General features: G+C 58.4%; 54 protein-coding genes, 1 pseudogene and 1 other annotated feature (2 of these 56 only partly in view). Of the genes and pseudogenes, 26 read left to right on the top strand and 29 right to left on the bottom strand.

All coding sequences use genetic code 11. From position 1 onward, the window contains the following. From AB8W27_RS09380 to pspA, 12 genes are all read right to left on the bottom strand, one after another. A protein-coding gene (locus AB8W27_RS09380; protein ID WP_041923609.1) for a glycoside hydrolase family 65 protein crosses the window boundary here: on the bottom strand, window positions 1-1,866 show its 5' portion. It extends 393 nt beyond the left edge of the window; the window shows 1,866 of its 2,259 coding nt (coding positions 1-1,866); the start codon lies at window positions 1,864-1,866; the stop codon falls past the left edge of the window. Continuing rightward, the gene (locus AB8W27_RS09375; protein ID WP_015741421.1) at window positions 1,863-2,915 is read right to left on the bottom strand and encodes a Gfo/Idh/MocA family protein; all 1,053 of its coding nucleotides are present in this window, start codon (window positions 2,913-2,915) and stop codon (window positions 1,863-1,865) included. The genes AB8W27_RS09380 and AB8W27_RS09375 overlap by 4 nt, the downstream gene beginning before the upstream one ends. Window positions 2,916-2,930: 15 nt before the next feature. After that, window positions 2,931-3,719 (bottom strand): sugar phosphate isomerase/epimerase, encoded by a 789-nt coding sequence (locus AB8W27_RS09370; RefSeq protein ID WP_015741422.1) that lies wholly within the window; start codon window positions 3,717-3,719, stop codon window positions 2,931-2,933. 18 nt (window positions 3,720-3,737) lie between these two features. Beyond that, a complete protein-coding gene (locus AB8W27_RS09365) occupies window positions 3,738-4,787 on the bottom strand; it encodes a zinc-binding alcohol dehydrogenase (protein ID WP_015741423.1) in 1,050 nt (349 codons plus the stop codon). 25 nt (window positions 4,788-4,812) lie between these two features. Further along, window positions 4,813-5,655 carry a carbohydrate ABC transporter permease gene (locus tag AB8W27_RS09360; RefSeq protein ID WP_015741424.1) on the bottom strand — a complete coding sequence of 281 codons (843 nt, stop codon included), beginning with the start codon at window positions 5,653-5,655 and terminating at the stop codon, window positions 4,813-4,815. Then, window positions 5,642-6,523, bottom strand: coding sequence for a carbohydrate ABC transporter permease (locus AB8W27_RS09355; RefSeq protein ID WP_041923610.1), 882 nt, complete (start codon window positions 6,521-6,523; stop codon window positions 5,642-5,644). Before AB8W27_RS09355 ends, AB8W27_RS09360 begins: the two co-directional genes overlap by 14 nt. A 23-nt stretch (window positions 6,524-6,546) precedes the next feature. Then, complete coding sequence (locus tag AB8W27_RS09350) at window positions 6,547-7,839, bottom strand: ABC transporter substrate-binding protein (RefSeq protein WP_015741426.1); 1,293 nt, start codon at window positions 7,837-7,839, stop codon at window positions 6,547-6,549. Between the two features lie 11 nt (window positions 7,840-7,850). Then, on the bottom strand, window positions 7,851-9,566 hold the full coding sequence (locus tag AB8W27_RS09345; protein ID WP_015741427.1) for a sugar phosphorylase: 1,716 nt from the start codon (window positions 9,564-9,566) through the stop codon (window positions 7,851-7,853). Between the two features lie 174 nt (window positions 9,567-9,740). Further along, window positions 9,741-9,983 (bottom strand): phage shock protein PspD, encoded by a 243-nt coding sequence (pspD, locus tag AB8W27_RS09340; protein WP_007761875.1) that lies wholly within the window; start codon window positions 9,981-9,983, stop codon window positions 9,741-9,743. Window positions 9,984-10,027: 44 nt separating this feature from the next. Continuing rightward, entirely contained in the window at window positions 10,028-10,384 is a 357-nt protein-coding gene (gene pspC, locus AB8W27_RS09335) for an envelope stress response membrane protein PspC (RefSeq protein WP_041923611.1), read from the bottom strand. After that, window positions 10,384-10,608, bottom strand: coding sequence for an envelope stress response membrane protein PspB (gene pspB / locus AB8W27_RS09330; protein ID WP_007761880.1), 225 nt, complete (start codon window positions 10,606-10,608; stop codon window positions 10,384-10,386). The genes pspC and pspB overlap by 1 nt, the downstream gene beginning before the upstream one ends. A gap of 65 nt (window positions 10,609-10,673) precedes the next feature. Next, complete coding sequence (gene pspA, locus AB8W27_RS09325) at window positions 10,674-11,345, bottom strand: phage shock protein PspA (RefSeq protein WP_007761881.1); 672 nt, start codon at window positions 11,343-11,345, stop codon at window positions 10,674-10,676. 167 nt (window positions 11,346-11,512) lie between these two features. Here pspA and pspF point away from each other — a divergent pair, with 167 nt between their 5' ends. From pspF to pdeR, 10 genes are all read left to right on the top strand, one after another. Further along, window positions 11,513-12,499 carry a phage shock protein operon transcriptional activator gene (pspF, locus tag AB8W27_RS09320; protein WP_015741430.1) on the top strand — a complete coding sequence of 329 codons (987 nt, stop codon included), beginning with the start codon at window positions 11,513-11,515 and terminating at the stop codon, window positions 12,497-12,499. Between the two features lie 97 nt (window positions 12,500-12,596). After that, window positions 12,597-14,237 (top strand): ABC transporter substrate-binding protein SapA, encoded by a 1,641-nt coding sequence (sapA, locus tag AB8W27_RS09315; protein ID WP_041923612.1) that lies wholly within the window; start codon window positions 12,597-12,599, stop codon window positions 14,235-14,237. Then, window positions 14,234-15,199, top strand: a complete 966-nt coding sequence (sapB, locus tag AB8W27_RS09310) for a putrescine export ABC transporter permease SapB (protein WP_041923613.1) — start codon at window positions 14,234-14,236, stop codon at window positions 15,197-15,199. Before sapA ends, sapB begins: the two co-directional genes overlap by 4 nt. Then, a complete protein-coding gene (gene sapC / locus AB8W27_RS09305) occupies window positions 15,186-16,076 on the top strand; it encodes a putrescine export ABC transporter permease SapC (protein ID WP_007761889.1) in 891 nt (296 codons plus the stop codon). The genes sapB and sapC overlap by 14 nt, the downstream gene beginning before the upstream one ends. Further along, the gene (sapD, locus tag AB8W27_RS09300; RefSeq protein WP_015741433.1) at window positions 16,076-17,068 is read left to right on the top strand and encodes a putrescine export ABC transporter ATP-binding protein SapD; all 993 of its coding nucleotides are present in this window, start codon (window positions 16,076-16,078) and stop codon (window positions 17,066-17,068) included. The genes sapC and sapD overlap by 1 nt, the downstream gene beginning before the upstream one ends. Window position 17,069: 1 nt before the next feature. Beyond that, the gene (sapF, locus tag AB8W27_RS09295) at window positions 17,070-17,876 is read left to right on the top strand and encodes a putrescine export ABC transporter ATP-binding protein SapF (protein ID WP_007698262.1); all 807 of its coding nucleotides are present in this window, start codon (window positions 17,070-17,072) and stop codon (window positions 17,874-17,876) included. Between the two features lie 120 nt (window positions 17,877-17,996). Further along, on the top strand, window positions 17,997-18,785 hold the full coding sequence (gene fabI, locus AB8W27_RS09290; RefSeq protein WP_015741435.1) for an enoyl-ACP reductase FabI: 789 nt from the start codon (window positions 17,997-17,999) through the stop codon (window positions 18,783-18,785). A gap of 189 nt (window positions 18,786-18,974) precedes the next feature. Continuing rightward, window positions 18,975-20,144: a carboxymuconolactone decarboxylase family protein gene (locus tag AB8W27_RS09285; protein WP_015741436.1), complete on the top strand. Its 1,170-nt coding sequence runs from the start codon at window positions 18,975-18,977 to the stop codon at window positions 20,142-20,144. A 72-nt stretch (window positions 20,145-20,216) separates the two neighbouring features. Then, window positions 20,217-22,151 carry an exoribonuclease II gene (locus AB8W27_RS09280; protein ID WP_015741437.1) on the top strand — a complete coding sequence of 645 codons (1,935 nt, stop codon included), beginning with the start codon at window positions 20,217-20,219 and terminating at the stop codon, window positions 22,149-22,151. A gap of 295 nt (window positions 22,152-22,446) precedes the next feature. Then, entirely contained in the window at window positions 22,447-24,441 is a 1,995-nt protein-coding gene (gene pdeR / locus AB8W27_RS09275; RefSeq protein WP_041923614.1) for a cyclic di-GMP phosphodiesterase, read from the top strand. A 22-nt stretch (window positions 24,442-24,463) separates the two neighbouring features. On the opposite strand, the gene AB8W27_RS09270 is transcribed toward pdeR, so the two are convergent. Further along, complete coding sequence (locus tag AB8W27_RS09270) at window positions 24,464-25,333, bottom strand: crotonase/enoyl-CoA hydratase family protein (protein ID WP_015741439.1); 870 nt, start codon at window positions 25,331-25,333, stop codon at window positions 24,464-24,466. 211 nt (window positions 25,334-25,544) lie between these two features. Between AB8W27_RS09270 and AB8W27_RS09265 the strand changes: the two genes are divergently transcribed. Beyond that, a complete protein-coding gene (locus AB8W27_RS09265) occupies window positions 25,545-25,727 on the top strand; it encodes a hypothetical protein (protein ID WP_015741440.1) in 183 nt (60 codons plus the stop codon). 13 nt (window positions 25,728-25,740) lie between these two features. Here AB8W27_RS09265 and fsa read toward each other — a convergent pair whose 3' ends face one another. Next, a complete protein-coding gene (gene fsa, locus AB8W27_RS09260; protein WP_041923615.1) occupies window positions 25,741-26,403 on the bottom strand; it encodes a fructose-6-phosphate aldolase in 663 nt (220 codons plus the stop codon). 136 nt (window positions 26,404-26,539) lie between these two features. On the opposite strand from fsa, the gene AB8W27_RS09255 reads away from it, so the two are divergent. From AB8W27_RS09255 to osmB, 4 genes are all read left to right on the top strand, one after another. Beyond that, the gene (locus tag AB8W27_RS09255) at window positions 26,540-27,439 is read left to right on the top strand and encodes a glycyl-radical enzyme activating protein (protein WP_041923616.1); all 900 of its coding nucleotides are present in this window, start codon (window positions 26,540-26,542) and stop codon (window positions 27,437-27,439) included. Between the two features lie 5 nt (window positions 27,440-27,444). After that, window positions 27,445-29,877: a formate C-acetyltransferase/glycerol dehydratase family glycyl radical enzyme gene (locus tag AB8W27_RS09250; RefSeq protein WP_015741443.1), complete on the top strand. Its 2,433-nt coding sequence runs from the start codon at window positions 27,445-27,447 to the stop codon at window positions 29,875-29,877. Between the two features lie 45 nt (window positions 29,878-29,922). Further along, the gene (locus AB8W27_RS09245) at window positions 29,923-30,678 is read left to right on the top strand and encodes a DNA-binding transcriptional regulator YciT (RefSeq protein ID WP_015741444.1); all 756 of its coding nucleotides are present in this window, start codon (window positions 29,923-29,925) and stop codon (window positions 30,676-30,678) included. A 258-nt stretch (window positions 30,679-30,936) separates the two neighbouring features. Continuing rightward, window positions 30,937-31,152, top strand: coding sequence for an osmotically-inducible lipoprotein OsmB (gene osmB / locus AB8W27_RS09240; RefSeq protein WP_015741445.1), 216 nt, complete (start codon window positions 30,937-30,939; stop codon window positions 31,150-31,152). 121 nt (window positions 31,153-31,273) lie between these two features. On the opposite strand, the gene yciH is transcribed toward osmB, so the two are convergent. From yciH to pgpB, 5 genes are all read right to left on the bottom strand, one after another. Beyond that, complete coding sequence (yciH, locus tag AB8W27_RS09235) at window positions 31,274-31,600, bottom strand: stress response translation initiation inhibitor YciH (protein ID WP_015741446.1); 327 nt, start codon at window positions 31,598-31,600, stop codon at window positions 31,274-31,276. Next, a complete protein-coding gene (gene pyrF, locus AB8W27_RS09230) occupies window positions 31,600-32,331 on the bottom strand; it encodes an orotidine-5'-phosphate decarboxylase (protein ID WP_282913968.1) in 732 nt (243 codons plus the stop codon). The genes yciH and pyrF overlap by 1 nt, the downstream gene beginning before the upstream one ends. Before the next feature lie 233 nt (window positions 32,332-32,564). Continuing rightward, entirely contained in the window at window positions 32,565-33,734 is a 1,170-nt protein-coding gene (lapB, locus tag AB8W27_RS09225) for a lipopolysaccharide assembly protein LapB (RefSeq protein WP_041923618.1), read from the bottom strand. A gap of 6 nt (window positions 33,735-33,740) precedes the next feature. Then, on the bottom strand, window positions 33,741-34,049 hold the full coding sequence (locus AB8W27_RS09220) for a LapA family protein (protein WP_007698324.1): 309 nt from the start codon (window positions 34,047-34,049) through the stop codon (window positions 33,741-33,743). 147 nt (window positions 34,050-34,196) lie between these two features. Next, window positions 34,197-34,961, bottom strand: coding sequence for a phosphatidylglycerophosphatase B (pgpB, locus tag AB8W27_RS09215; RefSeq protein ID WP_007761938.1), 765 nt, complete (start codon window positions 34,959-34,961; stop codon window positions 34,197-34,199). A gap of 198 nt (window positions 34,962-35,159) precedes the next feature. On the opposite strand from pgpB, the gene ribA reads away from it, so the two are divergent. Beyond that, a complete protein-coding gene (gene ribA, locus AB8W27_RS09210) occupies window positions 35,160-35,753 on the top strand; it encodes a GTP cyclohydrolase II (protein WP_015741450.1) in 594 nt (197 codons plus the stop codon). 60 nt (window positions 35,754-35,813) lie between these two features. Here the strand turns inward: ribA and acnA are convergent, their stop codons facing one another. The 5 genes from acnA to topA form a co-directional block, all read right to left on the bottom strand. Further along, complete coding sequence (gene acnA, locus AB8W27_RS09205) at window positions 35,814-38,489, bottom strand: aconitate hydratase AcnA (RefSeq protein WP_015741451.1); 2,676 nt, start codon at window positions 38,487-38,489, stop codon at window positions 35,814-35,816. 166 nt (window positions 38,490-38,655) lie between these two features. After that, a complete protein-coding gene (gene ymiC, locus AB8W27_RS09200; RefSeq protein WP_226993417.1) occupies window positions 38,656-38,754 on the bottom strand; it encodes a small membrane protein YmiC in 99 nt (32 codons plus the stop codon). 329 nt (window positions 38,755-39,083) lie between these two features. After that, window positions 39,084-39,212: a YmiA family putative membrane protein gene (locus tag AB8W27_RS09195; protein WP_015741452.1), complete on the bottom strand. Its 129-nt coding sequence runs from the start codon at window positions 39,210-39,212 to the stop codon at window positions 39,084-39,086. Between the two features lie 355 nt (window positions 39,213-39,567). Continuing rightward, window positions 39,568-40,542, bottom strand: a complete 975-nt coding sequence (gene cysB, locus AB8W27_RS09190; RefSeq protein ID WP_004387670.1) for an HTH-type transcriptional regulator CysB — start codon at window positions 40,540-40,542, stop codon at window positions 39,568-39,570. A gap of 188 nt (window positions 40,543-40,730) precedes the next feature. Further along, window positions 40,731-43,328: a type I DNA topoisomerase gene (gene topA / locus AB8W27_RS09185; RefSeq protein ID WP_015741453.1), complete on the bottom strand. Its 2,598-nt coding sequence runs from the start codon at window positions 43,326-43,328 to the stop codon at window positions 40,731-40,733. Between the two features lie 401 nt (window positions 43,329-43,729). On the opposite strand from topA, the gene AB8W27_RS09180 reads away from it, so the two are divergent. Continuing rightward, on the top strand, window positions 43,730-43,981 hold the full coding sequence (locus AB8W27_RS09180; protein WP_007761945.1) for a YciN family protein: 252 nt from the start codon (window positions 43,730-43,732) through the stop codon (window positions 43,979-43,981). Window positions 43,982-44,061: 80 nt separating this feature from the next. Here AB8W27_RS09180 and sohB read toward each other — a convergent pair whose 3' ends face one another. Further along, the gene (gene sohB / locus AB8W27_RS09175) at window positions 44,062-45,111 is read right to left on the bottom strand and encodes a protease SohB (RefSeq protein ID WP_015741454.1); all 1,050 of its coding nucleotides are present in this window, start codon (window positions 45,109-45,111) and stop codon (window positions 44,062-44,064) included. A 258-nt stretch (window positions 45,112-45,369) separates the two neighbouring features. Here sohB and AB8W27_RS09170 point away from each other — a divergent pair, with 258 nt between their 5' ends. Together AB8W27_RS09170 and cobO are read left to right on the top strand one after the other, a co-directional pair. Further along, complete coding sequence (locus tag AB8W27_RS09170) at window positions 45,370-46,131, top strand: YciK family oxidoreductase (protein WP_015741455.1); 762 nt, start codon at window positions 45,370-45,372, stop codon at window positions 46,129-46,131. Further along, window positions 46,128-46,718: a cob(I)yrinic acid a,c-diamide adenosyltransferase gene (gene cobO, locus AB8W27_RS09165; RefSeq protein WP_015741456.1), complete on the top strand. Its 591-nt coding sequence runs from the start codon at window positions 46,128-46,130 to the stop codon at window positions 46,716-46,718. Before AB8W27_RS09170 ends, cobO begins: the two co-directional genes overlap by 4 nt. Window positions 46,719-46,994: 276 nt before the next feature. Here the strand turns inward: cobO and rluB are convergent. The 3 genes and pseudogenes from rluB to AB8W27_RS09150 all read right to left on the bottom strand — a co-directional run. Further along, a pseudogene (gene rluB / locus AB8W27_RS09160) lies at window positions 46,995-47,867 on the bottom strand (23S rRNA pseudouridine(2605) synthase RluB); the annotation flags it as partial. Between the two features lie 114 nt (window positions 47,868-47,981). Then, window positions 47,982-48,602 (bottom strand): L-threonylcarbamoyladenylate synthase, encoded by a 621-nt coding sequence (locus AB8W27_RS09155; RefSeq protein ID WP_007723912.1) that lies wholly within the window; start codon window positions 48,600-48,602, stop codon window positions 47,982-47,984. Beyond that, complete coding sequence (locus AB8W27_RS09150; protein WP_041923620.1) at window positions 48,599-49,477, bottom strand: PHP domain-containing protein; 879 nt, start codon at window positions 49,475-49,477, stop codon at window positions 48,599-48,601. Before AB8W27_RS09150 ends, AB8W27_RS09155 begins: the two co-directional genes overlap by 4 nt. Window positions 49,478-49,616: 139 nt before the next feature. Between AB8W27_RS09150 and trpL the strand changes: the two genes are divergently transcribed. The 7 genes from trpL to AB8W27_RS09115 all read left to right on the top strand — a co-directional run bounded on the left by trpL (window position 49,617) and on the right by AB8W27_RS09115 (window position 56,819). Further along, on the top strand, window positions 49,617-49,661 hold the full coding sequence (gene trpL, locus AB8W27_RS09145; protein ID WP_158683125.1) for a trp operon leader peptide: 45 nt from the start codon (window positions 49,617-49,619) through the stop codon (window positions 49,659-49,661). Then, window positions 49,638-49,730: a sequence feature (Trp leader region), on the top strand. It overlaps the preceding gene by 24 nt. Before the next feature lie 24 nt (window positions 49,731-49,754). After that, complete coding sequence (locus AB8W27_RS09140) at window positions 49,755-51,317, top strand: anthranilate synthase component 1 (RefSeq protein ID WP_041923621.1); 1,563 nt, start codon at window positions 49,755-49,757, stop codon at window positions 51,315-51,317. Next, a complete protein-coding gene (gene trpD, locus AB8W27_RS09135; protein WP_041923622.1) occupies window positions 51,317-52,912 on the top strand; it encodes a bifunctional anthranilate synthase glutamate amidotransferase component TrpG/anthranilate phosphoribosyltransferase TrpD in 1,596 nt (531 codons plus the stop codon). The genes AB8W27_RS09140 and trpD overlap by 1 nt, the downstream gene beginning before the upstream one ends. Window positions 52,913-52,915: 3 nt before the next feature. Further along, window positions 52,916-54,274, top strand: a complete 1,359-nt coding sequence (gene trpCF / locus AB8W27_RS09130; protein WP_015741461.1) for a bifunctional indole-3-glycerol-phosphate synthase TrpC/phosphoribosylanthranilate isomerase TrpF — start codon at window positions 52,916-52,918, stop codon at window positions 54,272-54,274. Between the two features lie 12 nt (window positions 54,275-54,286). Next, entirely contained in the window at window positions 54,287-55,480 is a 1,194-nt protein-coding gene (gene trpB / locus AB8W27_RS09125; RefSeq protein WP_015741462.1) for a tryptophan synthase subunit beta, read from the top strand. Continuing rightward, window positions 55,480-56,289, top strand: coding sequence for a tryptophan synthase subunit alpha (trpA, locus tag AB8W27_RS09120; protein WP_015741463.1), 810 nt, complete (start codon window positions 55,480-55,482; stop codon window positions 56,287-56,289). The genes trpB and trpA overlap by 1 nt, the downstream gene beginning before the upstream one ends. A gap of 401 nt (window positions 56,290-56,690) precedes the next feature. Further along, entirely contained in the window at window positions 56,691-56,819 is a 129-nt protein-coding gene (locus tag AB8W27_RS09115) for a hypothetical protein (protein ID WP_007761961.1), read from the top strand. 130 nt (window positions 56,820-56,949) lie between these two features. Here the strand turns inward: AB8W27_RS09115 and ompW are convergent, their stop codons facing one another. Beyond that, window positions 56,950-57,010, bottom strand: the final stretch of a protein-coding gene (ompW, locus tag AB8W27_RS09110) for an outer membrane protein OmpW (RefSeq protein ID WP_007761963.1). The gene runs 572 nt beyond the window's last position; the window shows 61 of its 633 coding nt (coding positions 573-633); its start codon lies off the right edge, out of view; it ends in the stop codon at window positions 56,950-56,952.

Raw genomic sequence — 57,010 nt, 5'->3', positions numbered from 1 at the left:
GCGGGCCGCCACGATGCCGTGAATGGCTTTACTGAGCGACGAGTCATGAATGGTGCGCGGCTCGTAGTAGTCAAGATTCGCGGCCGCGGTCGCGTTATCGAACCGCCACGGCAGCATGTAGAGCAACATCACGACATCCGCCTGCTTGAGGATCTGCATCTCGTTGACTTCCGCCCGCGAGTAATCAAGCAGCACCGACTGGCTGCCCGCGCTTGCGCGGTAGCGCGTGAGATCGATCGTCGGCTTACTGAAGAACGTGTCGTCCTGCGGGATCACGCCATCGGCACGCGCGACGGGCAGATACAGCCGCGCAAGGAAGTCTTCGCACTGCGCGGTAAAGGCGTCGTCCGGCACGCCGAGTCGTCGATGATTCTCCCGCGCCAGCGCGACGTTGTAGTGCGCCAGATAACTGGTGTAAGCGTTGTTATTAATGTGCTCGGTGTATTCGTCAGGGCCAATCACATCGTGCAGCTCCAGCCGCCCGTTAACGTCCTGCGCGCGGCTCAGCCAGAAACGCGCGGTGTCTTCCAGCAGTGCGCGGCCTTCTTTCGCCATAAAGGCGTCGTCGCCCGTCGCCTGCCAGTATGTCGCCACCGCCCAGGCGATATCCGCCACCAGATGATGCTCAGCAAGCGCAGACGCCACCTTCTGGCGCTGCCCGGTGCGAATGTTGATCGCCGCGAATTCCGGCGTCTCTTCCTCGCCGCTGCGCGCGCTCTCCCACGGGAACAGCGCCCCCTGCCAGCCGCCGCGCGCGGCTTTGCGCTTCGCACCAGTGAGATTCAGCCAGCGGTAACGCAGAAGCTGACGCGCGACCGACGGCGCGGTATGCAGATGAAACGGCAGCAGGAACACTTCCGTATCCCAGAAAACATGCCCTTTGTAGCCTTCTCCTGTCAGTCCTTTGGCCGCGATGCTGCTGCGCTCGTCGTGGCGCGGCGTCATGGCGTGCAGGTGATACAGCGCGAAATCGAGCGCCTGTTGATCCGCCTCGTTTTCACTGTCGACTTCGACGCGCGCGTGGCGCCACCAGACGCGACGGGCCTCTGAAGACTCCGCCAGCAGCGCGTCATAACCCACGGTTGCGCATTCACGCAGCGCCCTCAGCGCCACGCTGGCCGCGCCGTCATCCGGCGCGTCGGGCGACGCGCTGACCCAGGCGCATTTTTCCAGCGTGAAGCATTCGCCTGTCGCGAGCGTCTGCTGGCTGTGCTGCAACAGGCGACGGTTTTTGGCCGAAAAACTGACCTGCGCCTGAGGGCTCACCCGGCAGGCGCAGCCCAGCGTTACGTCCGAGGCGTTATCCAGCGTGCGATAGCGCCCCTGGAGATAACAGTTGTCAAACACGCGCAGTTCGCGCTCCGCCAGGTGCTGACGCCCACTGTTGGTCTGCGTGGCGTCGATGCCGGTCGCCACTCGCACCGTGGCCGCGCCGTCGTGCGCGGTGATCGCGAGCCGCAGGCAGAACAGTCCGCGCCGCGCCGCCGAGACAAAACGCGTGCTTGCGATCGTAAAACGCTGTCCCTGCGCTGAACGCCACTCGACGATGCGCGCCAGCTCGCCGCTTGCAAAGCACAGCTCGCGGCGATAGCGCAGGATCTCGCCGCCCAGCAGGCTGAAAATCTCGCCGTTAAGCTCGATGTCCATCCCGACCAGATCCGGCAGATTGACCAGCTCCGTGGTTTCGCCTTCGCCTGCCCGGTGGTATAGCCCGGCGAAAAACATGCCGCGCGTCTGGGTGGCGTAGGCCTCTTCATGGGTAGCGCGCACGCCCAGCGCGCCGTTGCCGGCGGCCATCAGCGTGGCGTATTTATTGTGGTAATGCGGATCGAAGCGCGCTTCGACCAGCGTGGTTAACGGATTCATAGCTCGACACACTTCCCTGTTTCTGCCGCCTGATAGATGGCCGCCACCAGCCGCTGGATCTGCCAGCCCTGGTCGCCGTCGGCAACCGGCGCGGGTTTGCCCTGCACGCGGTCGAGAAACGCCTCCATGCTGCGCTGGTGGCGCTGCTCGTCGGCTTTTTCACGCTGCATCAGCGTCAGCAGTTCGCCGTCGCAATCCTGGTAGATATGCGCCGGAAAGAGCGTGGCGCCGGCTTTATCGCCGCAGAACTCGACGTTCATCAGCGACTGCGGCGCGATGTTGAGCGCAAACGAAGTTTCAAGCCGCAGGATGTTGCCGCCGGTAAATTCCAGCGTGGCGAACAGCGCGTCCTCTACCGTGTACTGTTGCGGATCCCAGCGGCCAAACTGACCGCTGCTTTTGGTCGTGCCGAGCTTCTGGAACGTGTGCGCAGTGACGCGCGATACCTGCGGAAACCCGAGTACGAACAGCGCGGCGTCGAGCATATGAATGCCGATGTCGATAAGCGGCCCGCCGCCCTGTAGCGCTTTATTAGTAAACACGCCCCAGCCTGGCACGCCGCAGCGCCGCAGCGCCCGCGCATTGGTGACATACACGTCGCCGAGCGTGCCGAGCGCCACCTGCTCGCGCAGCAGTTGGGTATCGCGCGCGAAGCGGTGGTGGAAATCGTAGGCCAGCACGGTGCCGGCGCGCCGTGCCGCCTGCTGCATGTCATCGGCCTGTTCGGGCGTCATGGCGGGCGGCTTTTCGCACATCACGTGACAGCCCGCCGCCAGCGCCTGCATCACATGCTCATGATGAAAGCGGTTTGGCGAGCAGACGCTGACGATATCGGGACGCACCTCAGACAGCAGCGTGGCGACATCCGCGAAAACGTGCCTGATGGCGTGGCGTTCTGCGAACGCCTGCGCCTGTTCAGGGCGGCTGTCACAGACAGCCACCAGTTGCACCTCTTCGCGCGTGCGGTAAAACGAGGCATGAACTTTATCCGCCACCTGACCGGCGCCGATAATGGCGACCTTCAGGGGCGAGGCTTGATGAGCACTCATTTCGCACGCCGCCTCTTAGCACTGACGCAGGAAATCGAGCGACTGCCGGTAGGCCAGCGCCGGGTCGTCCGCCCGGATACGGCACTCATAGACGATATAACCGTCGTAGCCGTCAGCGCGCAGTTGGTCGAACGCAGCGTGGAAATCGATAGCCCCGCTGCCTGGCTGATAGCGGTGATTGTCCGCGATGTGAACGTGCCCCAGGAGATCGCGGTTATCGTGGAAGGCGCTGCACAGGTTATCTTCCTCGATATTCATGTGATAAAAATCGCCGATGATTTTGACGTGCTTCAGACCGCCCTCGACGATATAGCGCCGCGCGTCGGCGAGCGTGTTGATCATGTGATCCTGATAGCGGTTAAGCGGCTCAAGGAAGACGGTGGTGCCGGTGCGCGCCGCCACCTCGTCGAGATAGCGCAGCGAGTCGCTGACCGCTTTTCTGTCGCCCGCGAGGCTGCGCGGCGATTTCATCGGCGGCAGGCGGAAAGTGAACATACCCCAGGCGGCAGGCACGACAATCCCTTTGCCGCCCACCTCCGCCAGCGCCTCCAGAATACGGGTGATCTGTGAAAGCCCGTTCAGGCGGCGTTCTTCGATAAAGTCGCCAACCCAGCCGTCGTAGCCGCCGCAGGCGGTCGTCACCGGCAGGCCGGTCTCCTGAATAGCGGCTTTGACCTCCGCGAGGTTATCCACCAGCAGCTTGCCGTCTATCTCATAGCCATCAAAGCCCATCGCTTTGATGTAACGGAATTTCTCCAGAATATTTTCCGGGAAAAAAGCCTGATTTTGCGTTGCGATTTTCATATGTGTTTCATCCATGAATTAAAAAGTGACGCCCATTTTGATGCTCAGTTCCGGGTGCTTATCGACATACTTCATGTAGCTCTCCGCGCTCTGCGCGAAAGGCACCACCGGGTCAATCAGATCCTCGCAGTTGAGATAGCCGTTCATCAGGAGCGTCCAGCAGGTCTCTTCGATACGCTTGCGGCTCCAGCGCGGGTAGTCCGGGTTCGGCTCGCTGCACGCGCGGGAGAAGACAATTTTCGCGTTGTTAAAGTGCGCTTCGCGCCCGAAGTTAAGGCTGGTGAATGGCTTGGCAAATGCCACATACGAGATAGTGCCGCCGTAGGCGATACCGCGCAGCGCAGCCTGGAGCGCGTCGGCGTTGCCGCTGGTTTCGATAATGACGTCAGCGCCCTGTTTGCCGGTGAGCTTTTTAATTTCCAGCCCGATGTCCGCGCCAATCGGGTTAAAGGTGTAGTCCGCGCCGTGACGGCGCGCGATGGCGCAGCGGTGTTCGATAGGATCGACGCCGATGACCACCGACGCGCCCGCTTTTTTCGCCAGCTGCACGGCGATCTGCCCGATAGCGCCAAGGCCCACCACCACCACGAAATCGCCGACGCGCACGTTGCCATCGCGCACGCCGCTCATGGCGAACTGCGCCGGGTCGTAGCAGACGGCGTTTTTCCAGCTTCCGCCCTGCGGCATTTTGCGAAGCTTATAGTTATCCACGGCGTTGACGATGACGGTTTCCATCAGCGGACCATAGGTGCACACCGTATCGCCCACGGCATAGCCGGTGACGCTTGCGCCGCGCTCGATAATCTCGCCCACCACCATATTGCCGAGCTGGAATTTGCCGAACTCAATCCCGCGCGGCGCGCCTTCAGGACGCGGCGTAAAGAGCTGCCATTCGCTGGAAAATTCTTCATCGATGAACGGACTCGCCGCGCGAAAATCCACCACTTCAGTGCCATGTTTCGGCGCGCCGTAGCGGACGCGGATTTTCACTTCGTTCTCCGCGACCGCACGGTCCTGATACTCCACCAGCGCGGCCACGCGCGGCGCCTGAGCTACTAATTTTTTCATTACTTTCTCCCTGAAAATGACCCGGTCAGCCCTTCACGCCGCCGTCGGTCAACCCACTTTTTATGAAACGTTCGGAAAGCGCATACATCACGACCACCGGCAGCGCCGTCACCAGCGAGGCCGCCATCATGCGTCCCCAGATGTAGTCCGGCGTGCTGAAGAGCGTGTTAAGCCCGACAGGCAGCGTGAAATTCGATGCGCTGGAAAGGAAAATCGAGGCGAAGAGGTAGTCGTTCCACGCCACCATAAAGCAGTAAACAAACACCGAGACCAGCCCCGAGACCGCCAGCGGCACGGTGATGCGAAAGATGATTTGCAGTCGGTTTAAGCCATCCATCATCGCCGCCTCTTCGATCTCATCCGGAATGGTGTCGAAGTAGCTTTTCAGCATGAACACAGCGGTGGGCAGCGTCTGGGTCACCATGGTGACGATAATGGCGAGCTGCGTGTCGTAGATGCCGAGTGCGGTGATGATTTTGAACAGCGGCACCACCAGCAGGATGCCGGAGAACATATACACCGTGTAAAAGCTGGCGTTGATGGTCATCCGGCCCTTAAAGCGCAGCTTTGACAGCGCGTAGGCCCCGAGAATGCCGATAAACACCGCGACGCCGGACGACACCACCGATACCACCAGGCTGTTGCGAAAATAGGTGACGAACGGAAAGATCAGCGGGTTAAAAATGTCGACATAATGCGCGAGCGTCCCGTGCTGCGGGAACAGCGTCGGATGCAGCGAAATCGCCTCTTTCGGGCTTTTGAACGAGGTCATCAGCATGACGAAAAAAGGAAACAGCGTCACAATCAGGAACAGCGCCAGCCCGAGATAAAACGCGACGCGCCGCGTAAGACGTTTATTTGTTGCCATGGAGATTCACCCGCTTTCTGGTAATCAGGATCACTGCGAAAATGATGATGAACAGCACGACGGAGATCGCCGCCGCTTTGCCGAGGTCATTGAACGCAAAGGCGGTTTTGTAGAGATAGACGCCCAGGATATCGACTTTAGTGGTCAGCAGATAAACGTCGGCGAACATGTAGAACATCCAGATAGTGCGCAGCGTCACCACGGTCGCCAGCACCGGCATAATGGCGGGCAGCGTCACGATGCGAAACCGCTGCCAGGCGCTGGCGCCGTCCATTTCCGCCGCCTCGTAGAGCGATTTGTCGATAGTCTGCAAAATCGCCAGAAACGAGATAAAGGCGTAGGGGAAGTAGCGCCAGACGGCGAACAGCACTACCAGCGCGAAGCTGCTGGCGGGGTTGTCGAACCACAGCGGCGCCTGATCGTAGAGATGCAGCAGATCGCCCGCCACCCAGTTCACGACGCCGTAGCCGTTGTTGAACATATATTTCCACGCGAACACCAGCGAAATTGACGGCGTGACATAGGAGAGGATCACCAGCGAGCGCGCGGTTTTGCGAAAGCGGAATTCGCGGTTAAAGAAAATCGCCACCGCCAGCCCCAGCGCGGTACTGCCCGCCACCACCAGCGCCGTATACCAGCAGGTCATCCAGAGCGAGTGCCAGAAGCCCGGATCGCTGAGGATTTTGAGGTAGTTCTCAAGCCCGGTGAACTGCGACGGCAGACGCGGGTTGAGCGGTAAGCGTAAAAAACTGATTTCGATATTCGACAGCATTGGCCAGGCCACCAGGCCGCCCAGCAACAGCAGGCTGGGGGCCAGGAGCAGCATGGCGAATGGCATATCAGAACGACCTGAAGTTAACTTCTTCATGAGAGCCATTTCCTGCGTCGGGTTTACGGTCTGGCGACCAGTTCATCGAGGCGTTTTTGCCCGTTGACGAGCGCCGCTTCCGGCGACTTGCCGCCGACCGTAACGCTGTTGACCATGTCGTTAATCACGCCGGATCCCGTCACGTCGCCCATGCGAGTGAAGTTTTTATCGCCGACCGAGCCGAAAACCTGGACGTTGGGGAACTGGGCGATAAGCTCGCGGGTCAGACCGCCAAACGCTTTAATCACCGGGTTCTGTTGATAGACCTGTGTTTCCACCACCGCCTTGTTCACCGGCAGCGCCGCGCCCGGCGACATCAGCACCCAGTCGGCGGCGTTTTCCGCCTGCTCCATAAAGACCACGAATTTCTTCGCCGCCGCCGTCTCCTCTTCACGTTGCCCGGCCGTAATGGTGAGCGAGGTCAGCATGCCGTAAGCGGCGGATGATTTCTTGGTCGGCACGATAAACCCGAGATCCTGCGGGTCGCCCTCTTTAAACACCGCGGGCAGGATGTAGGTGGAATAGATAGCCATCGGCGCAGTGCCGTTCATAAAGGCGTCTTTGATTTCCATGACGTCGTTCGAGCCGGGCATGGAGAGCGCGGCGAGTTCGCGGTAATACTCCAGCGCCTCGCGCATTTCGGGCGTGTTGAGCGTAATGTTGCCGCTGGCGTCAAAGGCGTTCGCGCCGTTAGAGAGCGCAAACTGTGAAAACGCCTGCTCCGTCATCACGCTCTCGGCGGTCGGCAGCGCGATGCCATATTTTTTCTCGGACGGTTTATTGAGAAGCGTCGCGGCATTCAGCAGTGACTGCCAGTCCTGCGGCGCGCCGAGGCCCACCTCCGCCAGACGCGATTTCCGGTACCAGACGCCGCCAAGCCAGGCGCTGATGGGCACGCCGGTCCAGGCCGCGCCGTCTTCGGTACGCACGATACGCAACACGCCATCAAAGAACTGGTTCTCTCCCACCTGCGCCACCGCGGCTTTGATGGCGTCGCGATCGAGCAACTGCTCTTTGTCCATGACTTTGGCGTAGTCATGGCTGATTTCAATCACCTCCGGAAGCGCGCCGGAACGGGCGAGCGTGGTGACTTTGGTGTTATAGGCATCTTCCTCGACCGGCACCTGTTTGACGGTGATCCCGGGATTCGCTTTTTCAAAGCGCTCGATAAGCCGGGTAATCACCGCCTGGCGCTCCTGCTCCACCGACGAATGCATGAATTCGATGGCGACATTCTCTTTTTTATTATCGTCACAGCCTGACATCAGGGCGCAGGCAACCAGTGCTGAAATCAGCACAATATTATTGTTTCGCATATTCAGTCCTTTCAGGCTTTACTAAGCCACATTGCTTGCCAGGGGGCGAGAGTGAGCGAGGCGGTATTTATTGTCGTTCCAGAAATTAAGTCACAACAGCCAGGCGCGTCATAAGAAATAACTTGCAATTTATCGCTGAGATTAAATAATGCGGCGACCGACACGCCATTTTCCGCGGTGCGGATAATCTCCAGCACTTCATCATTGATACAGCGGGCGGTAAAGGCGCTGTCGGGATGAAACGCGGCGTGCTGACGGCGACGCGTAATTAAATCGCCAAGCTGTTTCCAGGTGTCGTGACGTAAATTCCCTTCGGTCTGTAACGCCGCCGTTATTTCCGCCTCGGTATATTTCTGCCGGTTAATGGCGCGGTTATATCCGAGACGCGCAACGCCCTCTTCATCATTACGCGCGCCGAGAATACTTTGAATATAAATCGCCGGGACGCCGGGGAAAGTTAATAACAGCGCGTGGGCCAGCAGGAAACGCGCAAGGCGCGTCGCGTCGCTGTCATGTCGCGCGCTGAGCGCATCCATATAGGTGACGTTGATTTCATACGGGCTGCGGGTGCCGTCCGGGTTATTCTTCCAGTTAACGCGCGCGCCTTCGGCCTGGAGAGCGTCCACCAGCCGTAAAATATCAGCTTCGGGGAGGATCCCGCGCAGCGGGTTAAGCCCGATGCCGTCATGCGAGGCCAGGAAATTAAACCAGGTGGTATCGCCCACGCGCGCCTCGCTTAACCCCTGCGCCCACTGGCAGAGCGTGCGGGCATTCTGAGTATGAATAGCGTGGAGCACCAGCGGCGGCAGCGGGAACTGATAGACCATCTGCGCTTCATCGAAACCGTTGCCGAGGTACGCGATATTGTCTTTATGCGGCACGTTGGTTTCGGTGATGATCACGGTGCCCGGGGCGACCACATCGGCAATAGCGCGAAACAGCTTCACTAACAGGTGTGTTTTTTCCAGATGGATGCAGCTCGTTCCGGGTGTTTTCCACATAAACCCGACGGCATCGAGGCGGACATATTGCGCTCCTTCGCGCAGGTAATGCAGCAGGACATCCACCATTGCCAGCAGCACGACCGGATTAGCGAAATTAAGGTCAATCTGGTCTTCGCTAAAGGTGGTCCACAGATGGCACACGCGTCCGTTCTGCATGGTAAACGGCGTTAATAACGGCAGCGCCCGCGGCCGGGTGACGGCGGATAAATCGGTACGGGGATCGACATCGATAAAGAAATCTTCATAACCCGGTTTTTGCGCCAGATAATCCGCAAACCATTCGCTTTGCGCGGAAATATGGTTGCAGACAAAATCGAACATCAACCGCGCGTGCTGATTAAGCCTGGCGATATCGCGCCAGTCGCCGCACTGCGGGTCGACGCGGTGATAGTCCACCACGGAAAACCCGTCGTCGGATGACCAGGGAAAGAATGGCAAAAGATGAATATGTGAAAAGCGCGGTTTTAACCAGGTTTCAAAAAAACGCTGAAAGGTCGCGAGGCGTTTTTCACCCGGCGCGCTGAACTGATCGGCATAGGTAATTAATACGACATCCGTTTCATCCCATCCTTTTTTACGGGGCGAGGTAATTTCATTGCGTGCTTGCACAATATGTTTTTCAAGCGTGCTGAAATTCGCCTGATTAAATGCATCGCCATAAATCCGCGTAATCAGATTTTTAATAACGCCGAAATTTATCGCGGCGGTTGTTATTTTTTCCATTGATAACATTTCCATGGTAGCGGTCCCACGGAGAAAGGCTACCCCTGACAAATAGAGGTGTCAACGCGCGAAAAGTTTGCTTTTAGGAATAAAACCCGGTTTCCGGAAATGATCGTGAGTAATTGTGAAGTAGCGCAAAAAATGCCAGAAATAAAAAAGCCCGAGGGGCTCGGGCTATTTACGGGAGGGTTTAGTGATATAACGCGCCGAGACACGTTTTGCGAGACGCTTTAACAGCGGCTCAAGCGCAAACGCCAGCGCGATTTTAAGCGGTCGCCGGGCGACGGATTTCACCGCCCAACCGGCAAACCCTGCCGGGCCGTAACGCAGCGCGGTCATTAACGCCAGTTTGCCGGCGATTTTCAGGCCGGGCTTCGCACGGCGGGAGACTCGTTGCCAACGGGTGGTGGAATTCATGGCGGCTCCTTGATAACCGGGGGCGCGGCCCCCTGATAAATTCATTATAGCTGGCGGAAACGGCTGCGCAGCGAGAAGGCGTCAGACGTTACGTAACGCTCCATCGCGCGTAAACGCTGCTCGCCTGCGGCAAGCTCGGCATCGACCGCATTCAGCAACTCACTGCTGGTCGGCGCCGCCTCCCCTTCCTGCGTTTCATCCAGCGGGTCGAGCGCGAATGTCAGCACGATATAGGCGACGATGGTGATAAAGAACAGCCCGAAAAGCATCGACAGCACGGTTATCAGACGCACCAGTTTGACAGGCACATTGAGATAGTGCGCGATACCGGCGCAAACACCCTTCACCATCCCTTCGCGGGGAAGGCGTCCCAGTTTTTTGCCGCTAAACGTACGCGTCATTATTGGTTTCTCCAGTTCGGGTGTTCGGCATCGAGAATTTGTTCCAGCGCATGGATGCGTTCGCGCATACGCTGCGCCTCGTCATTTAACTGCGCCAGGCGCTGCTGTTCGCTCTGAGACAGCGCATCGCGCCCGGAGCGGTTGGTGTAGTGAAGCCAGAGCCAGACCGGCAACACAAACAGCACAAACAGCGTTAACGGTATAGCCAGAAACAGTGCACTCATGGGTTCTCCTTACGGGTCGATATTGCGACGGCCATCGCCGCCGCGCTCCTTGTCAACGCGGGCGATTATTCGCCGTCACGCTGCTGCACTTTCGCTTTCAGCGCCGCCAGCTGCGCGCTGATATCGTCATCCGCTTTCAGTTCGGCGAACTGCTGATCCAGCGATTTCTGCTTACCAAAACCATGGCTTTCCGCTTCGGCTTCCATCTGATCGATGCGACGCTCGAAGGATTCGAAACGCGCCATGGCTTCATCGATTTTGCCGCTGTCGAGCTGACGACGCACATCGCGCGAGGAAGACGCCGCCTGATGGCGAAGGGTCAGCGCCTGCTGACGCGCGCGGGTTTCGCTGAGTTTATTCTCAAGCTCGCCGATTTCCTGTTTCATGCGCGCCAGCGTTTCATCAAGCTGCGTCGCCTCTTCTTCCAGCGCACGAATAATGTCGGTCAGTTTCTGTTTTTCGATAAGCGCGGCGCGGGCCAGATCGTCTTTATCTTTACGCAGCGCCAGCTCGGCTTTTTCCTGCCATTCGGCCTGCTGCGCGTTAGCCTGCTCAATACGGCGCGCAATCTGTTTCTTTTCCGCCAGCGCGCGGGCTGAGGTTGAGCGCACTTCCACCAGCGTGTCTTCCATCTCCTGAATCATCAGGCGAACCAGTTTTTGTGGATCTTCAGCCTTCTCCAGCAGGGAGTTGATGTTGGCGTTCACGATGTCGGCAAAACGAGAAAAAATACCCATAATTTCATCCTCTACATGGTAAGACGGGCTAAGCCCTTGCTTTATGGCTTAATACAAACTCCGTGCCAGTTTTTTAATGTATTGATTTTAAAGAAGAGTTAAAATTTTACCGTAATGCCCTTCCAGGCTAGAGTAGTGATATACGCTACTAAGTGGTGAATTTCATCATGACAGAATACAAAGATAACCTGATTGGCGAGGCGAACCGGTTTCTGGAAGTGCTGGAACAGGTTTCCCGGCTCGCGCCGCTCGATAAACCCGTGCTGATTATTGGCGAGCGCGGCACCGGTAAAGAGCTTATCGCCCACCGCCTGCACTATCTGTCGCGCCGCTGGCAGGGGCCGTTTATCTCGCTCAACTGCGCGGCGCTGAATGAAAACCTGCTCGATTCCGAGCTGTTCGGCCATGAGGCCGGGGCGTTTACCGGCGCGCAGAAGCGCCACCCGGGGCGATTTGAGCGCGCCGACGGCGGCACGTTGTTTCTGGATGAACTTGCCACCGCGCCGATGCTGGTGCAGGAAAAGCTGCTGCGGGTGATTGAGTATGGCGAGCTGGAGCGCGTTGGCGGCAGCCAGCCGTTGCAGGTGAACGTGCGTCTTATCTGCGCCACCAACGCCGATCTGCCGCAACTCGTCGAAGACGAAAAATTTCGCGCCGACCTGCTCGACCGGCTCGCCTTTGATGTGGTGTTGCTCCCCGCCCTGCGCGAGCGCGACAGCGATATCATGCTGCTGGCGGAGCAGTTCGCCATCCAGATGTGCCGCGAGCTGGGCCTGCCGCTCTTTCCGGGCTTTACCGAACGGGCGCGCGAAACGCTGCTCGGCTACCGGTGGCCTGGGAATATCCGCGAGCTGAAAAATGTGGTGGAGCGCTCGGTGTATCGTCACGCCAGCAGCGACGAGCCGGTGGATAACATTATTCTCGACCCGTTTCGCCGCGAGCAGGCAGAAATGGTGCCGATGGAGACGGCTGATATGGCCGCACACGGCCCATCGCTGCCGCTGAACCTGCGCAAATGGCAGCATGATGAAGAAAAACGGCTGCTGGAGGCGAGCCTGCAGGCGGCGAAATATAATCAGAAACAGGCCGCGGAATTGCTCGGTTTAACCTATCACCAGCTGCGCGCGCTGCTGAAAAAACATGAAATTCGCTAAGGGCGGATACTTTTAACCCAAACGCCCGCAGAGTTTTTTACGCAGGCCGCGTAAGTGCGATACACTTTGCCTGGTGACTAAAACAACTCAAAAACTTATGCGCGGAATTCTCTCCTCTTTTTTAGCGACGCTCGGGCTACTGAGCGTACCGGCTTTTGCTGCGCCTCCCGCCGAATCGCCCGGCGATATTCGCCAGAGCGGATTTGTCTATTGCGTTAATGGCCAGGTTAATACGTTTAATCCGCAAAAAGCCGGCAGCGGGCTGACTGTCGATACGCTCGCCGCCCAGCTCTATGACCGGCTGCTGGATGTCGATCCTTATACCTACCGGCTGGTGCCGGAGCTTGCCGAAAGCTGGGAGACGCCGGATGACGGCATTACCTGGCGTTTTCGCCTGCGCCCTAACGTGCAGTTTCAGCACACCCGCTGGTTTACGCCCACCCGCGCGCTGAACGCCGACGACGTGGTGTTCAGCTTTCAGCGTATTATCGACCCTAACCACCCGTGGCATAACGTCAACGGCGGCAGCTACCCCTATTTCGACAGTCTTCAGTTTGCCGATAACGTCCGTAGCGTGCGCAAGCTGGATAACCGCACCGTGGAGTTTCGCTTACGCCAGCCGGACGCCTCCTTTTTATGGCATCTCGCCACGCATTACGCATCGGTAATGTCAGCGGAGTACGCGGCGGCGCTTGAGCGCAGCGGTAACCAGGAAGAGATGGATCGCGAACCGGTCGGCACCGGGCCGTTCCGTCTCGGCGAATATCGCGCCGGGCAATACATTCGCCTGCTGCGCCATGACGCCTACTGGCGCGGTAAGCCGCAGATGCCGCAGGTGGTCATCGATCTCGGCTCCGGCGGCACAGGGCGTCTGTCGAAGCTACTGACCGGCGAATGCGACGTGCTCGCCTGGCCTGCCGCGAGCCAGCTCACCAGCCTCAGGGACGATCCGCGCCTGCGCCTGACGCTGCGTCCCGGTATGAATATCGCCTATCTGGCGTTTAATACCCATAAGCCGCCGCTCGATAACCCTAAAGTGCGCCACGCCCTGGCGCTGGCCATTAATAACCAGCGTCTGATGCAGTCTATCTATTACGGCACGGCGGAAACCGCCGCGTCGATTTTGCCGCGCGCCTCGTGGGCGTATGACAACAACGCGAAGATCACCGAATACAACCCGGATAAAGCGCGCGCGCAGCTGAAAGCGCTGGGGCTTGAAAACCTGACGCTGAAGCTCTGGGTGCCCACCAGCTCCCAGGCGTGGAACCCGAGCCCGCTCAAAACGGCCGAACTGTTGCAGGCGGATCTGGCGCAGGTGGGCGTGACGGTGGATATCGTTCCGGTGGAGGGCCGCTTCCAGGAGGCCCGCCTGATGGATATGAACCATGATTTAACGCTCGCGGGCTGGTCGACGGACAGTAACGATCCGGACAGTTTTTTCCGTCCGCTGTTAAGCTGCGCGGCCATTCGCTCGCAAACCAACTATGCCCACTGGTGCGATCGCGATTTTGACGGCGTGCTGCAGTCGGCGCTTTCATCGCAACAGCTGGCGTACCGGATTGAAGCCTACACCCGCGCGCAGACGATCCTCGCTGAACAGCTGCCGGTGCTGCCGCTGGCGTCATCGCTGCGGCTGCAGGCATATCGTTACGATATGAAAGGCCTGGTGCTGAGCCCGTTTGGCAACGCCTCGTTCGCGGGCGTCTCGCGCGAACCCACTGAGGATAAACAGCCATGATTATCTTTACCCTGCGTCGGCTGGTGCTGCTGGTTATCACGCTGTTTTTCCTGACCGTCGTCGGTTTTTGCCTGAGCTATTTCACGCCGCACGCGCCGCTCCAGGGCGCCTCGCTCTGGAACGCCTGGCTGTTCTGGTGCGACAGCGTGCTGCACTGGGATTTCGGCGTCTCCAGTATTAACGGCCAGCTGATCTCAACGCAGTTGCGTGAGGTTTTCCCTGCCACCATGGAGCTTTGCGTGCTGGCGTTCGGCCTGGCGCTGCTGGTGGGCATTCCGGTCGGTATGGCGGCAGGCATCCTGCGCCATAAATGGCAGGATAAACTTATCAGCGCGGTGGCGTTGCTCGGCTTTTCGATCCCGGTGTTCTGGCTGGCGCTGCTCTTCACCCTCTTCTTTTCGCTGACGCTCGGCTGGTTCCCGGTTTCCGGGCGCTTCGACCTGCTGTATGAAGTGAAAACGGTGACCGGTTTCGCGCTGATCGATGCCTGGCTTTCTGACTCGCCGTGGCGCCACGAGATGATTTTTAGCGCGCTGCGCCATATGGTGCTGCCGGTGCTGACGCTCGCCGTCGCGCCAACGACGGAAGTGATCCGCCTCGTGCGCGTCAGCACCGTGGAGATCCTGGAGCGCAACTACATCAAAGCGGCGTCCACGCGCGGTCTGTCGCGCCTGACCATTCTGCGCCGCCACGTGTTGCATAACGCCCTGCCGCCGGTTATCCCGCGCCTGGGCTTGCAATTCTCCACCATGCTGACGCTCGCGATGATCACGGAAATGGTCTTTAGCTGGCCGGGGCTTGGCCGCTGGCTGATTAACGCCATTCGCCAGCAGGACTACGCCGCGATTTCGGCAGGCGTGATGGTCGTGGGGTCGCTGGTTATCCTGGTGAACGTGATTTCCGATATTCTGGGCGCGCTGGCGAACCCGCTGAAACATAAGGAATGGTATGCCTTACGATAGCGTCTATCGCGAAAAACGCCCGCCGGGCGCGCTGCGCACCGTCTGGCGCAAATTCTACGGCGACACCGTCGCGATGATAGGCCTGTACGGCTGTGCGGGTCTGGTGCTGTTATGCGTGTTCGGCAGGGTGTTCGCGCCCTACGGCATCGATCAACAATTTCTCGGCTATCAGTTGCTGCCACCGTCGTGGTCGCGCTACGGCGAAGTTTCGTTCTTCCTCGGCACCGACGATTTAGGGCGCGATCTGTTAAGTCGTCTTTTGAGCGGCGCCGCGCCGACCATCGGCGGCGCATTCGTGGTGACGCTGGCCGCGACGCTCTGCGGGCTGCTGCTGGGCGTACTGGCGGGCGCCACCCACGGGCTGCGCTCGGCGGTGCTGAATCATGTGCTCGACACGCTGCTCTCCATTCCGTCGCTGCTGCTGGCGATTATTGTCGTGGCCTTCGCGGGACCGCAGCTCAGCCATGCGATGCTGGCCGTCTGGCTGGCGCTGGTGCCGCGCATGGTGCGCTCGGTGTACAGCATGGTGCATGACGAGCTGGAAAAAGAGTATGTCATCGCCGCGCGGCTGGATGGCGCGACCACCTTTAATATTCTGTGGTTCGCCGTGCTACCTAATACCGCGTCGGTGCTGGTCGGCGAAATTACCCGCGCGCTGTCGATTGCGATTCTCGATATCGCGGCGCTTGGTTTTCTCGATCTCGGCGCGCAGCTCCCCTCGCCCGAATGGGGCGCGATGCTCGGCGACGCGCTGGAGCTTATCTACGTCGCGCCCTGGACGGTCATGCTGCCGGGCGCTGCCATCATGATTAGCGTGTTGCTGGTGAATTTACTGGGCGACGGCATTCGTCGCGCTATTGACGCGGGGGTGGAGTAATGCCGCTGCTGGATATCCGTAATCTGACGATTGAATTTAAGACCAGCGAAGGCTGGGTGAAAGCGGTCGACCGCGTGAACCTGAGCCTGCCGGAAGGTGAAATCCGCGGGCTGGTGGGCGAATCGGGCTCCGGTAAGAGCTTGATTGCGAAAGCGATCTGCGGGGTGACGAAAGACAACTGGCGCATCACCGCCGACCGTATGCGCTTTGACGATATCGACCTGCTGCGCCTCTCGCCGCGCGAGCGCCGCCGCCTGGTGGGCCATAACGTGTCGATGATTTTCCAGGAGCCGCAGTCCTGTCTCGATCCGTCGGAAAAAATTGGCCGCCAGCTGATGCAAAACATCCCTGGCTGGACGTACAAAGGCCGCTGGTGGCAGCGTTTCGGCTGGCGCAAGCGCAGGGCTATCGAACTGCTGCACCGCGTCGGGATCAAAGATCATAAAGACGCTATGCGCAGCTTCCCGTATGAGCTGACGGAAGGCGAATGCCAGAAGGTCATGATCGCGATTGCGCTCGCTAACCAGCCGCGTCTGCTGATTGCCGATGAGCCGACCAACGCAATGGAGCCGACCACCCAGGCGCAGATTTTCCGCCTGCTCTCGCGGCTTAACCAGAATAACAACACCACCATTCTGCTTATCAGCCACGATTTACAGATGCTGAGCCAGTGGGCCAACCGTATCGACGTGCTCTACTGCGGGCAAACCGTGGAAACCGCGCCGAGCGAGGAGCTGATCTCCACGCCGCATCACCCTTACACCCAGGCGTTGATCCGCGCGATCCCGGATTTCGGCAGCGCGATGCCGCATAAAAGCCGCCTTAATACGCTGCCGGGCGCCATCCCGCTGCTTGAGCATTTGCCGATTGGCTGCCGCCTCGGGCCGCGCTGCCCGTATGCCCAGCGCAAATGCATCGAAACCCCGCGTCTCGACGGGCCGAAAAATCATCTTTTCGCCTGCCATTTCCCGCTGAATATGGAGAGAGAGTGAAATGGTGGAAACGCTGTTGCAGGTTCGCAACCTGAGTAAAACCTATCGCTACCGCACCGGCTGGTTTCGCCGCCAGACCGTCGAGGCGGTAAAGCCGCTGAGCTTTACCCTGCGCGAACGCCAGACGCTGGCCATCATCGGCGAGAATGGCTCTGGCAAATCCACACTCGCCAAAATGCTGGCCGGCATGGTCGCGCCCACCACGGGCGATCTGGTGATTGACGATCATCCGCTGACGTTTGGCGATTATTCGTTTCGCAGCCAGCGGATCCGCATGATTTTCCAGGACCCCTCGACATCGCTCAACCCGCGCCAGCGGATTTCGCAGATTCTCGACTTCCCGCTGCGGCTCAATACCGATCTGGAACCGGAAGCGCGCGCGAAACGCATTAAAGAGACGCTGCGCATGGTCGGCCTGCTGCCCGATCACGTGAGCTACTATCCGCATATGCTGGCGCCGGGTCAGAAGCAGCGTCTGGGCCTGGCGCGCGCGCTGATCCTGCGCCCGAAAGTGATTATCGCCGACGAGGCGCTGGCGTCGCTCGATATGTCGATGCGTTCGCAGTTAATCAACCTGATGCTGGAATTACAGGAAAAACAGGGTATCTCTTATATTTATGTGACCCAGCACATCGGCATGATGAAACACATCAGCGATCAGGTGATGGTGATGCATCAGGGCGAAGTGGTGGAGCGCGGCAGCACAGCCGATGTTCTCGCCTCGCCGCTGCACGATTTAACCAAACGGCTTATCGCCAGTCATTTCGGCGAAGCCTTAACCGCCGACGCCTGGCGGAAAGACCGCTAATCCGCCATCTGTAGTGGTCGGATTAACTCCTCCGGCGAGTCATGCTAGAATCGCCGCGTTTTAACGACGGCTGGCGTTTTCGGCCTGCCGCCATAACAATGACGATAAGGATTAAAAGCTATGGGTTTTCTTACCGGTAAGCGCATTCTGGTGACTGGCGTAGCCAGCAAACTGTCCATCGCGTACGGTATCGCACAGGCTATGCACCGTGAAGGGGCTGAACTGGCGTTCACCTACCAGAACGACAAGCTGAAAGGCCGCGTGGAAGAGTTTGCCGCTCAACTGGACTCCAGCATCGTGCTGCCGTGTGACGTTGCGGAAGATGAAAGCATCGACGCGCTGTTCACCGAGCTTGCCAAAGTCTGGCCGAAATTTGACGGTTTCGTACACTCCATCGGTTTCGCGCCGGCCGACCAGCTGGATGGCGACTACGTTAACGCCGTGACCCGTGAAGGCTTCAAAATCGCGCACGACATCAGCGCATACAGCTTTGTGGCAATGGCGAAAGCGTGCCGCTCTATGCTGAACCCGAACGCGGCGCTGCTGACCCTCTCCTACCTGGGCGCAGAACGCGCTATCCCGAACTACAACGTGATGGGTCTGGCGAAAGCGTCTCTGGAAGCCAACGTACGCTACATGGCGAACGCGATGGGTCCGGACGGCGTGCGCGTTAACGCCATCTCCGCAGGCCCGATCCGCACGCTCGCGGCTTCCGGCATTAAAGATTTCCGTAAGATGCTGGCGCACTGCGAAGCGGTCACCCCGATCCGTCGCACTGTCACCATCGAAGACGTGGGTAACTCCGCCGCGTTCCTGTGCTCCGACCTTTCCGGCGGTATCACCGGTGAAGTGGTTCACGTTGACGGCGGCTTCAGCATCGCTGCGATGAATGAGCTGGAACTGAAATAATCCTCCGGCTTCTCGCCAAAGGGCAGGTTTTCAACCTGCCCTTTTTATTTATGCCTTTCTGATATTTGTTATCACCGAACAATCTTTTATCGCCGTGACGTGTTACGCCAGGATAGTTGTGCGTGACTTGCCCGGCGCTGCGCATTGTTTCCGCTGTTCCGGGCGCTCATTTTCAGACAAGGAACGACCATGGAACAACGCCGCCTTACCGGCAAAAGCCACTGGTATCATGAAACCCAGTCCAGCCTCTGTCCGGCAGATCCGCTGCCGTTAGTTCCCGAAGCCGCAAAGGTGGAGGACCGTTTTCTGCTCGACCTGCCGCTGGACGACGTGAACATCGCCGCCCATGCGCCCTGGTGCGACGCCGCGCGTGCGCTTATCCCTTCCCTGCTACCTGATAAACACGACGTCACCCGCCTGCATACGCTCAGCGTGTATGACCGCCTCAGCACCGCGCTGACCGTAGCCCAGGTCTGCGGCGTGCAGCGACTGTGCAACCATTACGCCGCCCGTCTGGCGCCAGAGCCGGGGCCAGATTCGTCGCGCGAAAGCAACCGCCGCCTGACGCTGCTTACGCAAACCGCGCGCCAGCTCGCCAGCTCGCCGACGCTTATCGACAGCGCGGCGCGGACACAACTGGAAGACGCCGGGCTGTCGGTGCATGACATCGTCACCTTTACGCAGATTATCGGCTTCGTGGGCTTTCAGGCCCGCGCGGTCGCCCTGTTGCAGGCGCAGCCCGGCCAGCCAGCGCGCTGGTTGCCCGGTATCGATATGCAGCAGGATGCGCCCGCGTCGCTTTTCACCGCGCACGAACCCCGCTGGCAACCCGATCTCCCCACGCTCGAAATGGGCTGGGCCAGCGCCGAACAGCAGGCGGCCTACAATGCGGCGCTTGACGAACCGCTGCTGCAACCGCTGCTCTCCCTGCTGGCGCATGACGCCTGCGCGCTGCAGGGCCTCGCCGCCCTGCTCGCCTCGCTTCGCGGACACGAAATCACGCCTGACGCCGCGCTGGTGGCCCTGGTGTCGGCGCGCATCAACGGCAGCGTCAGTTGCTTTGATGAGGCCGCGCTGCGCCTGCGCGACGCACCCGGGCTTGCGGATGCGGCGCGCAACGGCGAACGGGCGCTGCTCGCCTGGAGCCATAACCACCAGAGCGCGCGCGCCATTATCCAGGCGATGCAGATGCTGACCCGCGCGCCGGCGCGGTTTGGCCACGCCCAGCTTGAGCCGCTGACAGACGCCGGTTTTGACGCGCAGACGGCGCTACGTCTGCTCGCCTGGGGCAGCGTTTGCGGCTGGGTAAATCGTCTGCGCCTCGGCCTTGGCGTCACGACCCAGCCCGCAGCGGTCTAAAGAGCGCTTGCCGGGAGGCGCGCAATCGCGTAAAACTGTCAGCCGCTCTTTTGGCCACGAAAATTCGACACTATGTTTCAGGATAACCCGCTGCTTGCGCAGCTTAAACAGCAACTGCATTCCCAGACGCCGCGCGCCGAAGGGGTAGTAAAAGCCACGGAAAAAGGTTTTGGTTTCCTTGAGGTTGACGCGCAGAAAAGCTACTTCATTCCGCCTCCGCAGATGAAGAAAGTGATGCACGGCGATCGCGTCATTGCCGTTATCCATACGGAAAAGGAAAAAGAATCCGCCGAGCCCGAAGAGCTTATCGAACCCTTCCTGACCCGCTTTGTGGGCCGGGTACAAAAGAAAGACGATCGTCTCTCTATCGTTCCCGATCATCCGCTGCTGAAAGACGCCATCCCGTGCCGCGCTGAACGCGGCGTCAGCCATGATTTCCAGAATGGCGACTGGGCGGTGGCGGAGATGCGCCGTCATCCGCTGAAAGGCGATCGCGGCTTTTACGCGGAACTGACCCAGTTTATTACCTTCGGCGACGACCATTTCGTGCCGTGGTGGGTGACGCTCGCACGCCATAATCTTGAGCGCGAAGCGCCGGACGGCGTGGCGACCGAGATGCTTGATGAAAACCTGACGCGTGAAGATTTAACCGCGCTCGATTTCGTCACCATCGACAGCGCCAGCACCGAAGATATGGACGATGCGCTGTACGTTGAAACGCTGGATGGCGACCGCCTGCAACTGACCGTTGCGATTGCCGATCCAACCGCGTGGATCGCCGAAGGCAGCAAGCTCGACAATATTGCCAAAGTGCGCGCATTCACCAACTACCTGCCGGGCTTTAACATCCCGATGCTCCCGCGCGAACTTTCCGACGATCTCTGCTCGCTGCGTGAAGGCGTACAGCGCCCGGCGCTGGTGTGCCGCATGATTATCGACGCGGAAGGCGCTATCAGCGATGAGATCCACTTCTTCGCCGCGACCATCGAATCGAAAGCCAAGCTGGCGTATGACGACGTCTCCAACTGGCTGGAAGAAAAAGGCGACTGGCAGCCGGGCAGCGAGGCGATCGCCGCGCAGATCCGTCTGCTACAGCAGATTTGCCAGCGCCGCAGCGCCTGGCGTGTGAAAAACGCGCTGGTGTTTAAAGACCGTCCGGATTACCGCTTCGTACTGGGCGAAAAAGGCGAAGTGCTGGATATCATTGCCGAGCCGCGCCGCATCGCTAACCGTATCGTTGAAGAATCCATGATCGCCGCGAATATCTGCGCCGCGCGCGTGCTGCGCGACAAGCTGGGCTTCGGCGTTTATAACGTGCACGCGGGCTTCGATCCGGCCAGCACCGAACAGCTGGCGACGCTGCTGCAAAGCCACGGCATGCACGTGGATGCCAGTGACGTGCTGACCCTGCCAGGCTTCTGCAAGCTGCGCCGTGAGCTCGATGCGCAGCCGTCCGGTTTCCTCGACAGCCGTATTCGCCGCTTCCAGTCATTTGCGGAAATCAGCACCGAGCCAGGCCCGCACTTTGGCCTGGGCCTTGAAGCTTACGCGACCTGGACCTCGCCGATTCGTAAATATGGCGATATGGTCAACCACCGTCTGCTGAAAGCCATCATCAAAGGCGAAAGTGCTGCGCGTCCGCAGGAAGAGTCCACCGTGCAGATGGCAGAGCGCCGTCGTCTCAACCGCATGGCGGAGCGCGATGTGGGCGACTGGCTGTATGCCCGTTTCCTGAAAGACAAAGCCGGTACCGATACCCGCTTCGCGGCGGAAATTATCGATGTCAGCCGCGGCGGCATGCGCGTGCGTCTGGTGGATAACGGCGCGGTCGCCTTTATTCCGGCGCCGTTCCTGCACGCGGTACGTGATGAACTGGTATGCAGCCAGGAAAACGGCACCGTACAGATTAAAGGCGAAACCGTTTATAAGGTCACCGACGTTATCGACGTGACCATCGCCGAAGTGCGTATGGAAACCCGCAGCGTGATCGCACGCCCGGTCGCCTGACCCTCCACTCCCCGGCCCCGCCGGGGAGTTCTTCTTCTCTCCCGTTTCGTTTCCTCCTCTGTGTGAGCGCGCACATTTTTCCCGTTTCACTTGGGCATTTTTCTAAAAAACGATCACACTAACAGAGTGCGTCGTAATTTAACGCTTTGAGAATTAAGCGAAATGGCCGTGACCGCACCGGGTCTGCCGCCTTCGCCAAAATATATTCCCGTAAAAACAATTGTTTTGCCTCTTATTGCCGGCAGAGTCCGGCTGTGCCGTTTGCGCAGCACCTGGTGTGGGTTCGGGAGAGAGCATGAAAGACGACCTGGATAATAATCTGCTGTACCGCTACTGCGGCGCCACCAGCCCTTTCTGGCGCCTGCCGCTGGACAGCAATGCGCTACAGCTTGCCGCCAGCGAAGAGGCCGTCACCAGCCACGTGGTGCCGCTGACGCCGGAGCAGGCCGCGCAGATCCGTACCATGAGTGTGATTACCTCAAGCGTCACGCTCTCGTTATCGCTGTTTGGCGAACTGGTGCCGGTGCATCTGGTGGGACGTAAGGTCTCGCGCAAGGAGTGGGCTGGCACGGCCTCGGCATGGCACGACACCACTTCCGTGGCGCGCGATCTGGTGCAGGGGCTCTCCTTCGCCGAACAGGTGGTGTCTGAAGCCAATTCAGTCATCGTTATTCTCGACCGCCACGGCAATATCCAGCGTTTTAACCGGTTGAGCGAAGAGTATACCGGCCTGAAAGAACAGGAAGTGATCGGGCAGAATGTCTTTACGCTGTTTATGTCTCCCGCTGAAGCCTCCGCCTCACGTCGCAACGTCACAGGTTTTTTTCGCAACGGCAGCTCGTATGAGGTCGAACGCTGGATCAAAACCCGCAAGGGCCAGCGGCTGTTTCTGTTTCGCAATAAGTTTGTCCACAGCGGCAGCGGGCGAAACGAAATATTCCTGATTTGCTCCGGCACCGACATTACCGAAGAGCGTCGCGCGCAGGAGCGTCTGCGCGTGCTTGCCAATACTGACGCCATCACCGGCCTGCCCAACCGCAACGCTATCCATGAGATGATAAGCGACGCCATCGCTAAACGCGGCGAAACCCAGGTGGGCATCGTTTATCTCGATCTCGATAACTTTAAAAAGGTCAACGATGCCTACGGACATATGTTCGGCGACCAGTTACTCCAGGCGGTGTCGCTCGCCATTCTAAGCTGCCTTGAGAAAGATCAGGTGCTGGCGCGGCTCGGCGGCGACGAGTTTATCGTGATGGCGACCGATACGTCCCAGGCGGCGCTGGAGGCGATGTCGTCGCGGATCATCACCCGGCTGAAGCATCCGTTTCGTATCGGGCTGATTGAGGTCTATACCGGTTGCTCGCTCGGGATTGCGCTGGCGCCGCAGCATGGCGACGATCGTGAGAGTGTGATCCGCAACGCCGACACGGCAATGTACACCGCCAAAGAGAACGGACGCGGCAAATTTTGCGTCTTCTGCCCGGAGATGAATCAGCGGGTGTTTGAGTATCTCTGGCTCGACACCAACCTGCGCAAAGCGCTGGAGAAAAATCAGCTGGTTATCCACTATCAGCCCAAAATAACGGCCAGCGGCGAGGTGGACAGCCTGGAAGCGCTGGTGCGCTGGCAGTCGCCGGAGCGGGGCCTGATCCCGCCGCTCGATTTTATCTCCTATGCCGAAGAGTCCGGGCTTATCGTGCCGCTGGGGCGCTGGGTGATGCTGGACGTGGTGCGCCAGGTGGCGAAGTGGCGCGATGACGGCATGCTGTTGCGGGTCGCGGTGAACGTCTCGGCGCGCCAGCTGGCCGACCAGACGCTGATAAGCGATCTGCGCCAGGCGCTTGCCGATATGCACTTCACCCGCAGCCCAATTGACGTCGAGATCACGGAAAGCTGTCTGATTGATAACGCCGACCTGGCGCTGTCGGTAATTGGCGCGTTCAGCGCGCTGGGCGCGCAGGTGCATCTGGACGATTTCGGCACCGGGTATTCGTCCCTCTCGCAGCTGGCGCGGTTTCCGCTGGATGCCATTAAGCTCGATCAAAGCTTTGTGCGCGATATCCATAAGCAGCCAGTATCGCAGTCGCTCGTGCATGCCATCGTCGCGGTAGCGAAGGCGCTCGATTTGAAAGTGATCGCTGAAGGTGTGGAGAGTGAAGAGGAAGATGCGTTTCTGACGCAAAACGGCGTCGATCAGCGCCAGGGATTTTTATTCGCCCGCCCAATGACCGCGAGTGAGCTTGAGCGCTGGTATCAACACTATCGCAAAGGGAAACAGACGCCGTAAACGGCGTCTGAGGTCATGGCCGTTAGCCTGCTTTACGCAGCGCCGCGGCGGTATGGCGGTTTTGCAGCAGGATCAGGCGCTCCATGTAGCCCACATCTTTCGGCTCCAGGCTGAACGCCGCGTCCACCCAGTCTTCGGTGATTTCCATCAGCTCATTACGCGAAAGCCGCAGCACGCGCTGGCGCGCGCGAAGCATCGCCCTCACCCCGTTAAGGCGTGGTTTCAGAGTATCGATAAACGTTCGCGTCGCCACAAACCCCTGGCCTGGCTCAAAGAGCTGATCCACCAGCCCCTGTGGCTGATACCACTCGGCGGTGTGAGATTCGCCCTGCCAGATGAGCTCCTCGGCGAGCCGCATCCCGGCGCGCCTTGTCACCAGCGAATAGCCGCCCATGCCGGGGAAGAGATTAAACGCGATCTCCGGGAACCCCATGCGGGCGTCACGCTGGGCCAGCACAAAATGGTGCGCCAGCGCCGCCTCGAAACCACCGCCGAGCGCGCTGCCTTCCACCATCGCAAGGCTAATGGCGCCGCAGTCAAACCCGCGCGAGGCGGCGTGTACGCAATCCACGCAGGCGCGTGCATAGGCGCGCAGCGCTTCGCGTTTGCCGTTGCGAATGCAGTCGACGAAAAACTGCAAATCGCCGCCGGTGTTATACATGCCGGGAACCAGCGAGCCGGTGACCCAGAAATCCACCTCCAGCCTGGCCTCCTGCACCAGATAGCTGAGGTTCATTATCTCTTCGATAAGAACATGGTTAAAACACGGACGCGGCTGGGCCCGCAACATCATCCAGATAATGCGGCGTTCTTCCTCGTAAAAGCCGGAAAGCTGAGTAAAACGCGCTGTATCGGTAAAGAGTTTGCAGGTCGATTGGTTGAATACTGACATAGTCTTTCCTCATGTAAGTTAACGCGTTATGCGCAGGATCAGACTAATTCACAGCAGCGTTTCGCACGGGGAGCCGGCCTGTTTTATAACCATAATTTATCTTTTAAAGCGAAATGATTGATTCTGGTGGCGTATTAAGAGAGCCGCCCGCTTCTCTTTAACGCCGCTTTTCTGCATCATGGGCCTGTATCAACCGTAAAAAGGAAGCATTATGCCGACAGTAAATCCGCAGCAGCTGGCTGACCGTATCGATACCGTTCTGGATATTCTGGTGGCGGGCGATTACCACTCCGCCATCCACAATCTGGAAATTCTGAAGGCGGAACTGCTGGCGCTGGGCCAGCAGGGAGAAGAACCGGGGGATAAGAAAGAAAAGGCGCCCTGGGAGATCTGACGCCTGAAAGTGCTTACAGGCTGAGCGTCCCGAACGCCTGTTGCCATTCGCGCCCGAAACCATCAACCGCCGCCGCGACGGCGGGCGTATTCAGTAACTGATCGGCGACATCCACGGGCAGCGTGATCGACTGACACCCCGCCAGCAGACAGCCGAGCGCCTGCTGCGGCGTGCGAAAGCTTGCCGCCAGCACTTTTGATTGCGGCGCGTGCAGCGTCAGCAGTTCCTGCAACTCGCTGACCGTCGCCACGCCGTCACCGCCCTGCGCATCCAGACGATTCACATAAGGCGCGACATATTCCGCCCCTGCCAGCGCCGCCATTAATCCCTGCAACGCGCCGTACACCGCCGTGCCAAGCAGCGGAATGCCGGACGGTTTAAGGATTTTCATCGCCGCGAGCCCCGCTGGTGTGACCGGAATTTTCACCACCAGACCTGGCACCCGCTGCGCCAGCTGTTCCGCTTCACGGACCATTTGCGGTGTGTCGACCGCGACGACCTGCGCGAAAAGTTTGCCTTCGCCGTTCAACGCATCCTGTAAGGCGGGCAGCAGATCCCAGAGCTTCACGCCCGCGCGCGCCACAATGGAAGGATTAGTGGTCACGCCCTGTAACGGCAGAATGCCCGCCAGGCGTTTGACGGCCGCGACATCTGCCGTATCGAGATACAGTTCCATAACGACTCCTGTTTTGAGCAAGTTAACATTGCCGTCATCTTAAATCAGTTGGTGCGGATAAAGCTGATCGCCGTCAATAAAACTTTCATTCGAAAGTTACATCATTTTCTAATGAAAGATAAAAGGCGTATTCACCATGATCTTTAATCTGCAACGCTACTCCACCCATGACGGGCCGGGCATCCGTACCGTGGTCTTCCTGAAGGGCTGTTCACTCGGCTGCCGCTGGTGTCAGAACCCGGAGAGCCGACGCCGTCAGCGCGACGTGCTGTTTGACGAGCGGTTGTGCCTGAGCGGCTGCGATCTCTGCACGCGGGCATGTCCGCAGGCGATTGACCGCAATGGCGAGACCTTAGTGATTGACCGTGCGGCGCTGGATGATGCCGCGCTCGATACGCTCACCGATTGCTGCCCCACGCAGGCCCTGAGCGTGTGCGGCGAATCCCGCAGCGTCGAGTCGATCATGGAAACCGTACTGCGCGACCGGCCGTTTTACGCCCGCAGCGGCGGCGGGATTACGCTTTCCGGCGGCGAGCCGTTCATGCAACCGGAGATGGCAAAAGCGCTGTTACAGCGCAGCCGCGAGGCGGGCATCCATACGGCGGTGGAATCCTGTCTGCATGTGCCGTGGAAACATATCGCCCCGTCATTGCCGTTTCTTGATTTGCTGCTGGCCGACTTAAAGCATGTCGACCCCAAGCGCTTTCACGCCTGGACCGACGGCAGCGCCGCACGCGTAGTAGATAATTTTCGCCGCCTGGCGGCGGCGGGCGTGGAGATGACCATTCGCGTTCCGCTGATCCCTGGCTTTAACGCCGATGAAGCCTCTATTCGCGCCATTACGGATTTCGCCGCTGATGAAACCGGCGCTCGTCATATTCATTTTCTGCCCTACCACACCCTTGGCATTAACAAGTATCGCCTGCTGGACTGGCCCTATCTGGCACCGGCAACGCCGCTCGACGAACCGGCGCTGCTGGCGTTTGCCGAAGATTACGCCCGCCAGAAAGGACTCACCGCCTGGATAAGAGGATAACCACCATGACCGAACTCAATCTCAGTTTTCTGCCTGAACGCATCAAAGCCCATAAAGCGGCGCTGGTGCACATCGTCCGTCCGCCGGTCTGTACCGAGCGGGCGCAGCACTACACCGCAGTCTATCAGCAGCATCAGGATAAACCGTTGCCGGTACGCCGCGCGCTGGCGCTGGCGCATCATCTGGCGAACCGCACCATTTGGATCAAACATGACGAGCTGATTGTCGGCAATCAGGCAAGCCAGGTGCGCGCGGCGCCCTTTTTCCCGGAGTACACCGTCAGTTGGATTGAGAAAGAGATAGACGATCTCGCCGACCGTCCAGGCGCCGGTTTCTCTGTCAGCCCGCAGGACAAAGCGGTAATGCACGAAATTTGCCCGTGGTGGCGCGGCCAGACCGTGCAGGATCGTTGCTACGGCATGTTTACTGATGAGCAAAAAGAACTGCTGGCGTCAGGCATTATCAAAGCGGAAGGGAATATGACCTCCGGCGACGCGCATCTGGCGGTGAATTTCCCGCTGCTACTGGAGAATGGTCTCGACGGCCTGCGCGCCAGAGTGGCGGAGCGCCGCGCGCGTCTGCTGCTGACCGATCAGGATGACCTGCATAAAGAACAGTTTCTGAAAGCGATCGACATTACCTTTAGCGCGCTCAGCGAGCATATTCAGCGGTATGCGGCGCTGGCGGCCCGTATGGCGCAGGAAGAGAGCCGCCCGGCGCGGCGCGATGAGCTGCTTGCTATTTCCGCTAACTGCGAACATATCGCGCATCAGCCGCCCGCGTCCTTCTGGCAGGCCTTGCAGCTCTGCTATTTCGTGCAGCTGGTGTTGCAGATTGAGTCCAACGGCCACTCCGTGTCGTTTGGTCGCCTCGATCAATACCTTTATCCGTGGTATCGCCGCGATGTCGAACTTGAACATACGCTTGAGCGCGAACGCGCTATCGAACTCTTGCAGAGCTGCTGGCTGAAGCTGCTGGAGGTCAACAAAATCCGCTCTGGCTCGCATTCGAAAGCCTCGGCGGGCAGTCCGCTCTACCAGAACGTCACGATTGGCGGCCAGCGTCTGCTTAACGGCGAGCCGGTGGACGCGGTCAACCCGCTCTCCTGGGCGGTGCTGGAGTCGTGCGGCCGCCTGCGTTCCACCCAGCCGAACCTGAGCGTGCGCTACCACGCCGGGATGAGCAATGACTTCCTCGACGCCTGCGTTCAGGTGATCCGCTGCGGTTTCGGGATGCCCGCGTTCAACAACGATGAAATCGTCATCGACGAGTTTATTAAGCTTGGCGTCAGCCGCGAAGATGCGTATGACTACGCGGCCATCGGCTGCATCGAAACGGCGGTCGGCGGGAAATGGGGTTATCGCTGCACTGGCATGAGCTTTATTAACTTCGCCCGTGTAATGCTGGCGGCGCTGGAAGGCGGTCGCGACGCGACGACCGGCAAGGTTTTCCTGCCGCAGGAAAAGGCGCTCTCCGCCGGTAATTTCAGCCACTTTAGCGAAGTGATGGACGCCTGGGATAACCAGATCCGCTACTACACCCGCAAATCGATTGAAATAGAGTGCGTGGTCGACACAGTTCTGGAAGAGAACGCGCACGATATTCTCTGCTCGGCGCTGGTGGATGACTGCATTGAGCGCGGCAAGAGCATTAAGCAAGGCGGCGCGAAATATGACTGGGTTTCGGGGTTACAGGTGGGGATCGCGAACCTGGGCAATAGCCTCGCCGCGGTGCGCAGGCTGGTGTTTGAACAGGGGGTGGTGACCCAGCCGCAACTGGCGCAGGCGCTGAACGATGATTTTTCGGGCCTTACCGGCGAACAGCTGCGCCAGCGGCTGATTAACAGCGCGCCGAAGTACGGCAATGACGACGACGATGTGGATTTGTTGCTGGCGCGCGCGTACCAGACGTACATCGACGAGCTGAAGCAGTATCACAATACCCGGTTCGGGCGCGGCCCCATCGGCGGCACCTACTACGCGGGTACGTCGTCTATCTCCGCGAACGTACCTTTTGGCGCGGCGACGATGGCGACGCCGGACGGACGCAAGGCCAGAACGCCGCTGGCGGAAGGCGCAAGCCCGGCGTCAGGCACTGACCGTCTGGGGCCAACCGCGGTCATTAACTCGGTCGGGAAACTGCCGGTGGCGAAAATACTTGGCGGCGTGCTGTTGAATCAGAAGCTTAACCCGTCCACACTGGATAACTTACGCGATCGCCAGAAACTGATGCAGATGCTCCGCACCTTCTTTGAGGTGCATAAGGGATGGCACGTTCAGTACAACATCGTCTCGCGTGAAACCTTGCTGGACGCCAAAGCACACCCGGATAAGTACCGCGATCTGGTGGTGCGCGTGGCGGGTTACTCCGCGTTCTTTACGGCCTTATCCCCTGATGCGCAGGATGATATTATCGCCCGTACCGAACATACGCTTTAAATGAAACCGCGGTGGCGCCATGCCACCGCGCATAACGATGCAGATATGAACTCCCGACAACAAATCATTTTACAGATGGTGATTGACCGCGGTCGCATGAGCGTGGCGGAACTGGCAAAAATCACCGGCGTTTCTGAAGTCACCATTCGTCAGGATCTTAATTTTCTCGAAAAGCAGAGCTATCTGCGCCGCACACATGGCTTCGCCGTGCCGCTCGACAGCGACGATGTGGAAACCCGCATGATGAATAATTTCGCCCTGAAGCGGCGGCTCGCGGATTTCGCCTGCTCGCTGGTGAATGACGGCGAAACGGTGTTTATCGAAAACGGCAGCACCAATGCCCTTCTGGCGCGGGCGCTGGCCGAGCAAAAGAAAATCACGCTTATCACCGTGAGCAGTTTTATTGCGCACCTGCTAAAAGAAACGTCGTGTGAAATTATCCTGCTCGGCGGCATCTACCAGAAGAAAAGCGAAACCATGGTCGGCCCGCTGACGCGCCAGTACATTTCACAGGTGCATTTCAGCAAAGCGTTTATCGGGATTGACGGCTGGTCGCCGGAGACGGGCTTTACCGGCCGCGACATGATGCGCGCCGATGTGGTCAATGCGGTGCTGGAAAAAGGCAGCGAGGCGATTATCCTCACCGACAGCAGTAAATTCGGCGCGGTGCATCCGTATACGCTCGGCCCTGCGTCACGCTTCAGTCGGGTTATCACCGATGACGGCCTGAATGAAACTGCCCGCGACGCGCTCGGCGCCTCCGGTCTGGCGCTTGATATCCTTTCTCCCTTTCCTGCCTGAATCATGGCTGGCGCGTCGCTACTGGCGCGCCTCGCTTGAGACTATTCTCAGCATCAATTAAGACTTTTTACCTGTCTGAATTCGCTTAAGAAATTAAAATTAACCTTAGCGATATTACTGAGTGTTGATTGTCACCTGCGTGATTCTTTATTCCGTATCGCTGCACCGTTTCATGGACTGGCGCTTTAAGCTGCGATTTAGCCACTATACTTATAGTGAGCAGCCTTTCCGTGAATCAATTATTCAGGAGAAAGTATTATGTCATTAAATTACAAAAAAGTAGCCGCGGCAGTCCTGGCCGTTACTCTGGTAGCCTCTCTGAGCGCATGCTCAAACTGGTCTAAACGTGACCGCAACACCGCTATCGGCGCGGGTGCAGGTGCAATCGGCGGCTCCGTGCTGACCGACGGTAGCGCGCTCGGCACGCTCGGCGGCGCAGCGGTAGGCGGTATTATCGGTCATCAGGTTCATTAATCTGCGGCCCGCAAAAGCATAACGCTTTGACGTATTACTCGCATCACCGAATAATTACAGGTCTGGCTATACCGCAGTAAACATAACAAAATAGCCACGGCATTTTTGCCGTGGCTAACAATTAACCGCCCGCCAGTTTAACTTTCATTCCTTTTGCCTCAAGCAGGCTTTTAATTAATTCCCGTTTGTCGCCCTGAATTTCAATCACGCCGTCTTTGACCGCGCCGCCACAGCCGCATTTTTTCTTAAGCTCGGCGGCGAGGCTATTTAACGTCGCGTCGTCAGCGTCAATGCCGGTGATAAGGCATACGCCCTTCCCTTTGCGTCCGCTGGTCTGGCGCTGAATACGCACCACACCGTCGCCTTTTGGGCGCGCGGGCGCGGCTTTGGGCTCATCGATACGTCCGGTTTCCGTGGAATAGACCAGACGGCTGTTCGTGTCGCGCATTACCCCTCCTGCTTCAGAGACGCCAGAATATCCCGCAGCGCCTGTGCCGGATTCGCCGCGCGGGTGATGGGACGTCCAATAACCATATAGTCTACGCCCGCCTCTTGCGCCTCGGCAGGCGTCATAATGCGCCGCTGATCGCCCGCATCGCTGCCGGTTGGACGAATGCCTGGCGTGACCAGTTTAAAATCGCGCCCGAATGTCGCTTTAAAACGCACCGCCTCATGCGCGGAACAGACCACGCCGTCAAGGCCACACTGCTGTGTCAGGCGCGCAAGACGCTCCGCCTGCTCGGCCGGGCTAAGGGTAATGCCGAGCCCTTGCAGATCGTCGGCTTCCATACTGGTGAGCACGGTGACCGCAATCAGTAGCGGCGCGTCATTGCCAAAAGGCGCCAGTGCCTCTTTTGCCGCCGTCATCATACGCGCGCCGCCGCCCGCGTGGACATTCACCATCCAGACGCCGAGCTCCGCCGCGGCGGCAACGGCGCGCGCGGTGGTATTCGGGATATCGTGAAATTTCAGGTCCAGAAAAACGTCGAAGCCGCGTGAAATCAGATCGCGCACCAGCTGCGGTCCGAACAGCGTAAACATCTCTTTGCCGACTTTCAGACGGCAGCTGCGCGGATCGATGCCATCCACAAAGGCCAGCGCGCTGTCGCGGTTGTCGTAATCGAGCGCGACGACCACGGGAGAATGAGTTACAGAATGAGAGGAGGCAATTAATGTCATGACCAGACCTTCTGACAGGCGCACCGGCGTGGCGCGAGGTTGATAAACGGCAAGCATTCTACCCGCCGTCAGCGAAAATTTACAGGCAAGATCGCCCTGCCAGGCCGCCTGGCTCACCGTTAACGCGCTGTCGCCACAACGACGCTCTGCAAAATCATAAGTATGTTGTAACTAAATCGCACATAGAACGTTGCCGCGACAGAATGTGCGGCAGGGACAGAGAAGAAGAGAAATTACTGGCCGTCAAGGCCCCGGATAGGCTTGATGGTGGACCAGGCGCGGCACGACGGGCAGTGCCAGTAGAGCGTGAAAGCGGTGAAGCCGCACTTCTGGCAGCGATAACGCGGCTTGGTGCGTACCTGCTCGCCCACCATATCGCGCAGCACCATCAGGCTCTCTTTCGCGCGCCCTTCTTCCGCCTCATGGAGATGGTAATCCATCAGCCGATGGAACACGCGCATGGTCGGGTGACGCTGAAGCTGGCGCGTGATATAGACCTGCGCGCTGTCTGCGCCCTCACGCTGCTCAAGCACCTGTGCGAGCATCAGTTCCGCTTCCGCGCCGGTGTTTTCTTCCACGCAGCGTTTAAGGAATTCGGCCCATTCGGCGGGTTTACCAAGCTGCTGATAGCAGACCTGGAGCATCTCCAGCGTTTCGCTCACCAGTTCGCGATCCTGACTGATGACTTTTTCCAGCATTTCGACGGCGTGCGCGTAATCGCCGCGCGTCATAAAAATGCGGCCCATCATAATGGAGACGCGCGCGCTGTTGCGATCCGCCGCTGCGCCCTTTTTCAGGAGCGACATGGCGCGATCCATATCTTCATTGCTCATCGCCTGAAGGGCGAGTTCGCAGTAAAAATGGGCGATTTCAACGCGCTGATGTTCTTTGCCGAGCTTGACCAGGCGTTCGGCGGCATCGATGGCTTTCTGCCAGTCGCTGGTGGCCTGATAGATTTGCAGCAGTTGCTGGAGCGCGCCGATGCGGAAATCGGTTTCGTCCACCAGCTGATTAAACATGTCTTCGGCGCGATCGTAGAGCCCGGCGGCCATGTAGTCACGCCCAAGTTGCTGAACGGCGAGCAGACGCTGATCGTAGGTCAGCGACGCGCTTTCCATCAGCGACTGGTGAATGCGGATAGCCCGGTCCACTTCGCCGCGCGAGCGGAAAAGGTTGCCGAGGGTCAGGTGGGCCTCGACGGTGCCAGTATCTTCCTTGAGCATTTCAAGGAACAGATCCACCGCTTTATCCTGCTGATTGGACAGCAGAAAGTTCACGCCTGCGACGTAGTCGCGTGACAGGCGATTCGCTTCCTGCTCTTTATCCTGTTGCGCACTTCTGCGGCCCATATACCAGCCATACGCAGCGGCGACAGGCAACAGCAGAAACAACAACTCCAGCATAGAGGGTTAATCCTTAACAGCAGGCGCGGCGGCGTTTGCCGGAACCGGCTCTGCAGGCGCGAGTTGCTGCTCAAGGCGTTTCACTTTACGTTCGGCACGCGCCAGTTGCAGGCGAACGCGCAACCAGAACAGCCCACAAATGATCCACCCGATAATAAACCCTGCGCCGAATAAGGTCGCCAGCAGCGTAGAGATCCGATAGTCGCCCTGCGCAAGCAGGAAGTTAAAGGTGACCTGTTGATCGTTTTGCGCGCCCAGCGTGACGGAAACGACGAAAATCGCTAATACCACTAAAAAAATAATCAGATATTTCACATGACATCCCGTATGTGTTTTGTGCGACCAATGTCCCGGCCTCGGCTCAACGCGCTATACGTTATCATTTCCACCCTTTGCGTGAAATGATAAAGCGCCAGGACATCCTTTATAAATAGGGGCGTAACGGCGAAACTCAAGCCGCCGTCACTCTTCTGTCTCGCGCCGGGCGATTTCCACTTTCTCCTCCACCGGCGGCGTGAGCGGGCCGCAGAGACGCTGCGCAAGCCAGGCGGCGATAGTTACCAGCAGCCAGGAGAGCAGCGTGGCGACTACCAGATCGCGCGGCCAGTGCATGCCGAGCAGCATTCGGCTGCCCATTACGCCGATGGCCCAGAGCGTCAGCACCGCAAGCGTAATGGTTCGCCTGCGCGGCCAGAGCAGCCCGAATCCCAGCATCGCCCAGCTTGCGGCAAACATGGTATGCCCCGATGGAAAAGCAAAACCGGTCTCTTTTTGCCAGTGTTTACGCAGCCAGGCCGGGATATCGGTCTCGTTTTTCAACTGCGCTTTCACCAGCTCGCCGCGTTCCTTGCGCTTTAAATTGTAGAACTCGTCCACCGGGATGTTACGGTTTTTTTCAAGCCAGATAACAAACGGGCGAGGTTCCTGAACTTTTTCTTTAATCAGCGACTTAGACCACTGCCCCGCCATAATGACCATGCCCAGAATCGCAAATAACATCAGCGCCGGACGCAACCGGAAGCGCAGGCACCACAAGAACCAGCCGCACAGCAAAACGTGAGTAAGAATGCCCCAGGGCTGCGTGACCGTTTCCGTCATCCAGAACAGCATTTTCAGCCATAACGAGCTGCTGCCCGGTTGCCACTGCCAGCCTGAGATCCAGACGGTCAGCGGCATGATGAGTAACAGCGCGGCGCCGACCGCGGTACGTTTTGCAATTGCCAGCATGCTCTCTCCTTTTTCCTGAAGTCCCTCAAGAATAACCGAAAATCATGGTCTGCAGGATAGTTACCTATTGATGCGATTAATATTAAGAGCACGACAGAGAGAGGCGAACCCCGCCGGGATGTGGCAAAATACAGGGTAACGACAGAAAGCCAACAGACTGGCAGGCGCCTGCGGGCGTCATAATATCCGGAGAATCACATGCAGCTTAAACGTGTGGCAGAAGCCAAACTGCCAACCCCCTGGGGCGATTTCCTGATGGTGGGTTTTGAAGAACTGGCCACCGGACAGGATCACGTAGCCCTGGTATTTGGTGATATTACCGGCGCAGAGTCGGTGCTGGCCCGCGTGCATTCCGAGTGTCTGACCGGCGACGCGCTGTTCAGCCTGCGCTGTGACTGCGGCTTCCAGCTGGAAGCCGCGCTGTCGCAAATCGCCGAAACCGGGCGCGGCGTGCTGCTCTATCATCGCCAGGAGGGCCGTAACATTGGTCTGTTGAATAAGATTCGTGCCTATGCGTTGCAGGATCAGGGTTACGACACCGTTGAAGCGAACCATCAGCTTGGCTTTGCCGCCGACGAGCGCGATTTCACCCTGTGTGCGGACATGTTTAAGCTGCTGGGCGTAGATGAAGTGCGCCTGCTGACCAACAACCCACGCAAGGTAGAGATTCTGACCGAAGCGGGGATTAATATCGTCGAACGGGTGCCGCTGATTGTCGGTCGCAACCCGAAGAACGAGCACTATCTCGACACCAAAGCCGCCAAGATGGGGCATCTGCTCTCCGGTAACTAACCGGCGCCATAAAAAAGGCCTGCAAACGCAGGCCTTTTTGTTTCACCGTATGCCGCGCCTTTAGCGCAGCATGTTACGGATCACATAGTGCAGAATGCCGTCGTTACGGTAATAGGTCATCTCATTACCGGTATCGATACGGCAGCGGCACTCCAGCACTTCGCTTGAGCCATCAGCTCGCGTCAGCGTAACCGGCACCGTACTGCCCGGCGTCAGCGACTGCAGATTGCCGATATCCAGCGTCTCGTCGCCGGTCAGCCCCAGCGTTTTACGCGTCACGCCCTGCGGGAACTCCAGCGGCAGGATGCCCATACCAATCAGGTTGGAGCGGTGAATACGTTCGAACGACTCGGCAATCACCACGCGAATACCGAGCAGGCGCGGGCCTTTAGCCGCCCAGTCGCGACTGGAGCCTGAGCCATATTCTTTCCCGGCGATAACCGCAAGCGGCGTGCTCTGCTCCTGGTAGCGCATGGCGGCATCGTAAATCGACATCACCTCATTACCCGGAATGAGGCGCGTCATCCCGCCTTCCACGCCCGGCACCATTTCATTACGGATACGAATGTTGGCAAAGGTGCCGCGCATCATCACTTCATGGTTGCCGCGTCGGGAGCCGTAGGAGTTAAAGTCTGCGCGCTCTACGCCATGGTTTTGCAGATAGCGACCGGCGGGGCTGTCCGCCTTGATGCTGCCCGCAGGGGAAATGTGGTCGGTGGTGACGGAATCGCCCAGCATTGCGAGAATACGCGCGCCGTGGATATCCTGCACCGGCGCCGGTTCGGAGAGCATCTCATCGAAAAATGGCGACAGGCGAATATAGGTGGAGTCGTTCTGCCAGTCATAGGTGTCTGACGCCTGCACCTGGATGGAACGCCACTCTTCGGTTCCTTCGAAGACTTCCGCATACTCTTTGCGGAACATATCGGTAGAGACTTCCTGCACCGCCCGGGCAATCTCCTGCCCTGTTGGCCAGATATCCTTCAGGTAAACCGGATCGCCTTTGCGATCGTGGCCGATGGGATCGGTGGCGAGGTTAATATTCATATTCCCTGCCAGCGCATACGCGACCACCAGCGGCGGGGAGGCCAGCCAGTTGGTTTTCACCAGCGGATGAATACGCCCTTCGAAGTTACGGTTGCCCGAAAGCACCGCGCCAACCGTCAGATCGCCTTTCTTGATCGCCTGTTCGATTGGCTCAGGCAACGGACCGGAGTTACCGATACAGGTGGTACAGCCATACCCGACCAGGTTAAAGCCCAGTTCATCAAGCCACGGGGTCAGCTTCGCATGAGCCAGATAATCGGATACCACTTTTGAGCCAGGCGCCAGCGACGCTTTCACCCATGGCTGGCGCTTAAGCCCCAGCTGAACGGCTTTTTTCGCCAGCAGGCCCGCCGCCATCAGCACGCTCGGGTTAGAAGTATTCGTGCAGGAGGTAATCGCCGCAATGACCACCGCGCCGTCCGGCAACTCATACTGATGCCCGTTCAGCGTATACCCAATCGAATGCAGATCTTTTTTCGGCGAGTTGACTTCAAGCTCAGTACTGGCGGCAAAGGCCTTCGGCACATCGCCGAGGCTTACGCGATCCTGCGGACGTTTCGGCCCGGCGATACTGGCCTCGACCGTGCCCATGTCCAGTTCAAGCGTGCTGGTAAACACAGGTTCATCGCCGGTGTTGCGCCACATGCCCTGCGCTTTGGCATAGGCCTCGACCAGCGCCACCTGCTCCTCGCTACGTCCGCTCAGGCGTAAATAGCCAAGCGTCACGTCATCAATCGGGAAAAAACCGCAGGTCGCGCCATATTCCGGCGCCATGTTGGCAATCGTCGCGCGGTCTGCCAGCGGCAGTGAATCCAGCCCGTCGCCAAAGAACTCGACGAATTTCCCGACCACGCCATGTTTACGCAGCATCTGCGTGACGGTCAGCACCAGGTCGGTGGCGGTAATCCCTTCGCTGAGCTTACCGGTGAGACGAAAACCGACGACATCCGGGATAAGCATCGACACGGGCTGGCCGAGCATGGCCGCTTCCGCTTCAATACCGCCGACGCCCCAGCCGAGCACGCCAAGGCCGTTAATCATCGTGGTATGGGAATCCGTGCCGACAAGCGTGTCCGGGTACGCCACCATCACGCCGTCCTGAAGCTCGCTCCACACGGCTTTACCCAGATACTCAAGATTAACCTGATGGCAAATGCCGGTACCCGGTGGTACCACGCTGAAGCGGCTGAACGCCTGCTGGCCCCAGCGCAGGAATGCGTAACGTTCGTGGTTTCGTTCCATCTCCAGACGCACGTTCTCTTCAAACGCGTTATCGTCGCCGAAGTGGTCGACGGTCACGGAGTGGTCAATCACCAGATCGACTGGCGAGAGCGGATTCACTTTCGAGACGTCTCCACCGAGACGCTGCACCGCTTCGCGCATGGCCGCCAGATCCACCACCGCCGGAACGCCGGTGAAATCCTGCATCAATACACGCGCCGGGCGATACGCGATTTCGCGATCGGCATGCGCATGCTCAAGCCAGCCCGCCAGCGCCTGGATATCCTCAAGCGTGACGGTCTCGCCGTCCTGCCAGCGCAGCAGGTTCTCGAGTAAAACTTTCAGTGATTTGGGTAACCGCGCGATATCGCCCAGCTCCCGGGCGGCTTTCGGCAGGCTGTAGTAGTGATAGGTTTTATCCTGCGCCTGTAATGTGTCCTTACTGGCTTCGCGTAGGGTCGACGACATAGCTCCTCCTTCAGTCCTGAGATAGCGATGCCCCGATTGTTATCAGGGTCTGTATTAAAGATAACACAAACATGTCGTAACGATTTGATAACAACCCAAATCGCTAAAAGTGAGGAAACCGGGAGGGAGAAAACAAAGCGCCTGGCGGGAGCCAGGCGCAGAAGAATCAGTGAGCAAGCATCCAGACAAGCTGACACCAGAACAAGGAAGAAACCGTAAATACGCCAATCCATGACCAGTATTTGAGCGTGAGCTGATTATTCATACCTGTTACACCAATAATTAAAACCGTTGATCAATCTGGCGCTTGCCAGCGTTGTAAAGATTGCTGTGTGTAATTTTTCTCGCTGCGTTAACAACGAGAACAGATAAATTTAGGTTAAATTAAATTCTTGTTTTTTATTATCTACGCTATTCAGCGTTTATTGTTTTTGTGATCTTCTTCCGAAAATAACGCGATAAAATCTTGTTGCTCTTTTGTTAGCTTCCAGCCTGCCGGAAGGGTTGAAAAACCCCCAGTTTGGCTGTTTTCGTGCCTGTCATCTGGTTGACATATTGGCGAACGAGTGAAAGCGTGCTGTTGTAGAGCCATGCTTAACCCCAAAATGTCCATACCAGAAGCGCAATCCCAATCCAGAACAGGGTTGAGATGCCGAACACCGCCAGCCACGCTTTACGCTTAAGATCAGGATCTCTTTGCGAATCGTCGCTTTCTGCAGGCATTGTTAACCTCGTACAATCGACATTGCTTATCATATAGGCACCAAACAATTGGCAGAAGTAATCATCAGTTGAGATAAATCCTAAATAAAAACCAGCCAAAAATCCAGCACCTTTACGATCATTTTTGGAGAAAATATTCAATCTTTTGACGTGAAATAAATTATTGAAGTTGTGAATTTGCGTAGCTGAGAATTATTTCCTACTTTTGTCGTGACGAGACGACACCTTGTCCATACTTTTAATATGGAAAAGCGCGATTTTAATTGCGCTTAGTGCGAATGATTATGTTTTTAATTTGAATAAAGGCAGGGAAAAGCGGCGTACCTTTGCACCAGTGAAAAGGTACGCGCGGGAATTATTTGGCAGGTAATTTGATATCTTTAAACATCGCTTCAATATCTTCATTCGAGCGCAATGCGACGGCGGCATCGACCACATCGCGGGTTAAATGCGGCGCAAAACGCTGAATAAAATCATACATGTAGCTGCGCAGGAAGGTGCTGCGGCGAAAACCGATTTTGGTGGTGCTGTGGCTGAAAATATCGTGCGCGTCGAGACGCACCAGATCCGGGTCAGAGACCGGATCTACCGCCATGCTGGCAATCACCCCTACCCCTAACCCCAGTCTGACGTAGGTTTTAATCACATCGGCGTCGGTTGCAGTGAAGACGATACGCGGCGTCAGTCCGGCGCGATTAAACGCGGTGTCGAGCTCTGAGCGGCCCGTAAAGCCGAAGGTATAAGTCACCAGCGGATATTGCGCCAGCTCCTCGATATTCACGCTCTCTTTGGACGCCAACGGGTGATCCGGCGTGACGACTATCGAACGGTTCCAGTGATAGCAAGGCAGCATGACCAGATCGTCATAAAGATGCAGCGCTTCGGTGGCGATAGCGAAATCGGCGTTGCCTTTGGAGACCGCTTCAGCAATCTGTGTGGGCGAGCCCTGATGCATATGCAACGAAACGCGCGGGTAACGCTCAATAAAGCCTTTGATGACGCCTGGCAGCGCGTAGCGCGCCTGCGTGTGCGTGGTGGCGACATACAGCGAGCCTTTGTCAGGCCACGTATGTTCTCCGGCTACCGATTTAATGGCATCCACTTTAGACAACACTTCACGTGCGATGCGGATAATTTCCTGACCCGCGGGGGTTACCTGCGTCAGGTGTTTGCCGCTACGGGCAAAAATCTGAATCCCGAGCTCATCTTCCAGCATACGCACCTGTTTACTGATGCCGGGCTGCGACGTGTAAAGCCCTTCCGCCGTGGATGAGACATTCAGGTTATGGTTCACCACCTCAACGATATAGCGCAACTGCTGTAGTTTCATGACCGACCATCCAGAATCAGAGTCGCCTGCACGCAGGCTTAAGACGATTTGATAATAAAAAAGGAAGATACTATAACCGGGCAACCTTTTATAGCTTATGTGTATAGTTCAGTGAAATAAATAATAAGGAAGTTATAAACGCAAAAAGGCCAGCATACGCTGGCCTTCGTTTTTGCACTGCGTCAGGCTTACTTTTTGCCTTCCGCCCACTTACCGTCAACATAAAACGCAGACCAGCCGGTGGCTTTCCCGTCTTTCTCAGACGCCACGTATTGCTGTTTGGTTTTACGGCTAAAGCGAACCACCGCCGGGTTGCCTTCCGGGTCCTGCGCAGGCGCATCGGCCAGATAAAGCAGTTTTTCCGGCAGACGATCGCGGAAGCGTTGCAGCTCTTCAACCAGCGGCGCGCGAGTTTCGCGCGATTTCGGGAAGGTGTTCGCCGCCAGGAACACACCGGCTGCGCCGTCACGCAGGACGAAGTAAGCATCTGACTTCTCGCACGGCAGTTCTGGCAGCGGAACCGGATCTTCCTTCGGCGGCGCTACTTCGCCGTTACGCAGGATCTTACGGGTGTTCTTACACTCGTCGTTGGTGCAGGCCATGTACTTACCGAAACGTCCCATCTTCAGGTGCATTTCAGAACCGCATTTCTCACACTCGACTACCGGGCCGTCATAACCCTTAATGCGGAATTCGCCCTCTTCGACTTCATAACCGTCGCAGGTCGGGTTGTTGCCGCACACGTGCAGTTTGCGCTTAGGATCGATAAGGTAGCTGTCCATCGCCGTGCCGCATTTCTGGCAGCGACGTTTGGCGCGCAGCGCGTTGGTTTCCGCGTCGTCGCCTTCCAGCACGTTCAGTACTTCATTTTCCGGAACCAGGTTAATGGTGGTTTTGCAACGCTCTTTCGGCGACAGCGCGTAGCCGGAACAGCCCAGAAAGACACCGGTGCTGGCAGTACGGATACCCATCGGGCGGCCGCAGGTCGGGCAGTCGATGCTGGTAAGCACCATCTGATTCGGGCGCATACCGCCCTCTTCAGGATCTTTTTCGGCGGTATCAAGCTGTCTTGAGAAATCGTCGAAGAAGGTGTCCAGCACCCCGCGCCACTCGGCCTCATGGTTGGCCACCTGGTCGAGAGAATCTTCCATCTGCGCGGTGAAGTCGAAGTTCATCAGCTCCGGGAAATTCTCTTCCAGACGATCGGTGACGATTTCACCCATTTTCTCCGCATAGAAGCGACGGTTTTCCACGCGCACATAGCCGCGATCCTGGATGGTCGAAATAATAGACGCATAGGTAGACGGACGGCCGATACCACGTTTTTCCAGCTCTTTCACCAGGGATGCTTCGCTAAAGCGCGCAGGCGGCTTGGTGAAGTGCTGCGCAGGCGTCAGCTCCAGCAGAGAAAGCTTATCGCCCTGGTTTACCGCAGGCAGCGTTCTGTCTTCATCGCCCTTACGCAGCGCGGGCATCACACGGGTCCAGCCGTCGAAGCGCAGGATACGACCGCGCGCTTTCAGGCGGAAATCGCCAGCGGCGACAGTCAGCGTCGTAGAGTCGTACTGCGCCGGCGTCATCTGACAGGCGACGAACTGACGCCAGATCAGCTGATACAACTTCTGCGCGTCGTTTTCCATATCCTTCAGCGATTCCGCCAGCACGCTGACATCGGAAGGACGAATCGCTTCGTGCGCTTCCTGAGAATTCTCTTTGCTGGCGTACTGGTTCGGGTTTTCCGGCAGATACTTCTTACCGAACTCCTCGCCGATATAGTTACGCACCATGCTTACCGCATCCTGACTCAGGTTGGTGGAGTCAGTACGCATATAAGTGATGTAACCCGCTTCGTAGAGACGCTGGGCCATCATCATGGTTTTCTTCACGCCAAAGCCCAGACGAGTGCTCGCCGCCTGCTGGAGCGTAGAGGTAATAAAAGGCGCGCCCGGTTTGCTGCTGGTCGGCTTATCTTCACGTTCGACAATCTGATAGCTTGCCGCTTTCAGCAGCGCTACCGCCGCTTCGGTGTCCTGACGGTTTACCGGGCGGAACGGTTTATCTTTGTGATGCGTCACCTGAACGCTGAGCTGATCGCTTTTCGGCGTGGAAAGCAGCGCGTCCACTTCCCAGAACTCTTCCGGGACGAACGCTTTGATTTCACGCTCGCGTTCGACCACCAGACGCACCGCCACGGACTGCACGCGACCGGCGGACAGCCCACGGGCGATTTTCTTCCACAGCAGCGGGGAGACCATGTAACCCACCACGCGGTCCATAAAACGGCGCGCCTGCTGGGCGTTAACGCGATCGATATTCAGCTCGCCCGGCTTTTCAAACGCCTGACGGATCGCATTTTTGGTAATCTCGTTAAACACCACTCGGCTATAGCGTGTTTCATCACCGCCGATCACTTCCCGCAGGTGCCAGGCAATGGCTTCCCCTTCGCGGTCAAGGTCGGTTGCGAGATAGATGTGGTCGGCTTTTTCGGCGAGCGATTTCAGTTCAGAAACCACTTTTTCTTTGCCGGGCAGCACTTCGTATTGCGCTTCCCAGTTATGCCACGGGTCGACGCCCATGCGGTTGACTAACGCGCCGCGTTCATCTTTTTTGACTTTTTTAGCCGGTTTAGTCGGGGCGGATTCAGCGCTTTTTTTAGGGGCGGAGCCACTGGTCGGCAAATCCCGGATATGACCGACGCTGGATTTCACCACGAAGTCTTTACCGAGATATTTGTTGATCGTTTTGGCTTTTGCCGGGGACTCAACGATGACGAGAGCTTTACCCATATTCACCTTTACCTGATTTGATTCTTCCAGAATACGTCGCACGTTGATTCGCCTTCTCTGGCGACAAGCCCCGTATATTGAGGCCATCGCAAAGCTTATCAACCCCTTAATCCATCACCAGGCGCGGTTCACGCTATTACCGGTGGCTGAGTCGTCAGGTTTTATCGTGCAAATGCGCTACAGCACGACGGAAGTTCGGTCGAATGTCAAGCAATTCTGTTGCCAGATTTGCGAAAGCGTCACACTCTACCTGATAAAATTCGTTACGCAACTTTATTAGCATGCAAAAGTGATTAACGCCACCATGGGGCGTTTTTGAAAAGCCCTTTGAAGTGCAGGGAAAATTTGCCCATTACACCCGGTGGGACGTACACTATCCTCCTGTTAGTAAGGAGATGATTATGCAAGAGATGACTCAGCCTATCGACCGCGCCACGCTGCTGGCGCAGGCCAATAAAATGATCCGCGAACATGAGGACTATATTGCCGGCATGGTGGCCACCGATGTTGAGCAGAAAAATGGCGTACTCGTCTTTCGCGGCGAATATTTTATGGACGAACAAGGCTTGCCAACGGCAAAAACCACGGCGGTATTTAATATGTTTAAATACCTGGCCCATCAGCTTTCCGAGAAATATCACCTGCTGCCTTGAGCGCTTTCGCAACATGATGAGGCCATCATCATGCAGCCAGAAAAAAAGCGAGGTTTTACGCCTCGCTTTTTTATTTCGCCTTACAGCAGCGGCTTCTGTCCACGCTGCCACCAGCGCAACAGCAGGCGATCCAGGCTTTGCGCCGCGCTGCCGGTAAAGCGGTCCATTAACCGTTTACGTTGCAGATAACGCAGGCTGACCACGTCGCGCTCTTGCATGCGGGCGATGATCAGATCGTCGCTGGTACTGATGTCATCCACCAGTCCCTTTTCCTGCGCCTGCACGCCGTACCAGTGCTCGCCGGTCGCAACCGCCTCGATATCCAGCGAAGGACGCATGCTGTGCACAAACTCCTTAAAGAGCTGATGCGTTTCGTTGAGATCTTCGCGGAATTTCTCACGCCCCTCTTCGGTGTTCTCGCCAAGCAGCGTCAGCGTGCGCTTGTACTGCCCGGCGGTATGCAGCTCGATATCAATATCGTTGCGCTTCAGCAGGCGGTTGAAGTTAGGGATTTGCGCCACTACTCCGATGGAACCGATGATGGCGAACGGCGCCGCCACGATTTTATTCGCCACGCAGGCCATCATATACCCGCCGCTGGCGGCGACTTTATCCACAGCGATGGTTAGCGGGATCTGACGCTCGCGCAGACGCTGGAGCTGCGATGCGGCAAGCCCGTACCCATGAACCACGCCGCCGGGACTTTCCAGACGCAGCAGGACTTCATCGGCAGGTTTTGCGACAGCCAGCACGGCGGTCACCTCTTCACGCAGCGCAGTCACTTCATGGGCGTCAATGCTGCCTTTGAAGTCGAGAACGTAAAGCGTAGGTTTACCGGCAGGCGCCGCTTCGCCACGTTTTGCGCGCGCTTTGGCGGCTTTCGCCTCCTGCTTGTTTTTCTTTTTCTGATTTTTATGCCACTGCTTGTGCTGATGAGGATCGAGCAGCGCGGCAGCCACCTCTTCCTTCATCTCTTTATATTCTTCCCCGAGCCGTGTGACGCGTAGCTCGCCACGCTGGGCTTTCTTGCGCTGCGTCAGGTTAGCGATAAGCGCGATGACAATGACAATCGCCACGACCACCGTGACGATTTTGGCTAAAAACAGTCCATACTCTGCAAGTAAATTCACTTCTCCACCTTTTATTCAGGCATGACTCGGGCGTTAGTGTAACTGAGCCCCACGCTCGCGTCTTGTAGCAAAGCGAAACTGTGCGAGGCTTCTCGACGAAGATTCCTTTATCGATGAAACAGTTGCAAATGATGGCGCTGCGGCACAACCCTCCCGTAGCCCGATTGAAATACGCGATAGATTAAGGCATAAAGCGTGTTTACCTGATGCGAAGCGAAGCCTGATGGCGCGCCGTTTCGCCCCTGCAAGGAGTGACCCGTGCACTATCAACCTCAACGCGATTTGCTGCAAAACCGAATCATTCTTGTCACCGGCGCCAGCGACGGTATTGGCCGCGAGGCGGCGCTGACTTACGCCCGCTACGGCGCGCACGTCCTGCTGCTTGGCCGCAGCGAAGAGAAACTGCGCGGTGTCGCCCGTGAAATAGAACAGGAAGGGCTCGCCCAGGCGCACTGGTTTACTCTGGATTACGCCACCGCGACACCCGAAGCGTGCCAGCGCGTAGCCCAGGCGGTCGGCGAGCGCGTGCCCCGCCTCGACGGCGTGCTGCACAACGCGGGCGTGCTGGGGGATATCGTTCCGATGGATCAACAAAACCCGGCGGTGTGGAGCGAAGTGATGCAGGTAAATGTCAACGTCACCTTCTTTTTAACCCAGGCGTTGCTGCCGCTGTTGTTGAAATCAGAAGCCGGATCGCTGGTGTTCACGACCTCAAGCGTCGGTCGTCAGGGCCGGGCGAACTGGGGCGCTTACGCCGTCTCGAAATTCGCGACCGAAGGCATGATGCAGGTGCTTGCCGAAGAGTATCAAAGCCGCCAGCTGCGCGTGAACTGCATCAATCCTGGCGGCACCCGCACCAAAATGCGCGCCAGCGCCTTCCCGACGGAAGATCCCGATAAGCTTAAAACACCCGCCAATCTTATGCCGCTGTATCTGTGGCTGATGGGCGACGACAGCCGCCGGAAAACCGGCATCAGTTTTGATGCCCAGCCAGGCCGTAAACCGGGGATAGCCGAATGAGCGATAAACGTTACCAGCAGCGCCAGCAACGCGTGAAAGAGAAAGTGGAGGCGCGCGTCGCCGCCGCCCAGGACGAGCGCGGCATTGTTATCGTCTTTACCGGCAACGGCAAAGGTAAAACCACGGCGGCCTTCGGCACGGTCACACGCGCCGTCGGCCACGGTAAAAAAGCGGCGGTCATACAGTTTATTAAGGGCGAGTGGCCAAACGGCGAGCGCAATTTGCTGGAGCCGCACGGCGTTGAGTTTCAGGTGATGGCGACCGGCTTTACCTGGGACACGCAGAACCGTGAAAGCGATACCGCGGCCTGTCAGGCCGTATGGCAGCATGGTAAACGGATGCTGGCAGACGCCTCGCTCGATCTCGTGGTGCTGGATGAGCTCACCTATATGGTGGCTTACGATTATCTGGCTCTGGAGGACGTGCTGACGGCGCTGCGTGGGCGTCCGGCGCACCAGACGGTGATTATCACCGGTCGCGGTTGCCACCGCGATATTCTGGACTATGCCGATACGGTGAGCGAATTGCGCCCGGTGAAGCACGCCTTTGACGCGGGCATTAAAGCGCAGATCGGTATCGATTATTAACGCGTGGACTGCCTCGCCGCCATAAAAAAACGCCCTCATCAGAGGGCGTTTTTCTTAGTTGCCGCGACCACCGCCGCCGGAGCGACGGTTGCCGCCGCTGTTCGGACGACCACTGCCGCTGTTTGGACGGCCGCTGCCGGTAGCGCGTGCGCCACTGGCGCGAGGGTTGCCGCCCGGACGCGCATTGCCACTGGCGCGCGAGGTATTATTACCCGCGCGGGTGTTTTCCGCCGGACGCGCGCTGCCTGCCGGACGAGCGGCACCTGCCTGCCCCTGGCCCTGACGCGCCGGTGAGCCCTGACGAGGGCCGCCTGCGGTCTGGCTGTGGCGTTTCACGGCACGACGAATCTGGTTCGCCTTCATACGACGGCGATCTTTTTCCACCGCCACTTTGCTTGCGGTTTCCGGCGGGAGACCCACCAGCTCGCGCAGATAGTTGGTCTGCGCCAGATCAAGCTCCGTCCAGCCGCCGCGCGGCAGGCCTTTCGGCAGCGGGATGTCGCCGTAACGCACGCGAATAAGGCGGCTTACCTGCACACCAACGGCTTCCCAGAGACGACGCACTTCGCGGTTGCGCCCTTCGGTCAGCGTCACGTTATACCACTGGTTGATGCCTTCGCCGCCGCTAAAACGAATGGTTTTAAACGCCGCCGGGCCATCTTCAAGCTGAACGCCGCGCGCCAGCTCGCGAACTTTATTGTCATCCACCTGGCCGAACACGCGCACGGCATACTCGCGCTCAACTTCCTGGCTCGGGTGCATCAGGCGGTTCGCCAGTTCACCGTCGGTTGTGAACAGCAGCAGGCCGCAGGTATTGACGTCAAGACGCCCCACCGCAATCCAGCGCGCGCCGCGCAGTTTCGGCAAACGATCAAAGACGGTCGGACGGCCTTCCGGATCGCTGCGCGTACACAGCTCGCCTTCCGGTTTGTAATAGGCCAGTACGCGGCAAATCTGCTCTACGGACTCTTTTACCGAGATCAGATGGCCGTCGATACGGATTTTCAGCGCGGGCGTGACTTCAACGCGATCGCCTAACGTGGCGATTTTGCCATCGACACTGACGCGACCGGCTTCGATCATGGCTTCGATTTCACGGCGGGAGCCATGACCGGCTCGCGCCAGCACTTTTTGTAACTTTTCGCTCATGGAGCTTCCTTCAGGTGTCGCCTTCCCAGGCGTCGAACAGGATAACCGGGCTGGGGCGTGCCAGCGTGTGGCCGCCCCCCGATTTCAGGCCGCGTAGTATAGCGGTAAGCCCTCTTACAGGAAAGGCTTAACGTCGCCCACGCCCTCACGTAACACGACCGGCGCATCGTCAGTCAGATCGACCACCGTCGTGGGCTGCTGGCCGAGATAACCGCCGTGAATAATCAGATCCACCTGCTTTTCCAGGCGGTCTTTAATTTCATCCGGATCGGATTCGGTAAAATCGCTGCCCGGCAGCATCAAAGACGTCGAGAGCATCGGCTCGTCGAGCGCCTCCAGCAGCGCGAGCGCAATCGGGTTTGACGGCACGCGCAGCCCGATGGTTTTACGCTTCTCCTGCAACAGACGGCGCGGCACCTCTTTCGTCCCTTTAAGGATAAACGTGTAGTTGCCGGGCGTGTTGTTTTTGATAAGGCGGAACGCGACGTTATCGACATAGGAATAGGTCGACAGCTCCGAGAGATCGCGACACATCAGCGTAAAGTTATGGCCGTCCGGCAGGTCGCGGATGCGGCAGATACGCTCCATCGCGCCTTTATCTTCAAGCTTACAGCCGAGCGCGTAGCCGGAATCGGTCGGATAAACGATGACGCCGCCTTTACGCACAATCTCTACCGCCTGTTTGATAAGACGCGGCTGCGGGTTGTCCGGATGGATATAGAAAAATTGACTCATACTACCCTCTCTTTACTCAGTTCCGGCGGCCAGCGGTGCCAGACGGGCGCTAACCCTTCCGGCAGCCGCAGCCTGCGGCCCAGTTCAATCCACGGGCACGGCTGATGAAAATCAGAGCCCTGCGACGCCAGCAGTCCAAACTGCCCGGCGTAGCTTGCCAGCTGGTCGCGCTCATTGGGCGCCTGCTGGCACTGGGCCACTTCCATCGCGTCGCCGCCCGCCGCAGCAAACTGGTTTAACAGGCGCTTAAGCCACTTGGCGCTGAGCTGATAGCGCCCGGGGTGCGCTATCACCGCCTGTCCGCCAGAATGATGAATCACATCAATAGCTTGTTCTATTGTACACCACTGGGGAGGAACGTAACCGGTTTTCCCGCGCGCCAGATAGTGTTTAAAGACGTTCGCCATGTTGGTGGCGCGCCCATCTTCAATAAGAAACCGCGCGAAATGCCCCCGGGTGACGACACCGCCGTCCGCCAGGCGTCGCGCGCCCTCCAGCGCCCCCGGAATGCGCGCTTTCTCCAGCCGCTCGGCGATCATCTCGGCGCGCTGCATGCGGCGCTGCGCCTGACCGTCGAGAAAGGCGATCATGTCCGGGTGCGTGATATCAATACCCAGTCCGACGATATGAATTTCGTGGTTTTCCCAGAGCGTGGAAATTTCGACGCCGTCAATAAGCCGCAGCGCCAGGCCCGCGTGTTTAATTTCCTGATGCGCAGCCGGCAGGCCCGCCGTGGTGTCGTGGTCGGTTATCGCGAGCGTATGAATGCCCATCTCAACGGCGCGGTGTACCAGTTGTTCCGGCGTCAGCAGGCCGTCAGATGCCGTTGTATGGCTGTGCAGGTCGTAAATAATGGCTAATTCAGGTTCGCTCAAAACGGCTCCCGTGGCTATGGTCTTTTATATCGTCCTCTTTATCATAACGGTTTGTGGAAATTATCAAAAATCAGTGTTGACATTCTCGTCATGAACCAGTTAACTAGTACGCAAGTTCACACAAAGAAGGTATCTGATAATGACTCACGTTTTCTCTCTGCATGGCTGGTGGCGTACCTCCTGATCCCGGGCGGTGTTTTCACGTATGCGCAAGCATTCAGATACCAGGCCCGCTCACCGCGGGCTTTTTTTTGAACACAATACAGAGATGCAGACCATGCAAACAGACAAACCGGCACTTGAACTGCTTACCTGCGACGGCCTTTATCGCGAAAACCCGACCGCCGTGTTTCACAAGCTTTGCGGCGATCGCCCGGCGACGTTGCTGCTGGAATCGGCAGATATCGACAGCAAAGACGATCTCAAAAGCCTGCTGCTGGTAGACAGCGCGCTGCGCATTACCGCTGAAGGTGACACTGTCACGATTGAAGCATTAAGCGCTAACGGCGTATCGCTGCTTTCACTGCTGGATAACGCCCTGCCGGAGACAGTCGCCGTCGACGCTCGCCCCGAGGGACGCACGCTGCGCTTCCCGCCGGTGAGCACACTGCTGGATGAAGACGCGCGTCTGTGTTCGCTGTCTGTTTTCGACGCCTTCCGCCTGTTGCAGGATGTCGTGACGCTACCGCAGAACGAGCGCGAAGCGATGTTTTTCGGCGGGCTGTTTGCCTATGACCTGGTCGCCGGGTTTGAAGAACTGCCGCCGCTTGCGCAAAACAATAGCTGCCCGGATTACTGCTTTTATCTCGCCGAAACGCTGCTGATTATCGATCACCAGACGCGCACCACCCGTATTCAGGCAAGCCTGTTTACGCCGGATGACGCGGAAAAAGCCCGCCTGAACCAGCGCCTTGCGCAGATCCAGCTGCAACTTCAGGAGCCGCCCGCGCCGCTGCCGGTGGACACCGTGCCGCAGATGCAGTGCGAATGCAGCCAGAGTGATGAAGAGTACGGCGCAGTCGTGCGCGAGATGCAAAAAGCGATTCGCGCGGGCGAGATTTTCCAGGTGGTGCCATCGCGTCGCTTCAGCCTGCCCTGCCCGTCGCCGCTCGCGGCTTATGACACGCTAAAAAAGAGCAACCCGAGCCCGTATATGTTCTTCATGCAGGACAGCGATTTCGCGCTTTTCGGCGCGTCGCCGGAGAGTTCGCTGAAATATGATTCGCTGTCACGCCAGATTGAAATCTACCCGATAGCGGGCACCCGTCCGCGCGGCCGCCGTGCGGACGGCTCGCTGGACCGCGATCTCGACAGCCGTATTGAGCTTGAAATGCGCACCGACCATAAAGAGCTCTCCGAACACCTGATGCTGGTGGATCTGGCGCGCAACGATCTGGCGCGTATCTGCACGCCGGGCAGCCGTTATGTGGCGGATTTAACCAAAGTGGACCGCTATTCGTTCGTCATGCACCTGGTCTCCCGCGTGGTGGGCGAACTGCGCCGCGATCTCGATGCGCTCCACGCCTACCGCGCCTGTATGAATATGGGCACGCTGAGCGGCGCGCCGAAAGTGCGCGCCATGCAGCTTATCGCGCAAGCGGAAGGCGAGCGTCGCGGCAGCTACGGCGGCGCGGTCGGATATTTCACCGGCCATGGCGATCTCGACACCTGCATTGTTATCCGCTCCGCGTGGGTGGAAAACGGCATCGCCACGGTGCAGGCGGGCGCGGGCGTGGTGCTCGACTCCGTCCCGCAATCTGAAGCTGACGAAACCCGTAATAAAGCCCGCGCGGTACTGCGCGCCATCGCCGCTGCCCATCACGCACAGGAGACTTTCTGATGGCCGACATTCTGCTGCTCGACAATATCGACTCCTTTACCTACAACCTGGCGGATCAGCTGCGCGCGAACGGGCATAACGTGGTGATTTACCGCAACCATATTCCGGCCCAGACGCTGATTGAGCGTCTCGCCACGATGCATAACCCGGTGCTGATGCTCTCGCCAGGCCCCGGCGCGCCGTCAGACGCGGGCTGTATGCCGGAGCTGTTAACCCGCCTGCGCGGCAAACTGCCGATTATCGGTATCTGTCTGGGTCATCAGGCTATTGTCGAAGCCTACGGCGGCTATGTCGGCCAGGCGGGCGAAATTCTGCATGGCAAAGCCTCCAGCATTGAACATGACGGCCAGGCGATGTTCAGCGGTCTGATGAACCCGCTGCCGGTGGCCCGCTACCACTCGCTGGTAGGCAGTGACATCCCGGCCGGACTGACGGTGAACGCGCACTTTAACGGCATGGTGATGGCTGTCCGTCACGACGCCGATCGCGTCTGCGGTTTTCAGTTTCACCCGGAATCGATTCTGACCACGCAGGGCGCTCGCCTGCTGGAGCAGACGCTCGCCTGGGCGCTGACCCGCGCCGAGCAGCAAAACAGCGTTCAGCCGATTCTGGAAAAACTCTATCAGGCTGAAGTACTGAGCCGTGAAGAGAGCCACCAGCTTTTCAGCGCGGTGGTGCGCGGCGAACTGAAGCCCGAGCAACTGGCCGCGGCGCTGGTGAGCATGAAAGTGCGCGGCGAACACCCGGTTGAGATTGCCGGGGCCGCCAGCGCCCTGCTGGAGAATGCCGCGCCGTTCCCGCGCCCGGATTACGCTTTCGCGGATATCGTCGGCACCGGCGGCGACGGCAGCAACAGCATTAATATCTCCACCGCCAGCGCTTTCGTGGCGGCCGCCGTGGGGCTGAAAGTCGCCAAACATGGCAACCGCAGCGTCTCCAGCCGTTCTGGTTCGTCGGATCTGCTGGCCGCGTTCGGGATTAATCTTGAGATGAACGCCGAGGCGTCGCGTAAGGCGCTGGACGAGCTGGGCGTCTGCTTTCTGTTCGCGCCGAAATACCACACCGGTTTTCGTCACGCCATGCCGGTGCGCCAGCAGCTGAAAACCCGCACGCTGTTTAACGTGCTGGGGCCGCTGATTAACCCGGCGCATCCGCCGCTGGCGCTGATTGGCGTCTACAGCCCGGAACTGGTGCTGCCGATTGCCGAAACCCTGCGAGTGCTGGGGTATCAGCGCGCGGCCGTGGTGCACAGCGGCGGTATGGATGAGGTGTCGCTGCACGCGCCGACGCAGGTGGCGGAGCTGCGCGACGGCGAGATCCGCAGCTATCAGCTTCTGGCTGCGGATTTCGGTCTTGAGCCTTATGAGCAGGCGGAGCTGGCGGGCGGCACCCCGGAAGAAAACCGTGACATTCTCAGCCGCCTGTTACAAGGTAAAGGTGAGCGTGCTCACGAAGCCGCCGTGGCCGCCAATGTCGCCATGCTGATGCGTCTGCACGGCGAAGAGGATTTACAGGCCAACGCACGTAAAGTGCTGGCGGTGTTGCGCAGCGGCGCCGCTTATGACCGTGTTACCGCACTGGCAGCAAGAGGATAAGAGATGGAAACCGTTTTAGCGAAAATCGTCGCGGATAAAGCGCTGTGGGTGGAAGCCCGCAAGGCACAGCAGCCGCTGGCGAGCTTTCAGAATGATGTCGTGCCGAGCACGCGCCGCTTTTATGACGCGCTGCGTGGCGCCCGCACCGTTTTTATCCTGGAGTGCAAAAAGGCGTCGCCGTCCAAAGGCGTGATCCGCAGCGATTTCGACCCGGCGCGCATCGCTGGCGTGTACAAGCATCACGCCTCGGCGATCTCGGTGCTGACCGACGAGAAATATTTCCAGGGCAGCTTCGATTTTCTGCCCATCGTCAGCGCTATCGCCCCCCAGCCGGTGCTGTGCAAAGACTTTATTATCGACCCGTACCAGATTTACCTGGCGCGCTTTTACCAGGCGGACGCCTGTCTGCTGATGCTCTCGGTGCTGGATGATGACCAGTATCGCCAGCTCGCGGCGGTGGCGCACAGCCTCGGCATGGGCGTGCTGACCGAAGTCAGCAATGAAGAGGAGCTGGAGCGCGCCCTGCGCCTTGAGGCGAAAGTGGTCGGCATTAATAACCGCGACCTGCGCGATCTCTCCATCGATTTGAACCGCACCCGTGAACTGGCGCCGCGCCTGGGTCACGGCGTAACGGTGATTAGCGAATCCGGCATTCATACCTACGGCCAGGTGCGCGAGTTAAGCCGCTTCGCCAACGGCTTCCTGATTGGCTCCGCGCTGATGGAGCATGACGATTTGGAAACCGCGGTGCGTCAGGTGTTGCTTGGCGAAAACAAAGTGTGCGGGCTGACCCGCCCGGAGGACGCGCAGAGCGCGCTGCAGGCGGGCGCGGTCTTCGGCGGCCTGATTTTTGTCGACGCGTCGCCGCGTGCCGTCACCGATGAACAGGCGCGTGCGGTGATCGACGCCGCCCCGCTGCGCTATGTCGGCGTGTTCCGCGACGCGCCGGTGGAGGATGTCGTCGCGAAAGCCAACGCGTTTTCCCTTGCCGCCGTCCAGTTGCACGGCGATGAAGACCAGACTTACATCAGCGCCCTGCGCGCCAGTCTGCCGGAAACGACCGCTATCTGGAAAGCGCAGAGCGTCAGCCATGTGCTGCCGCCGCGTAATCTGCAGTACGTTGACCGTTACGTGCTGGATAACGGCCAGGGCGGCAGCGGCCAGCGCTTCGACTGGTCTCTGCTTGAAGGGCAGACGCTGGACAACGTGATGCTGGCGGGCGGTCTTGGCGCCGATAATTGCGTGCAGGCCGCACAGCTCGGCTGCGCGGGGCTCGATTTTAACTCCGGGGTGGAGCGCGCGCCGGGCATCAAAGATAGCGACAAACTGGCGGCGGTATTCAGAACCCTGCGGGCTTACTAAAGGAAGACAATAATGAGCACACTGTTAAATCCCTATTTTGGCGAATTCGGCGGCATGTATGTGCCGCAGATCCTCATGCCCGCCCTGCGTCAGCTGGAAGAGGCGTTCGTCAGCGCCCAGAGCGACGCGGAATTCCAGGCGCAGTTTACCGATCTCTTAAAAAACTATGCCGGGCGCCCGACGGCGCTGACCAAATGTCAGAACCTCACTGAAGGCACCCGCACCACGCTCTATCTCAAGCGTGAAGATCTGCTGCACGGCGGCGCGCATAAAACCAACCAGGTATTGGGACAGGCGCTGCTTGCCAAACGCATGGGCAAAACTGAAATCATCGCCGAAACCGGCGCAGGCCAGCACGGCGTGGCGTCAGCGCTGGCGAGCGCTCTGCTTGGCCTGAAGTGCCGCATCTATATGGGGGCGAAAGATGTCGAGCGCCAGTCGCCAAACGTGTTCCGCATGAAGCTGATGGGCGCGGAAGTCATTCCGGTGTACAGCGGCTCCGCGACCCTCAAAGATGCGTGCAACGAGGCGCTGCGCGACTGGTCCGGCAGCTATGACCGCGCGCACTATATGCTCGGCACCGCCGCAGGCCCGCACCCGTTCCCGACTATCGTGCGTGAATTCCAGCGCATGATCGGCGAAGAGACGCGCGTGCAAATCATGGAAAAAGAAGGCCGCCTGCCGGATGCCGTGATCGCCTGCGTCGGCGGCGGCTCCAACGCCATCGGCATGTTTGCGGATTTCATTAACGAAACGAGCGTCGGCCTGATTGGCGTCGAGCCTGCCGGTCACGGTATTGAAACCGGCGAACACGGCGCGCCGCTCAAACACGGACGCGTGGGAATTTACTTCGGTATGAAAGCGCCGATGATGCAGACGGACGACGGCCAGATTGAAGAGTCTTACTCTATCTCCGCCGGTCTCGATTTCCCGTCTGTCGGGCCGCAACATGCGTACCTGAACAGCATCGGACGCGCGGAATATGTCTCGATTACCGATAACGAAGCGCTGGAAGCCTTTAAAACGCTCTGCCGTCAGGAGGGGATCATCCCGGCGCTGGAATCGTCTCACGCCCTCGCCCATGCGCTGAAAATGATGCGCGCCGATCCTGAAAAAGAGCAGTTGCTGGTCGTTAACCTGTCCGGGCGCGGCGATAAAGATATCTTCACCGTTCACGATATTTTCAAAGCACGAGGGGAAATGTAATGGAGCGTTATGAGCAGCTGTTTGACCGCCTGGCAGCCCGTAAGGAAGGCGCGTTTGTTCCCTTTGTGACGCTCGGCGATCCGTCGCCTGAGCAGTCGTTGCAGATTATCGACGCGCTGGTGGAAGGCGGCGCCGACGCGCTGGAGCTTGGTATTCCCTTCTCCGATCCGCTGGCGGACGGGCCGACTATCCAGAGCGCGACGCTGCGCGCCTTCGCCTCTGGCACCACGCCGGATCAGTGCTTTGAAATGCTGGCCGCGGTACGCCAGAAATACCCGGACTTGCCCATCGGGCTTTTAATGTATGCCAACCTGGTGTTCAGCCGCGGCGTGGATGAGTTCTATGCCCGCTGCGCCGCGGTGGGTGTGGATTCGGTACTGGTGGCCGACGTGCCGGTGGAAGAATCTGCCCCGTTCCGCCAGGCGGCGATGCGCCACAACGTCGCGCCGATTTTCATCTGCCCGCCGAACGCTGATGACGATCTGCTGCGCCAGATAGCGTCTTACGGCCGCGGCTACACCTATTTGCTTTCGCGCGCCGGGGTGACGGGCGCGGAAAACCGCGCCGCGCTGCCGCTAAACCATCTCATAGAGAAGCTTACCGAATATCACGCAGCTCCCCCGTTGCAGGGCTTTGGGATCTCTGAGCCTGCGCAGGTCAAAGCCGCCATTGAAGCGGGTGCCGCTGGCGCGATCTCCGGCTCGGCGATCGTGAAGATCATTGAGAACAATCTAAACGATCGCGCGGCGATGCTTGACGCGCTGAAAACGTTTGTCCGCCAGCTGAAAGCGGCCAGTTTGCCCGCATAACGTTTTTCTTTAAAAAAAAGCGCGAGCCCTCGCGCTTTTTATTTCCCTGAATATCAGGGACATCCCGATTTTCATTCACAATTTTCCCTGCGAGTCCAGCGACACGATCGTCTTTTGAGCAAAATCTTAAGGCGGTCGTCGCATTCCTGACCAAAACTTATTCTCATGACAACGAAGCCCCGGCTGCAAACGCCACATGGTTTGTGGGCCCGCCGGAAGGGAAACGGCAGGTTTCGGTGACAGAAAGCGTTGGAGCCACGCACTGCGGCGCAGACGCCGCCCCGGCCGGATCGTCGGAGAATGTGTGGCAACTGACTTCAGACCATAAACCGCGTGAAAACGTAACGCGCAATCGCAGCCAGAACGGTCTGGCTGGATTACGGGAAAGGGTGGAGGTGAAGATGATTAACCAGCATATGATGAATAAAGCTCGCCGTGCAGCACGTGAAGCGTTAACCAAACGAAACGCCCGCAAATGGGATGAGGCCAACCGCATTATGCGTCAGGCTGCCGCCAGCGCGTTTAACTGACGTATGGTGCCGAAGGATGTTAAGTGCCGCAAGCTGCGAGACGCCGGTTTTCCGCTTCACCCGGCAGCAATAAAAAAACCAACCCGTCGAGGTTGGTTTTTTTATTGCTGAGAAACGCGCTGACGCGTACTCAGAAACGGTAACCCGCCGAGAACATAAAGACCCACGGGTCGAGACGCGTATCGATATTC

The organism is Cronobacter turicensis (assembly GCF_041222865.1).
Taxonomy (GTDB): Bacteria; Pseudomonadota; Gammaproteobacteria; order Enterobacterales; family Enterobacteriaceae; genus Cronobacter; species Cronobacter turicensis.
Note: the sequence above shows the minus strand (reverse complement) of the source record. Positions and strands in the feature narration are given on the sequence as shown.

Coding starts and splice junctions, on each gene's coding strand:
- AB8W27_RS09375 (WP_015741421.1), bottom strand. CDS start 2,915: ATGAGTGCTCATCAAGCCTCGCCCCTGAAGGTCGCCATTATCGGCGCC.
- AB8W27_RS09370 (WP_015741422.1), bottom strand. CDS start 3,719: ATGAAAATCGCAACGCAAAATCAGGCTTTTTTCCCGGAAAATATTCTG.
- AB8W27_RS09365 (WP_015741423.1), bottom strand. CDS start 4,787: ATGAAAAAATTAGTAGCTCAGGCGCCGCGCGTGGCCGCGCTGGTGGAG.
- AB8W27_RS09360 (WP_015741424.1), bottom strand. CDS start 5,655: ATGGCAACAAATAAACGTCTTACGCGGCGCGTCGCGTTTTATCTCGGG.
- AB8W27_RS09355 (WP_041923610.1), bottom strand. CDS start 6,523: ATGAAGAAGTTAACTTCAGGTCGTTCTGATATGCCATTCGCCATGCTG.
- AB8W27_RS09350 (WP_015741426.1), bottom strand. CDS start 7,839: ATGCGAAACAATAATATTGTGCTGATTTCAGCACTGGTTGCCTGCGCC.
- AB8W27_RS09345 (WP_015741427.1), bottom strand. CDS start 9,566: ATGGAAAAAATAACAACCGCCGCGATAAATTTCGGCGTTATTAAAAAT.
- pspD (WP_007761875.1), bottom strand. CDS start 9,983: ATGAATTCCACCACCCGTTGGCAACGAGTCTCCCGCCGTGCGAAGCCC.
- pspC (WP_041923611.1), bottom strand. CDS start 10,384: ATGACGCGTACGTTTAGCGGCAAAAAACTGGGACGCCTTCCCCGCGAA.
- pspB (WP_007761880.1), bottom strand. CDS start 10,608: ATGAGTGCACTGTTTCTGGCTATACCGTTAACGCTGTTTGTGCTGTTT.
- pspA (WP_007761881.1), bottom strand. CDS start 11,345: ATGGGTATTTTTTCTCGTTTTGCCGACATCGTGAACGCCAACATCAAC.
- pspF (WP_015741430.1), top strand. CDS start 11,513: ATGACAGAATACAAAGATAACCTGATTGGCGAGGCGAACCGGTTTCTG.
- sapA (WP_041923612.1), top strand. CDS start 12,597: ATGCGCGGAATTCTCTCCTCTTTTTTAGCGACGCTCGGGCTACTGAGC.
- sapB (WP_041923613.1), top strand. CDS start 14,234: ATGATTATCTTTACCCTGCGTCGGCTGGTGCTGCTGGTTATCACGCTG.
- sapC (WP_007761889.1), top strand. CDS start 15,186: ATGCCTTACGATAGCGTCTATCGCGAAAAACGCCCGCCGGGCGCGCTG.
- sapD (WP_015741433.1), top strand. CDS start 16,076: ATGCCGCTGCTGGATATCCGTAATCTGACGATTGAATTTAAGACCAGC.
- sapF (WP_007698262.1), top strand. CDS start 17,070: ATGGTGGAAACGCTGTTGCAGGTTCGCAACCTGAGTAAAACCTATCGC.
- fabI (WP_015741435.1), top strand. CDS start 17,997: ATGGGTTTTCTTACCGGTAAGCGCATTCTGGTGACTGGCGTAGCCAGC.
- AB8W27_RS09285 (WP_015741436.1), top strand. CDS start 18,975: ATGGAACAACGCCGCCTTACCGGCAAAAGCCACTGGTATCATGAAACC.
- AB8W27_RS09280 (WP_015741437.1), top strand. CDS start 20,217: ATGTTTCAGGATAACCCGCTGCTTGCGCAGCTTAAACAGCAACTGCAT.
- pdeR (WP_041923614.1), top strand. CDS start 22,447: ATGAAAGACGACCTGGATAATAATCTGCTGTACCGCTACTGCGGCGCC.
- AB8W27_RS09270 (WP_015741439.1), bottom strand. CDS start 25,333: ATGTCAGTATTCAACCAATCGACCTGCAAACTCTTTACCGATACAGCG.
- AB8W27_RS09265 (WP_015741440.1), top strand. CDS start 25,545: ATGCCGACAGTAAATCCGCAGCAGCTGGCTGACCGTATCGATACCGTT.
- fsa (WP_041923615.1), bottom strand. CDS start 26,403: ATGGAACTGTATCTCGATACGGCAGATGTCGCGGCCGTCAAACGCCTG.
- AB8W27_RS09255 (WP_041923616.1), top strand. CDS start 26,540: ATGATCTTTAATCTGCAACGCTACTCCACCCATGACGGGCCGGGCATC.
- AB8W27_RS09250 (WP_015741443.1), top strand. CDS start 27,445: ATGACCGAACTCAATCTCAGTTTTCTGCCTGAACGCATCAAAGCCCAT.
- AB8W27_RS09245 (WP_015741444.1), top strand. CDS start 29,923: ATGAACTCCCGACAACAAATCATTTTACAGATGGTGATTGACCGCGGT.
- osmB (WP_015741445.1), top strand. CDS start 30,937: ATGTCATTAAATTACAAAAAAGTAGCCGCGGCAGTCCTGGCCGTTACT.
- yciH (WP_015741446.1), bottom strand. CDS start 31,600: ATGCGCGACACGAACAGCCGTCTGGTCTATTCCACGGAAACCGGACGT.
- pyrF (WP_282913968.1), bottom strand. CDS start 32,331: ATGACATTAATTGCCTCCTCTCATTCTGTAACTCATTCTCCCGTGGTC.
- lapB (WP_041923618.1), bottom strand. CDS start 33,734: ATGCTGGAGTTGTTGTTTCTGCTGTTGCCTGTCGCCGCTGCGTATGGC.
- pgpB (WP_007761938.1), bottom strand. CDS start 34,961: ATGCTGGCAATTGCAAAACGTACCGCGGTCGGCGCCGCGCTGTTACTC.
- ribA (WP_015741450.1), top strand. CDS start 35,160: ATGCAGCTTAAACGTGTGGCAGAAGCCAAACTGCCAACCCCCTGGGGC.
- acnA (WP_015741451.1), bottom strand. CDS start 38,489: ATGTCGTCGACCCTACGCGAAGCCAGTAAGGACACATTACAGGCGCAG.
- ymiC (WP_226993417.1), bottom strand. CDS start 38,754: ATGAATAATCAGCTCACGCTCAAATACTGGTCATGGATTGGCGTATTT.
- AB8W27_RS09195 (WP_015741452.1), bottom strand. CDS start 39,212: ATGCCTGCAGAAAGCGACGATTCGCAAAGAGATCCTGATCTTAAGCGT.
- cysB (WP_004387670.1), bottom strand. CDS start 40,542: ATGAAACTACAGCAGTTGCGCTATATCGTTGAGGTGGTGAACCATAAC.
- topA (WP_015741453.1), bottom strand. CDS start 43,328: ATGGGTAAAGCTCTCGTCATCGTTGAGTCCCCGGCAAAAGCCAAAACG.
- AB8W27_RS09180 (WP_007761945.1), top strand. CDS start 43,730: ATGCAAGAGATGACTCAGCCTATCGACCGCGCCACGCTGCTGGCGCAG.
- cobO (WP_015741456.1), top strand. CDS start 46,128: ATGAGCGATAAACGTTACCAGCAGCGCCAGCAACGCGTGAAAGAGAAA.
- AB8W27_RS09155 (WP_007723912.1), bottom strand. CDS start 48,602: ATGAGTCAATTTTTCTATATCCATCCGGACAACCCGCAGCCGCGTCTT.
- AB8W27_RS09140 (WP_041923621.1), top strand. CDS start 49,755: ATGCAAACAGACAAACCGGCACTTGAACTGCTTACCTGCGACGGCCTT.
- trpD (WP_041923622.1), top strand. CDS start 51,317: ATGGCCGACATTCTGCTGCTCGACAATATCGACTCCTTTACCTACAAC.
- trpCF (WP_015741461.1), top strand. CDS start 52,916: ATGGAAACCGTTTTAGCGAAAATCGTCGCGGATAAAGCGCTGTGGGTG.
- trpB (WP_015741462.1), top strand. CDS start 54,287: ATGAGCACACTGTTAAATCCCTATTTTGGCGAATTCGGCGGCATGTAT.
- trpA (WP_015741463.1), top strand. CDS start 55,480: ATGGAGCGTTATGAGCAGCTGTTTGACCGCCTGGCAGCCCGTAAGGAA.
- AB8W27_RS09115 (WP_007761961.1), top strand. CDS start 56,691: ATGATTAACCAGCATATGATGAATAAAGCTCGCCGTGCAGCACGTGAA.